This is a genomic window from Neisseria sp. P0008.S004 (assembly GCF_051962755.1).
GTDB classification, from domain to species: domain Bacteria; phylum Pseudomonadota; class Gammaproteobacteria; order Burkholderiales; family Neisseriaceae; genus Neisseria; species Neisseria subflava_A.
On the sequence record NZ_JBQCUZ010000006.1, the window covers coordinates 1 to 55,888 of the forward strand.

The 55,888-nt window shown below is 50.8% G+C and carries 58 protein-coding genes and 1 pseudogene (1 of these 59 cut by a window edge); 24 read left to right on the forward strand and 35 right to left on the reverse strand.

The window, feature by feature from the left end; translation table 11 throughout:
- Positions 1-260: 260 nt before the first annotated feature.
- The gene (locus ACTHSW_RS07370; RefSeq protein WP_070461213.1) at positions 261-1,073 is read right to left on the reverse strand and encodes a cytochrome C assembly family protein; all 813 of its coding nucleotides are present in this window, start codon (positions 1,071-1,073) and stop codon (positions 261-263) included.
- A 181-nt stretch (positions 1,074-1,254) separates the two neighbouring features.
- On the opposite strand from ACTHSW_RS07370, the gene ffh reads away from it, so the two are divergent.
- Positions 1,255-2,625: a signal recognition particle protein gene (gene ffh, locus ACTHSW_RS07375; protein ID WP_003684000.1), complete on the forward strand. Its 1,371-nt coding sequence runs from the start codon at positions 1,255-1,257 to the stop codon at positions 2,623-2,625.
- A gap of 166 nt (positions 2,626-2,791) precedes the next feature.
- On the opposite strand, the gene ACTHSW_RS07380 is transcribed toward ffh, so the two are convergent.
- The 13 genes from ACTHSW_RS07380 to ACTHSW_RS07440 form a co-directional block, all read right to left on the reverse strand.
- The gene (locus ACTHSW_RS07380) at positions 2,792-3,487 is read right to left on the reverse strand and encodes a thiol:disulfide interchange protein DsbA/DsbL (RefSeq protein ID WP_107810666.1); all 696 of its coding nucleotides are present in this window, start codon (positions 3,485-3,487) and stop codon (positions 2,792-2,794) included.
- Positions 3,488-3,656: 169 nt separating this feature from the next.
- A complete protein-coding gene (locus ACTHSW_RS07385) occupies positions 3,657-5,768 on the reverse strand; it encodes a TonB-dependent receptor (protein ID WP_107811079.1) in 2,112 nt (703 codons plus the stop codon).
- Between the two features lie 166 nt (positions 5,769-5,934).
- Positions 5,935-6,468 carry an alpha/beta hydrolase gene (locus ACTHSW_RS07390; protein ID WP_107811078.1) on the reverse strand — a complete coding sequence of 178 codons (534 nt, stop codon included), beginning with the start codon at positions 6,466-6,468 and terminating at the stop codon, positions 5,935-5,937.
- A gap of 10 nt (positions 6,469-6,478) precedes the next feature.
- Positions 6,479-6,823: a hypothetical protein gene (locus ACTHSW_RS07395; protein ID WP_003749424.1), complete on the reverse strand. Its 345-nt coding sequence runs from the start codon at positions 6,821-6,823 to the stop codon at positions 6,479-6,481.
- Positions 6,810-7,589, reverse strand: a complete 780-nt coding sequence (locus ACTHSW_RS07400) for an exodeoxyribonuclease III (RefSeq protein ID WP_003684015.1) — start codon at positions 7,587-7,589, stop codon at positions 6,810-6,812. Before ACTHSW_RS07400 ends, ACTHSW_RS07395 begins: the two co-directional genes overlap by 14 nt.
- Positions 7,590-7,633: 44 nt before the next feature.
- Positions 7,634-8,947 (reverse strand): amino-acid N-acetyltransferase, encoded by a 1,314-nt coding sequence (gene argA, locus ACTHSW_RS07405; protein WP_440373815.1) that lies wholly within the window; start codon positions 8,945-8,947, stop codon positions 7,634-7,636.
- Positions 8,944-9,339, reverse strand: a complete 396-nt coding sequence (locus tag ACTHSW_RS07410) for an MJ0042-type zinc finger domain-containing protein (protein WP_039862294.1) — start codon at positions 9,337-9,339, stop codon at positions 8,944-8,946. Before ACTHSW_RS07410 ends, argA begins: the two co-directional genes overlap by 4 nt.
- 99 nt (positions 9,340-9,438) lie before the next feature.
- Positions 9,439-10,080 carry an orotate phosphoribosyltransferase gene (gene pyrE, locus ACTHSW_RS07415; RefSeq protein WP_003682682.1) on the reverse strand — a complete coding sequence of 214 codons (642 nt, stop codon included), beginning with the start codon at positions 10,078-10,080 and terminating at the stop codon, positions 9,439-9,441.
- Positions 10,081-10,250: 170 nt separating this feature from the next.
- The gene (gene rlmH, locus ACTHSW_RS07420; RefSeq protein ID WP_003682681.1) at positions 10,251-10,721 is read right to left on the reverse strand and encodes a 23S rRNA (pseudouridine(1915)-N(3))-methyltransferase RlmH; all 471 of its coding nucleotides are present in this window, start codon (positions 10,719-10,721) and stop codon (positions 10,251-10,253) included.
- Between the two features lie 159 nt (positions 10,722-10,880).
- Positions 10,881-11,600, reverse strand: a complete 720-nt coding sequence (pyrH, locus tag ACTHSW_RS07425) for a UMP kinase (RefSeq protein WP_003708812.1) — start codon at positions 11,598-11,600, stop codon at positions 10,881-10,883.
- A gap of 219 nt (positions 11,601-11,819) precedes the next feature.
- Positions 11,820-12,674: a translation elongation factor Ts gene (tsf, locus tag ACTHSW_RS07430; protein WP_070461228.1), complete on the reverse strand. Its 855-nt coding sequence runs from the start codon at positions 12,672-12,674 to the stop codon at positions 11,820-11,822.
- 123 nt (positions 12,675-12,797) lie between these two features.
- The gene (rpsB, locus tag ACTHSW_RS07435; RefSeq protein WP_002230071.1) at positions 12,798-13,526 is read right to left on the reverse strand and encodes a 30S ribosomal protein S2; all 729 of its coding nucleotides are present in this window, start codon (positions 13,524-13,526) and stop codon (positions 12,798-12,800) included.
- 177 nt (positions 13,527-13,703) lie between these two features.
- Positions 13,704-13,946, reverse strand: a complete 243-nt coding sequence (locus ACTHSW_RS07440) for a hypothetical protein (RefSeq protein WP_070461230.1) — start codon at positions 13,944-13,946, stop codon at positions 13,704-13,706.
- A gap of 78 nt (positions 13,947-14,024) precedes the next feature.
- Here ACTHSW_RS07440 and ACTHSW_RS07445 point away from each other — a divergent pair, with 78 nt between their 5' ends.
- Positions 14,025-14,618, forward strand: coding sequence for a 5-formyltetrahydrofolate cyclo-ligase (locus ACTHSW_RS07445; RefSeq protein ID WP_070461231.1), 594 nt, complete (start codon positions 14,025-14,027; stop codon positions 14,616-14,618).
- A gap of 74 nt (positions 14,619-14,692) precedes the next feature.
- On the opposite strand, the gene ACTHSW_RS07450 is transcribed toward ACTHSW_RS07445, so the two are convergent.
- From ACTHSW_RS07450 to amgK, 3 genes are all read right to left on the reverse strand, one after another.
- Positions 14,693-16,138 (reverse strand): KAP family P-loop NTPase fold protein, encoded by a 1,446-nt coding sequence (locus ACTHSW_RS07450; RefSeq protein WP_070461232.1) that lies wholly within the window; start codon positions 16,136-16,138, stop codon positions 14,693-14,695.
- A gap of 140 nt (positions 16,139-16,278) precedes the next feature.
- Positions 16,279-18,174: a tRNA uridine-5-carboxymethylaminomethyl(34) synthesis enzyme MnmG gene (gene mnmG, locus ACTHSW_RS07455; protein WP_070461233.1), complete on the reverse strand. Its 1,896-nt coding sequence runs from the start codon at positions 18,172-18,174 to the stop codon at positions 16,279-16,281.
- 84 nt (positions 18,175-18,258) lie between these two features.
- Entirely contained in the window at positions 18,259-19,263 is a 1,005-nt protein-coding gene (gene amgK, locus ACTHSW_RS07460; RefSeq protein ID WP_004520257.1) for an N-acetylmuramate/N-acetylglucosamine kinase AmgK, read from the reverse strand.
- A 69-nt stretch (positions 19,264-19,332) separates the two neighbouring features.
- Between amgK and ACTHSW_RS07465 the strand changes: the two genes are divergently transcribed.
- The 3 genes from ACTHSW_RS07465 to ACTHSW_RS07475 all read left to right on the forward strand — a co-directional run bounded on the left by ACTHSW_RS07465 (position 19,333) and on the right by ACTHSW_RS07475 (position 23,634).
- Complete coding sequence (locus ACTHSW_RS07465) at positions 19,333-21,732, forward strand: LPS-assembly protein LptD (protein ID WP_349267091.1); 2,400 nt, start codon at positions 19,333-19,335, stop codon at positions 21,730-21,732.
- On the forward strand, positions 21,729-22,718 hold the full coding sequence (locus tag ACTHSW_RS07470) for a peptidylprolyl isomerase (RefSeq protein WP_070461235.1): 990 nt from the start codon (positions 21,729-21,731) through the stop codon (positions 22,716-22,718). Before ACTHSW_RS07465 ends, ACTHSW_RS07470 begins: the two co-directional genes overlap by 4 nt.
- Before the next feature lie 106 nt (positions 22,719-22,824).
- Positions 22,825-23,634 (forward strand): alpha/beta hydrolase, encoded by an 810-nt coding sequence (locus tag ACTHSW_RS07475; RefSeq protein ID WP_070461236.1) that lies wholly within the window; start codon positions 22,825-22,827, stop codon positions 23,632-23,634.
- A 281-nt stretch (positions 23,635-23,915) separates the two neighbouring features.
- Here the strand turns inward: ACTHSW_RS07475 and ACTHSW_RS07480 are convergent, their stop codons facing one another.
- Both ACTHSW_RS07480 and rsmI read right to left on the reverse strand, forming a co-directional pair.
- A complete protein-coding gene (locus ACTHSW_RS07480) occupies positions 23,916-24,536 on the reverse strand; it encodes a DUF1269 domain-containing protein (protein WP_070461237.1) in 621 nt (206 codons plus the stop codon).
- Positions 24,537-24,757: 221 nt separating this feature from the next.
- Entirely contained in the window at positions 24,758-25,645 is an 888-nt protein-coding gene (gene rsmI, locus ACTHSW_RS07485) for a 16S rRNA (cytidine(1402)-2'-O)-methyltransferase (RefSeq protein ID WP_070624695.1), read from the reverse strand.
- 65 nt (positions 25,646-25,710) lie between these two features.
- Here rsmI and ACTHSW_RS07490 point away from each other — a divergent pair, with 65 nt between their 5' ends.
- The 6 genes and pseudogenes from ACTHSW_RS07490 (at position 25,711) to ACTHSW_RS07515 (ending at position 29,555) form a co-directional block, all read left to right on the forward strand.
- Positions 25,711-26,058 carry a YraN family protein gene (locus ACTHSW_RS07490; RefSeq protein ID WP_070645256.1) on the forward strand — a complete coding sequence of 116 codons (348 nt, stop codon included), beginning with the start codon at positions 25,711-25,713 and terminating at the stop codon, positions 26,056-26,058.
- Positions 26,059-26,062: 4 nt separating this feature from the next.
- A complete protein-coding gene (locus ACTHSW_RS07495) occupies positions 26,063-26,656 on the forward strand; it encodes a phosphoheptose isomerase (protein WP_003749391.1) in 594 nt (197 codons plus the stop codon).
- Positions 26,657-26,729: 73 nt separating this feature from the next.
- Positions 26,730-27,341 (forward strand): BON domain-containing protein, encoded by a 612-nt coding sequence (locus ACTHSW_RS07500; protein ID WP_070461240.1) that lies wholly within the window; start codon positions 26,730-26,732, stop codon positions 27,339-27,341.
- 67 nt (positions 27,342-27,408) lie between these two features.
- A complete protein-coding gene (locus tag ACTHSW_RS07505) occupies positions 27,409-28,014 on the forward strand; it encodes a hypothetical protein (protein WP_070645258.1) in 606 nt (201 codons plus the stop codon).
- 39 nt (positions 28,015-28,053) lie between these two features.
- A pseudogene (gene map, locus ACTHSW_RS07510) lies at positions 28,054-28,857 on the forward strand (type I methionyl aminopeptidase); the annotation flags it as partial.
- Between the two features lie 404 nt (positions 28,858-29,261).
- Positions 29,262-29,555 carry a helix-turn-helix domain-containing protein gene (locus ACTHSW_RS07515; RefSeq protein WP_003684039.1) on the forward strand — a complete coding sequence of 98 codons (294 nt, stop codon included), beginning with the start codon at positions 29,262-29,264 and terminating at the stop codon, positions 29,553-29,555.
- A gap of 94 nt (positions 29,556-29,649) precedes the next feature.
- On the opposite strand, the gene ACTHSW_RS07520 is transcribed toward ACTHSW_RS07515, so the two are convergent.
- Genes ACTHSW_RS07520 through ACTHSW_RS07530 form a run of 3 tightly spaced genes read right to left on the reverse strand, consistent with a single transcriptional unit; the run spans position 29,650 to position 32,051 of the window.
- On the reverse strand, positions 29,650-30,600 hold the full coding sequence (locus ACTHSW_RS07520) for a YheT family hydrolase (protein WP_063076203.1): 951 nt from the start codon (positions 30,598-30,600) through the stop codon (positions 29,650-29,652).
- 12 nt (positions 30,601-30,612) lie between these two features.
- Positions 30,613-31,239: a phosphatase PAP2 family protein gene (locus tag ACTHSW_RS07525; protein WP_070461243.1), complete on the reverse strand. Its 627-nt coding sequence runs from the start codon at positions 31,237-31,239 to the stop codon at positions 30,613-30,615.
- Positions 31,239-32,051, reverse strand: a complete 813-nt coding sequence (locus ACTHSW_RS07530; RefSeq protein ID WP_070461244.1) for a competence/damage-inducible protein A — start codon at positions 32,049-32,051, stop codon at positions 31,239-31,241. Before ACTHSW_RS07530 ends, ACTHSW_RS07525 begins: the two co-directional genes overlap by 1 nt.
- A gap of 186 nt (positions 32,052-32,237) precedes the next feature.
- Between ACTHSW_RS07530 and ACTHSW_RS07535 the strand changes: the two genes are divergently transcribed.
- From ACTHSW_RS07535 to ACTHSW_RS07570, 8 genes are all read left to right on the forward strand, one after another.
- Positions 32,238-32,699, forward strand: coding sequence for a hypothetical protein (locus ACTHSW_RS07535; protein ID WP_004467569.1), 462 nt, complete (start codon positions 32,238-32,240; stop codon positions 32,697-32,699).
- Between the two features lie 144 nt (positions 32,700-32,843).
- Complete coding sequence (locus ACTHSW_RS07540) at positions 32,844-32,960, forward strand: hemolysin D (RefSeq protein WP_083290052.1); 117 nt, start codon at positions 32,844-32,846, stop codon at positions 32,958-32,960.
- Between the two features lie 9 nt (positions 32,961-32,969).
- Positions 32,970-33,356 carry a hypothetical protein gene (locus ACTHSW_RS07545; RefSeq protein ID WP_070461245.1) on the forward strand — a complete coding sequence of 129 codons (387 nt, stop codon included), beginning with the start codon at positions 32,970-32,972 and terminating at the stop codon, positions 33,354-33,356.
- 126 nt (positions 33,357-33,482) lie between these two features.
- Complete coding sequence (gene argG / locus ACTHSW_RS07550) at positions 33,483-34,826, forward strand: argininosuccinate synthase (protein ID WP_036493659.1); 1,344 nt, start codon at positions 33,483-33,485, stop codon at positions 34,824-34,826.
- Positions 34,827-34,869: 43 nt separating this feature from the next.
- Positions 34,870-35,085: a DUF4177 domain-containing protein gene (locus ACTHSW_RS07555; protein WP_003749376.1), complete on the forward strand. Its 216-nt coding sequence runs from the start codon at positions 34,870-34,872 to the stop codon at positions 35,083-35,085.
- Between the two features lie 45 nt (positions 35,086-35,130).
- A complete protein-coding gene (locus ACTHSW_RS07560) occupies positions 35,131-35,727 on the forward strand; it encodes a DUF4240 domain-containing protein (protein WP_003749374.1) in 597 nt (198 codons plus the stop codon).
- A gap of 187 nt (positions 35,728-35,914) precedes the next feature.
- Positions 35,915-36,364 (forward strand): DUF3290 family protein, encoded by a 450-nt coding sequence (locus tag ACTHSW_RS07565; protein ID WP_440373816.1) that lies wholly within the window; start codon positions 35,915-35,917, stop codon positions 36,362-36,364.
- A gap of 14 nt (positions 36,365-36,378) precedes the next feature.
- Positions 36,379-37,011: a DUF421 domain-containing protein gene (locus tag ACTHSW_RS07570; RefSeq protein WP_440373817.1), complete on the forward strand. Its 633-nt coding sequence runs from the start codon at positions 36,379-36,381 to the stop codon at positions 37,009-37,011.
- Between the two features lie 72 nt (positions 37,012-37,083).
- On the opposite strand, the gene ACTHSW_RS07575 is transcribed toward ACTHSW_RS07570, so the two are convergent.
- The 3 genes from ACTHSW_RS07575 to ACTHSW_RS07585 all read right to left on the reverse strand — a co-directional run bounded on the left by ACTHSW_RS07575 (position 37,084) and on the right by ACTHSW_RS07585 (position 39,918).
- Positions 37,084-37,455: a DUF488 domain-containing protein gene (locus ACTHSW_RS07575; RefSeq protein ID WP_070461249.1), complete on the reverse strand. Its 372-nt coding sequence runs from the start codon at positions 37,453-37,455 to the stop codon at positions 37,084-37,086.
- A 64-nt stretch (positions 37,456-37,519) separates the two neighbouring features.
- Entirely contained in the window at positions 37,520-38,302 is a 783-nt protein-coding gene (gene trpC / locus ACTHSW_RS07580) for an indole-3-glycerol phosphate synthase TrpC (protein WP_440373818.1), read from the reverse strand.
- 143 nt (positions 38,303-38,445) lie between these two features.
- Positions 38,446-39,918 (reverse strand): malate:quinone oxidoreductase, encoded by a 1,473-nt coding sequence (locus ACTHSW_RS07585; protein WP_070814109.1) that lies wholly within the window; start codon positions 39,916-39,918, stop codon positions 38,446-38,448.
- 432 nt (positions 39,919-40,350) lie between these two features.
- On the opposite strand from ACTHSW_RS07585, the gene ACTHSW_RS07590 reads away from it, so the two are divergent.
- From ACTHSW_RS07590 to ACTHSW_RS07600, 3 genes are all read left to right on the forward strand, one after another.
- Entirely contained in the window at positions 40,351-40,845 is a 495-nt protein-coding gene (locus tag ACTHSW_RS07590; protein ID WP_070461252.1) for a hypothetical protein, read from the forward strand.
- Positions 40,846-40,927: 82 nt separating this feature from the next.
- On the forward strand, positions 40,928-41,557 hold the full coding sequence (gene rsmG / locus ACTHSW_RS07595) for a 16S rRNA (guanine(527)-N(7))-methyltransferase RsmG (RefSeq protein WP_036493627.1): 630 nt from the start codon (positions 40,928-40,930) through the stop codon (positions 41,555-41,557).
- 67 nt (positions 41,558-41,624) lie between these two features.
- Positions 41,625-42,395 (forward strand): ParA family protein, encoded by a 771-nt coding sequence (locus ACTHSW_RS07600; RefSeq protein WP_003681348.1) that lies wholly within the window; start codon positions 41,625-41,627, stop codon positions 42,393-42,395.
- Positions 42,396-42,611: 216 nt separating this feature from the next.
- On the opposite strand, the gene ACTHSW_RS07605 is transcribed toward ACTHSW_RS07600, so the two are convergent.
- The 9 genes from ACTHSW_RS07605 to ACTHSW_RS07645 form a co-directional block, all read right to left on the reverse strand.
- A complete protein-coding gene (locus ACTHSW_RS07605) occupies positions 42,612-43,211 on the reverse strand; it encodes a hypothetical protein (protein WP_440373819.1) in 600 nt (199 codons plus the stop codon).
- A gap of 14 nt (positions 43,212-43,225) precedes the next feature.
- Positions 43,226-43,822 carry a hypothetical protein gene (locus ACTHSW_RS07610; RefSeq protein WP_440373820.1) on the reverse strand — a complete coding sequence of 199 codons (597 nt, stop codon included), beginning with the start codon at positions 43,820-43,822 and terminating at the stop codon, positions 43,226-43,228.
- Positions 43,819-44,523 carry a hypothetical protein gene (locus ACTHSW_RS07615; protein WP_440373821.1) on the reverse strand — a complete coding sequence of 235 codons (705 nt, stop codon included), beginning with the start codon at positions 44,521-44,523 and terminating at the stop codon, positions 43,819-43,821. Before ACTHSW_RS07615 ends, ACTHSW_RS07610 begins: the two co-directional genes overlap by 4 nt.
- Positions 44,524-44,561: 38 nt before the next feature.
- Positions 44,562-47,699 carry a DUF3418 domain-containing protein gene (locus ACTHSW_RS07620; protein WP_440373822.1) on the reverse strand — a complete coding sequence of 1,046 codons (3,138 nt, stop codon included), beginning with the start codon at positions 47,697-47,699 and terminating at the stop codon, positions 44,562-44,564.
- A gap of 65 nt (positions 47,700-47,764) precedes the next feature.
- Positions 47,765-49,342 carry a lipooligosaccharide phosphoethanolamine transferase gene (gene lpt3 / locus ACTHSW_RS07625; RefSeq protein ID WP_141743136.1) on the reverse strand — a complete coding sequence of 526 codons (1,578 nt, stop codon included), beginning with the start codon at positions 49,340-49,342 and terminating at the stop codon, positions 47,765-47,767.
- A gap of 138 nt (positions 49,343-49,480) precedes the next feature.
- A complete protein-coding gene (gene hrpA / locus ACTHSW_RS07630) occupies positions 49,481-50,875 on the reverse strand; it encodes an ATP-dependent RNA helicase HrpA (RefSeq protein ID WP_083290053.1) in 1,395 nt (464 codons plus the stop codon).
- Positions 50,876-50,983: 108 nt separating this feature from the next.
- On the reverse strand, positions 50,984-51,370 hold the full coding sequence (rsfS, locus tag ACTHSW_RS07635; protein ID WP_002246503.1) for a ribosome silencing factor: 387 nt from the start codon (positions 51,368-51,370) through the stop codon (positions 50,984-50,986).
- A gap of 58 nt (positions 51,371-51,428) precedes the next feature.
- On the reverse strand, positions 51,429-52,034 hold the full coding sequence (nadD, locus tag ACTHSW_RS07640; protein ID WP_070461257.1) for a nicotinate-nucleotide adenylyltransferase: 606 nt from the start codon (positions 52,032-52,034) through the stop codon (positions 51,429-51,431).
- A gap of 18 nt (positions 52,035-52,052) precedes the next feature.
- Positions 52,053-52,637, reverse strand: coding sequence for a beta-class carbonic anhydrase (locus ACTHSW_RS07645; RefSeq protein ID WP_049322449.1), 585 nt, complete (start codon positions 52,635-52,637; stop codon positions 52,053-52,055).
- Positions 52,638-52,757: 120 nt separating this feature from the next.
- On the opposite strand from ACTHSW_RS07645, the gene ACTHSW_RS07650 reads away from it, so the two are divergent.
- Together ACTHSW_RS07650 and ACTHSW_RS07655 are read left to right on the forward strand one after the other, a co-directional pair.
- Positions 52,758-53,648 carry an NUDIX domain-containing protein gene (locus ACTHSW_RS07650; RefSeq protein WP_440373823.1) on the forward strand — a complete coding sequence of 297 codons (891 nt, stop codon included), beginning with the start codon at positions 52,758-52,760 and terminating at the stop codon, positions 53,646-53,648.
- Between the two features lie 15 nt (positions 53,649-53,663).
- On the forward strand, positions 53,664-54,605 hold the full coding sequence (locus tag ACTHSW_RS07655) for an ABC transporter ATP-binding protein (RefSeq protein ID WP_440373824.1): 942 nt from the start codon (positions 53,664-53,666) through the stop codon (positions 54,603-54,605).
- 191 nt (positions 54,606-54,796) lie between these two features.
- On the opposite strand, the gene ACTHSW_RS07660 is transcribed toward ACTHSW_RS07655, so the two are convergent.
- Positions 54,797-55,888, reverse strand: the 3' portion of a protein-coding gene (locus ACTHSW_RS07660; protein WP_225905462.1) for an AIPR family protein. The gene runs 417 nt beyond the window's last position; only the last 1,092 of its 1,509 coding nucleotides appear in the window; its start codon lies off the right edge, out of view; its stop codon occupies positions 54,797-54,799.

Genomic DNA, 55,888 nt, shown 5'->3' on the forward strand with positions numbered 1-55,888 from the left:
TAACTAACTGTGTTATACTGTCTGCTTCGTTTTCTTCACCGCGTCAGCAGCGAAGAACCGAACTATACGCCTCACAACAAAACCAGTCAACACCTTTCGCAAAATTATTTCTAGAAATTTAATCACCGCCCTGTTTTAACAGGGTTTTTATTTTATAAAAAAACTCCAGCAACCTTTCTACACTATCCATACATACAAAAAAATACAAAACAAAGGCCGTCTGATATGCTCTTTCAGACGGCCTTTTTTATGATTTCTATTTATCCAATACGTTGAAGGACAATTTCTAGGACAAATTTACTGCCCACATAGGCAAAAATCAGACTGACAAATCCGACAATAGTCCAAACGGCGGCTTTTTTGCCGCGCCATGCGGTCATGCTGTGTTTCAACAATAATGCGCCATAAATCAGCCACGACATAATACTGAAGATGGTTTTATGCGTGAAGGTCATCGGCTTGCCGAAAATGGTTTCTGCAAAAAACGTACCGCTGATTACAGAATAGGTCAATAAAACGAAACCTGCCCACATACCTTGGAACATAAGTTTTTCCAAACTCAATAATGGCGGCAAGAAGCTGACCAATGCGGAAAAACGGCGTTTGTGCAGATTGCGGTCGAGCAAAAGGATCAGGATGGCAAATAAGGTAACGATGCCAAATAGTCCGTATGCGAGCAATGATGATGCGATGTGCGACAGCGGCAATAAGTCTACGATTTGACGACCTGAAAAATCCCCTGGGAAGAGGAAACCCAATAATAAGGTCAATGCGGCGCAGGGATACAATAAGAGTTGCACTCCGCGCAGACAATAAAAGAAGCTGCCCAAGCAGTACATCATCAGCATCAGCCAGACTATCAGACTGAGCGAATAGCCAAAACCGGTAATCAATACCCTATCCTGCAATACTGGGAACATCAATGCTGCGCCATGTACCAATAATGCGCCGCTCAAAATCAGCAGCTCGGTTTTCAGCGGGTAAGACTTATTATTGTGCTTTTTATGTTGCAACCAGGAAAATGCGCCCAATCCGGCATACACCAGCATAAGGCAGATTAAGACAATCGGCATAAATATCTTTCTCAATAGACATGTGAACACTTGACAGACACCCGGCAGGGTTTCAGACGGCCTTGGTGTCGTGTTTGTGTTCTTGAAGCATAACTTCGGACTATCGTGTAAAATAATCCGAATTTTATTTTAACAAAGAATGCCCTGTATTGGGCAGCTATTCTCATTATCAAGGATAAGTATGTTAGACAACCTGACCAACCGCTTCAGCAAGGTACTTAAAAATATTCGCGGCCAATCAACGCTGACCGAAGACAATATTAAAGAAGCCTTGCGCGAGGTTCGTCTTGCCCTGCTGGAAGCCGACGTTGCATTGCCCGTCGTTAAAGAATTCGTCAACACAGTCAAAGAACAGGCCCTTGGCCAAGAAGTCGTCGGCAGCCTGACGCCTGACCAAGCCTTTATTGGTGTGGTTAACCAAGCCTTAGTCGAATTGATGGGCAAGGAAAACAAAACGCTGGATTTGTCGGTTTCACCGCCTGCCATTGTTTTAATGGCCGGTTTGCAGGGTGCCGGTAAGACAACAACCGTCGGCAAACTCGCCCGCCTGCTGAAAAACGATCAGAAGAAAAAAGTCTTAGTGGTATCTGCCGACGTTTACCGCCCTGCCGCGATTGAACAGCTGCGTCTGTTGGCCGAACAGGTCGGCGTGGACTTTTTCCCATCCGATACCAACCAAAAACCGGTTGAGATTGCAACTGCCGCCGTCGATTACGCCAAAAAACATTTTTACGATGTCTTGATGGTCGATACCGCCGGCCGTTTGGCAATCGATGAAGAGATGATGAACGAAATCAAAGCGCTTCATGCGGCGGTCAACCCGGTTGAAACTTTGTTCGTTATCGATGCCATGCTGGGTCAGGATGCTGTGAACACTGCTCAGGCATTTAATGAAGCCCTGCCGCTGACCGGTGTCGTATTGACCAAGATGGACGGCGACTCGCGCGGCGGTGCGGCATTGTCCGTACGCCATGTGACCGGCAAACCGATTAAATTTATCGGCGTCGGCGAGAAAATCAACGGCCTCGAACCTTTCCACCCCGACCGTCTTGCCAGCCGTATCCTCGGCATGGGTGACGTATTGACCCTGATTGAAGACGTTCAAAAAGGTATTGATGAAGAAGCTGCCGCCAAAATGGCGAAAAAGCTGCAAAAAGGCAAAGGCTTCGACCTCAATGACTTTAAAGAACAAATCCAGCAGATGCGCAATATGGGCGGCTTGGAAAACCTGATGTCGAAAATGCCGGGCGAACTGGGTCAAATATCGAAACAAATCCCCGAAGGCACGGCCGAAAAAGCGATGGGCAAAGTAGAAGCCATCATCAACTCAATGACTCCAAAAGAACGCGCCAACCCTGCCCTGCTCAAAGCCAGCCGCAAACGCCGTATTGCAATGGGTGCAGGCACGACCGTGCAGGAAGTGAACAAATTGCTCAAACAGTTTGAACAAATGCAACAAATGATGAAGATGTTCAGCGGCAACGGCTTGGGCAAACTGATGCGCTTGGCCAAAGGCATGAAGGGAATGAAAGGCATGTTCCCAGGTTTGTAAGCCGATTTGACAGAAAACGCCGTCTGAAAAGTTTCAGACGGCGTTTTGGTTTTGTATTCAGATTTAAAATCATGAGACCTTAAGCAACCATTTCTTCTATAACATCTAATATAAAAGGCCGTCTGAAATCTATTTTCAGACGGCCTTTATTCATTCAGCCTTCAACTTATTGTGGCTTTTTCTGCTCTTCGCGTACTTTGTCCACCAACTGGTCAATCGTAGTCATGCCAGACTGCCAGTCTTTAAATTCAACTTGGTATTTGCCGCCGACGATAACGGTCGGTGTGCCGCTGATTTGGAATTTATTGGTCAATTCTTCCATTTGAGCCGCACGCGCTTGGCTTTCAGGCGCTTCAAATGCAGCCAATACTTTTTTGCCGTCAAACGCGGTTTGCTCAGACAACCATTTTTTCAGGGTATCGGTATCGGCCAGATTGATTTTTTGGTTAACCATCGCATCGAAAATATGGCTGTTGGCTTTATCTGATTCACCGGCCATTTCCACTGCGGCAGCCAAACGTGCCAAAGGTTTCATTTCATCACCCCAAACGACATGCTCCCGGCGCATATAGGTATCATCTTTAAACGTTTTGATGTGTTCGCTCAAAACCGGCTCCAAATGGGCGCAATGCGGGCAGAAGTAGCCGAAGAATTCCAATACTTCGATTTTGCCGGCCTGCTGTTGCGGAATCGGGTTAGACAAGACGGTGTAATTGACACCTTCGGTCAATGCGGCAGGGGCTGCCGGAGCGGATGCACTGCTTTGGGCGCTGTCTGCCGGAACGCTGGTTTCCACCTGTTTGCCGCAAGCGGCCAATGCCAACAGGGTCAATGAAGTCAAGGCTAAGGTTTTCAGTTTCATAGGTATCTCTTTACATTCAAATCAATGGGCGGATTTTATGGCATTTTGTTGGAGGTGTGTTCGATTTGAGTGAAAAAATGTGTTTAGTTTTATTTCAACCTTTATAAAGGCCGTCTGAAATATGGCTTAGATCATAGCCTTATTTTCAGACGGCCTTTGCCTGATTTCATCAGAAACGGTAATTTACCCGGGCGGTATAGCCGCGCGGATTACCCGGCATGGCGTCCGAACGCCAATATTTTTGATTGAGCAGATTGGCTGCGGCAAAGGTAACGTTGACGTTTTTATGGTTCCAGCCGAGCATGGCATCAACTCGGGCAAAGCCGGGAAGCGTGGTCACTTCTTTGTTTCTTGAATCGTAGCCGTAGCGTTTGCCCGTACCGGTTACGCCGATTTCGCCGTAGAGGTTTTCGGTCGGCGTGTAACGGAAGAACAGGTTGCCGGTAACGTTGCTGGTGTTGTCCAAATGGATGCCCACTCGGTCGGGATTTTCTTTGTCTTCAACGACTTTCGCCTGCATCACGCCCAACGAGCCGCGCAGGTAGAGTTTTTTGGGGATGATTTGTCCGATGGCTGACAGCTCCACGCCGCGCGAACGGTGTTTGCCGCCAACGGCCCAAGTGTAGGGATCATTTTGCGCGTCGGGACGGTAGCGGATATTGAAGCGTTCGATTTGGTAGGCGGACAATGTGGTGCTGAGGCGGTCGTCCAACCAACTGCTTTTGACGCCGGTTTCGTATTGGCGGGTGTACTCGGGGTCGGCGTTGAACACGGCGGAAGACGAAGTGTCGATGCTCAAATAGCCACTGCGTCCGCCATAAGGTGCAAAGCCTTTGTTATATGAGGCGTAGAGTGTGTGGGCAGGCGTTACGTTCCACACTGCACCGATATTGGGGCTTAATGAGTGGCCGCTGTACTGGCGACTGCTGCCGGTAAGTTTGTTTTCAGAATTAAAGGTGTATTTGTCGTAACGGCCGCCGAGGACGAATTTCAAATCGGGCGTGGCAGAGAAGATGTTTTGCACGAAGATGCCGTAGGAATCGGCTTTGTGGCGGTTTTGGGTGAGGACGGGTTGCAGCCTGCCCGAAGCCGGCCAGCTTGCGCGGTCGTAGGGGTCGATGGAGGCGGAAAAGGCGCGGCTGTAACCCAATGTCGGGTTGCGGTGTTCGCGGCTGTAGTCCATGCCTACGGTCAGGTGGTTTTCAAAACGCCCGATGTTGTAGTCGCCGTTGAGTGTGAAGTTGGACGACAGGGTTTTGTTGTCGGTCTGCTGCCAGGCGTAGTTGCGCTTGATTAGGCTGCCGTTTTCGCTGCCTGCATAGAAATGGTCGAAATCCTGCGCCGCCGTGCGGTGGGCGAGCTGCCATTGGGCGCGCCATTTGTCGTTGAAGGCGTATTCAAGGTCGGAACGCCAAACTTGCAGCTTGTCTTTGACAAAATCGTTCGGGTGGGCGAAACCCATGCGGTAAGGCAGTCCGAAACGGTCGTACACGGACTTGGTCGGACTGCGGTCGGGCGTGCGCTCCACATTGTCGTAGGTGTATTGCCCCGTCCACTTCAAGCCGTTGTCGAGTTTGACGGTAATGCTGGGCGAAACCATGACGTTTTTGCTGTCTATGCCGCTGCGGAACGAATTGGCGCGCCCGACTTCGCCGGTGAGGCGGATGGCGACGTTTTTGTTCAGCACTTCGTTGATGTCCATATTCAGGCTGCGGTTTGCCCACGAGCCGTAAACCGCACCGACGTTGCGGCTTTGTTTAAAGTTGGCGTATTTGCTGACCATATTGATGACGCCGCCGCCGTTGGTGCGGCCGTAAAGGACGGAAGACGGGCCTTTCAGGATTTCCACGCGCTCGATGTTGGCGGTACTGCGGCGGACCTGCCCGCTTTCGCGCACGCCGTCACGGTAAATATCGGATGCGTCGGCTTGAAAACCGCGCAGGAAAATGCTTTCGCCGCGCATATCATAGGCAGCGTCGATGCCGGCATTGCCTTCGAGGATGGAACTCAAATCGTTCGTGCCGTAGTTTTTGTTTTTCTGGATATTGAGCGTATCGACGGTTTGCGGCGTTTCTTTGATGAGCTGGCCGTTGCGGGTAACGGCGGCTTCGTCGTAGTTGATGTAGCCTTTGAGTACGCTGGTGTCGGACTGCCCAACCACGGAAACGGTGGGCAGCGTGGCGGTGTAATGTTCACCATTATCCTGCGTATCGGCGGCAGCAACAGGGAAGGAAGCGATAATCAGCGTGGGTAATAAAGCCAAATGAAATGGTATTTGCATTTTTATACTCAATTTAACGAAACAACCGAATTATATTGCTTCATAAAAGAAATGAGAATAGTTTCTTTTAATTATATTTAACATGATATTTGTAAACAAAGGCCGTCTGAAACACATATCGGTTTCAGACGGCCTTCGTTTATTAATATTAATAGATACTGCTACACTACTTACTCAACAGCATTTCCTGCATCAGCTTCATGCCCCATTGCCAGCCGCTGAGCGCGCCGTTTAACCGGCCGGAATGCGGCGATTGAAGCAGGCGCGCCTGCCAGCGGTCGGCCTGTTCTTGCGCCCAATCGCGTGGCGTGCCGTTTGTTTCGGCGATGACCAACGCTGTACGGCAAGGGCAGCGGACACGCTGGAACGTATGGATTTCGTCTTCGGGAAAAGCTTCGGGACGCGGCGAGACCAAAATAATATTGGTCAGGCGTTTTTGCGTCATGATGTCGGCTTGGTACAGCCATGCCAAAAATGCAGACACACCGACACCATGAGCCACGACGGCAATATTTCTGCTGACGATATGCTCAAAGGCCGTCCGAATGGCGTGTTGCCATTCGGAAACGGTTTGCCGACCATCGGCTTCGGCGGTTTGAACAATCGGATAGCTGACCGCCCAGCGGTCTATCCACATTTCCGCTTCATCCGCATCGCGTATCAGAAACAATGCCATTTCTTCGAGTTCGAAGCTCTGCATTTCAGACGGCCTATTTGAGCAAGTCGTTGAGTGTAAATGCAATAAGCAATGCGGCTGGCACGCTGAGGATGGCACAAGTCGCCAGACAAAGTACGATGTTGGCAATCAGCCGCCAGCCCTTCCAAGCAAAGCACTTGGCCGCAATTAGTAGGCAAGGAAGGGAAAACAGCAGCCATACCAACGCCCAAGTCGGATTGGCCTTAGTCGGCGCAACCCAGCCGGACATCCGCGCCAGCATAAATATTGCCCACACCAGCATGGGCAGCACAAATGCCGCCACAACCCAAACCGCACCTACGCCGGTTTTACTGTTTATATTCCAGTCGTACTTACCAAAAAACTTATTCGGCAACATAGTCATACTCCACAACTAAAGGGGCGTGATCCGAGAATTTTTCGTCTTTATAAACATGTGCGGAAACGGCTTTGGCGGCCAACTCCGGCGTAACCATCTGATAATCGATACGCCACCCGACATCTTTCGCATACGCTTGTCCGCGGTTGCTCCACCAGGTATAGCCCGGTACATCGGGATAAAGTGTGCGCCACATATCCGTCCAACCGAGTTTGTGGATGACTTTGCCTATCCATTCGCGCTCTTCAGGCAAGAAGCCCGAATTTTTCTGATTGCCCTTCCAGTTTTTCAAGTCGATGTTTTGGTGGGCAATATTCCAGTCGCCGCAGACGACGATGTCGCGTCCTTCGTTTTTCATGGCTTCGAGCATGGGATAGAACGCGTCCAAAAAGCGGTATTTCACTTGTTGGCGCTCTTCCGCGCTGCTGCCGCTGGGAAGATACAGCGAAATTACCGACAACTTGCCGAAGTCGCAACGGACAAAACGGCCTTCCCTGTCAAATTCTTCAATGCCCATGCCGATTTGCACATTATCGGGTTTGCGTTTGCTGTACACCGCCACGCCGCTGTAACCGCGCTTTTCGGCGCAATGCCAGTAGCCGTGCATACCGTGCGGATTTTTCATATCGTCTGACAGGTCGGCCTCTTGAGCTTTCAGTTCCTGCACGCAGACGATGTCGGCACCGGAAGCGGCGATGTATTCATAAAAACCTTTTTTATAGGCGGAGCGGATGCCGTTGACGTTGGCAGAGATGATTTTCAACATAAGATTTGAGTAATTTTTAAAAACGGATAATAGGATTGAGGTTTTCAGACGGACTGCAAGTCATAAACAAATACTTTGGAATTGCGGCCGTTGGCATTGTATTCCTGCCGGCGTTCGGCAGGCAGGTCATCGGCTGAGGCCGTCTGAAAGCCCCGTTCGACAAACCATTCGCCTGTATGTGTGGATAAGGCGAAAAGCGTTTTGATATTTAAGGCGCGTGCTTTCTGAAACAGATGTTCCAACAGCAATTCGCCATAGCCACCATCGCGCGCTTCGGGCGACACCACCAGACAGGCCAATTCGCCGCAATCAGGCTCGGAAAAGGTTTTCAACGCCACGCAGCCGTAAATGTTTTGATCGTGTTCCAATACGGAAAAACTGGAAATATGGTTTTCCAAATACTCGCGGCTGCGGTGTAACAAGATGCCTTGTTCCGCCAACGGACGGATTAAGGTGATGATGTGCGGAATGTCGTCGCTGCGTGCCTGACGGATGGAAACAAACGGCTCACGGGCAATAGATGTACCGCTGCCCTCGCGGGTAAACAGCTCGCGCAACAGGCTACCGTCTTCGCGGCCGTTGAGAATCTGCACCCGCGATACGCCGTTTTCCAGTGCGCACACTGCTGCATGGAGCAAATCAACCGGCGCATCGGGATTGCCGCGCACCAATTCCTGCACTTCGCCGACAGACAACGTATTGGCCAACGAGCCGTCGGAGCGGCGGATACCGGCTTCTTCGGTCAAGAAAACCAGCTTCTCCGCCTGCAAAGCCATGGCCACTTCCTGCGCGGTTTCGCACATACTCAGATTGAAGGTTTTGCCGCTGTACGAATGCCCCAAAGGACTGATCAGCACCACCGCGCCGCTATCCAAGCGCAAACGGATTTCTTCCGCGTCGATTTTGCGGACGGTACCGGTATAGCCCATGTCCACGCCGTCGATAACGCCCAACGGACGGGCGGTAATAAAGTTGCCGCACGCGATAACCGGCGGCTTGCTCCGTTGCTGCGCAGATACGCTACTGAACAAAGCTGCTTCGACATCGCTGCGGATAATCCCCGCCACCTGCTTCACTTCCATCAGGGTCGCTTCATCGGTAATCCGTCGGCTGCCGCTGTATTTCGGAACAAAATTCCGACCCGAAGCCAATTTGTCGAGCAAATGCCGCGAACCGTGCACCAAGACCAAACGCAAGCCCAAGCTGGCCAACAGATTCAAATCTGCGGCCAAACGAATCAAGGTTTCGCCTTCCAACAGGCTGTCGGTCACGCCGACCACCATGGTTTTGCCGCGCAAATATTGAATATAGGGCGCGGCTTCGCGAAAGCTGGCAACAAAATGGGCGATGTTACTCATAGCAGGGCAAGGTAAAAGAGTTGCATAATCAAAACCGTCAGCGCAATCAGCGATGCCAACGTCCAGTTGAAACCGTCCTTGCGCGTTTTGACCGCCGCCTGCTCTTCCGCCTTAGGCTCTTCCTTAAGCGCACTGTTGAGCAAATCGGAAATTTCTTTACGGGAAAGTTTGGAATGCTTGAGGATTTGCGCACCAATGTTATGTACGAGGCGCACATCCGTTACCGCCACAGGCAGATGGGCAGGATCGGCCGGCAGGTTGCCCGACAGATAATCCTTGGCCTTAAACATCCCCGAACAACGCGTGCAGACCACGAAACCCTGCGCCACGTTCAACTGGGCATCTTTCACCCAATGCGGTGTTTTACAATGAGGACAAGAACAAGCAGGCATGAGTATTTTCCGTAAGTGTATTGAATCAAAAATATATTTTAGCCAATGTTTCAGGCCGTCTGAAACAGTTTTCAGACGACCTGAGCATGATGTTATGGTTTAAACCGCGCCGTAACGTTCACGATAGGCTTTGACCGGCTCGAAGAAGCCGCCAAATTCGGCATTGTTTTGCAAGAGCGTGAACAAGTCGTTCAAGTTGGCAATCGAAACCACCGGCAGGCCGTATTGTTTTTCCACTTCCTGCACCGCCGACAATTCGCCCGTGCCTTTTTCCATGCGGTCGAGCGCAATGGCCACTGCGGCAGGCGTTGCGCCTTCGGCCTCAATCAGTTTGACCGACTCGCGCACGGATGTACCGGCGGAAATCACATCATCGATAATCAGCACGCGACCCTTCAAAGGCGCGCCCACCAACACACCGCCCTCGCCGTGGTCTTTGGCTTCTTTGCGGTTGTAGGCAAACGGTACGTTTACGCCTTTTTCCGCCAACATCATCGCTGTTGCCGCCGCCAAAATAATGCCTTTATAGGCTGGGCCGAACAGCATATCGAACTTCACGCCGCTGGCAATAATAGCCTCGGCGTAAAACTTCGCCAGTTGCAAAGTCGATGCGCCGTCATTGAACAAACCGGCATTGAAAAAATAAGGCGACTGACGGCCGGCCTTGGTCGTAAATTCGCCGAATTTCAACACGTTTTGTGCCAAAGCGAATTTGAGGAAGTCTTGACGGAAATCGGACATTTGGGTTCTCCCGAAAGATGTTGATTTATCAAAGAAACGATTATAAAGGATTCATGCGGAAAAATCAGGCCGTCTGAAAACAGGTTCAACCCCGCTTTAAACCGACTTGCCCTATTCCCTTTCAAACCGACAAGGCGGCATTGCCGTCTTATCCCAGCAATCAAAATGGATTATTCCCGATGATACGGATGATTGTGCAAAATCGAAACGGCGCGATAAAGCTGCTCGGTCAATAAAACGCGCACCATGCCGTGCGGCAAGGTCAGGCTGGAAAGGCGCATCATCATGTTTGCCTGCTGCTTCAATCGGTCGGTCATGCCGTCTGCGCCGCCGATAATAAAGCAGACGTGTTCGCCGTTTTGCTGCCAGCCTTTCAAATGTTGCGCCAATTCGACCGAAGTCGGCGCTTTGCCGCGCTCGTCCAATACCACCAGAAACGCGCCCTGCGGTATGGCTTCCAACAGGCGTTTTTCTTCAGCCGCCATGCCCTGAGCCGCATTCACACCCGCGCCGCGTTTCTCTGGCTTGATTTCTTTCAGCGCATAATTGACATCGCGCCCGAAGCGTTTGGCGTACTCGCCGACGGCTTCATCCACCCAACGCGGCATTTTCGTGCCGACAGCCAAGACGGTGATATTCATGGTGTATCCTTTTGTATCGTTGTCGGTTGGATATTATGGTCAAGCAAGCCCTTAACCTTTTCAAACCATGAGCCAATGCCCACGCAACCGACTGAAAATAAAAGGCCGTCTGAAAGCCGAATGTATCCCGTTCGACTGTTTCAGACGGCCTTTCAATGATTAGCAGTGAACCAGCGTACCTTCGTTTTCGCCGGTTACCACGCGTTTGAGCGAGCCTTCTTTAGCGATACCGAATACTACGATATTGAGCTTGCGTTCGCGGCAGAGGGCGAAAGCGGTGGCATCCATCACTTTGAGGTTTTTCAACAAGGCTTCGTCAAAAGTAATGGTTTCATAGCGTGTTGCAGATGGGTCTTTTTTCGGGTCTGCGGTGTACACTCCGTCAACATTGGTGGCTTTGAGCATCACGTCGCAGTTCATTTCCGCACCGCGCAATGCGGCGGCAGTGTCGGTCGTGAAGAACGGATTACCGGTACCGGCGGCGAAAATCACGACTTTGCCTTCTTCCAAATATTGAATGGCTTTAGGACGGGCGTAAGTTTCAGCGATTTGCTGCATAGACAGTGCGGATTGTACGCGCGCTTTGATGCCCAAGGTTTCAAATGCATCTTTGAGTGCCAACGCGTTCATGACGGTTGCCATCATGCCCATGTAGTCGGCAGTGGCGCGGTCCATGCTACCCGCTTGTGCAGATACGCCGCGGAAAATGTTACCGCCGCCGACAACGATACCGACTTGCACGCCCATTCTCACGATTTCGGCAATTTCGCCGACGGTTTGAACGATGGTATCGTGATTGATGCCGAATGGATCAGAGCCCATCAGGGATTCGCCGGAGAGTTTCAGTAATACGCGTTTGTATTTGATTTGCTGTGTCATGGGATACCTTGCTTTCTTGAATGTCGTCGGTCGGAGTTCGGGCCGTCTGAATTTTCAAACGGTCGGAATATTAATGATAGGGTGTGTCGGTTTATTATTGTTTTGTTTTCAGACGGCCTTTATATTCGGTCGTCTTAAAATAGGTACCGTAAACGGTTTTCTCAAAAAAAAGCACCCTGATTCGTTTGGAATCTAGGTGCTTTCTTTTTCATAAGTGCCTTACACTTTAGCAGCGGCAGCAACTTCGGCTGCGTAGTCAACAACGGCTTTCTCGATACCGTCGCCTACTTTGTAGCGTACGAAGCTAACCACTTCAGTGCCGTTTTCTTTAGCGAATTGGGCAACAGTTTGGTCAGGGTTCATCACGAACGCTTGGCCGTTCAGAGTGATTTCAGCCAAGAATTTGCGGATACGGCCTTCAACCATTTTAGCGGCGATGTCGGCAGGTTTGCCGGAAGCGATAGCTTGTTCAGTGTAGATGTGGCGTTCTTTTTCAACGGTTTCAGCATCTACTTCGGCTTCGCTTACGCATTGTGGTTTAGCGGCAACGATGTGCATACCGATTTTGCGTGCTACGTCTTCAGAGCCTTTGTACTCAACCAATACGCCTTCAGTAGCCAAAGCACCGTGGATGTAGGCAACCAGTTGGTTGGCAGTGTCGATCACTTGGAAGCGGCGAACAGACATGTTCTCGCCCAATTTAGCGATGATGGCTTTACGTTCTACTTCAACCAGTTCGCTCAGTTCTTCAACAGAAGCCGGTTTTTTCTCGGCAGCAGTTTTAGCAACGAAGTTGGCAAATTCTACGAAGCCGGCGTCTTTAGCAACGAAGTCGGTTTCGCAGTTTACTTCAACCAATGCGCCGACATTGCCGTTGATTGCATAAGCCAATACGCCTTCGGCAGCAGTACGGCCAGCCAGTTTACCGGCTTTCGCACCAGATTTAATACGCAGGATTTCTTCGGCTTTGTCGAAGTTGCCTTCAGCTTCAACCAAGGCTTTTTTGCATTCCATCATGCCCAGGCCGGTAGCGGCGCGCAGGTCGGCAACCATTTTTGCAGTAATTTCTGCCATTTTGAATCTCCTAGATTTTTGGGAACACGGCCATTGCCGTGTTTGGAAATAGTGGCCGTCTGAAACGGATTTCAGAACGGGATTTGAGAAAAGGGGCATAACGCCCCTCTTCTGTGTACCGAATTACTCGGCAGCAGCTTCTTGGGCAGCGGCTACAGTTTCTTGCAGCGCTTGGTTTTTGCCTTCCAAAACTGCGTCAGCGATGCCGCGGCAGTACAGGCGGATAGCTTTAGCGGAGTCATCGTTACCAGGGATAACGTATTTCACGCCGTCAGGGCTGTTGTTGGTATCGACTACAGCGATAACAGGGATGCCCAGTTTTTCAGCCTCAACCAGAGTACCTTTTTGGTAGCCGGTATCGATAACGAAAATCGCGTCAGGCAGGCCTTTCATGTTTTTGATACCGCCCAAAGAACGTTCCAGTTTTTCAACGTCGCGTTGCATTTCCAGAATTTCTTTTTTGTTGAAACCGCCTTCAGCAGCGTTTTCCAGGGCAGCAGTTTTTTCTTCCAGGCGTTTGATGGATTGCTTAACGGTTTTGTAGTTAGTCAGCATACCACCCAACCAGCGGTAATCAACGAAAGGCATACCGGCACGGGTAGCTTCTTCGCGGATGATGTCGCGGGCTTGGCGTTTGGTACCTACGAACAATACTGTACCTTTGTTGGCAACCAGACGACGTACGGCTTCTTGCGCCTCTTGGAACATCGGCAGGGTTTTTTCCAAGTTTACGATATGGATTTTGTTGCGCGCACCGAAAATGTATTGAGCCATTTTCGGGTTCCAGAAACGGGTTTGGTGACCGAAGTGAACACCGGCTTCAATCATCTGACGCATAGTAATTTGAGACATGTTATTTCCTTGAAAGGGTTAAAGAGCACACATTCAATCGCATAGAACTTGATAGGCGGCGCCTATTGTCAAGCACCCTTCGGCGAAAGTGGGCATAAGTTTTAAAAAATAAAAGAGTGTTTCCGAAATGGAAAACTGACGGATTATAGCGGATAAGAGGCCGTCTGAAAAGGGATTTTATACCTTTCCGTCCTGTTTTTCATCCGCCTGTACCGCCTTTTGGCGAGCCGCTTCAAACTCCGCCTGCTCCTGCCGTTTCATCAGGCGGTTGCGGCGGCGGATGGTCATGACGAAGACCGTGAACACAGTGGGCAACACTGCCCAAAAAACCAAATAAATCAACGCGCGCGCAATACTCGGCTGCGCGGCGGAAAACATCACGGCAACAAAAAGATAGCCGATGGCGACAATGTGCCACATCGTGTGCGTCCTGTTTGAATGTTAACAAAATCGTTATAATCGCAACATTCTACCGCAATCCCGAAAGGCCGTCTGAAAATGAGGAATCCCGAAAAATCGGCATTACGCAAACAGTTCCGCCGCGCACGCGCCCAAATGAGCGCAGACGAGCGCAACGCCGCCACCGAAACCATCAACCGCCTGCTCAAGCCCTACATCAAAAAAGGACGGAAAATCGGCGTGTATTGGCCGATGGGCAAGGAATTGCGATTGGACGGCTTTGTCCGTGCCGCACAAAAACGCGGCGCAAAACTCTACCTGCCCTATATCGAACCGAACACACGGCGGATGTGGTTTACCCCCTACCCTGCCGACGGCGCCAAACAAGAACGCAAACGCGGCCGCGCCAAATTGAGCGTCCCACAATTTACCGGCAAGAAAATCCGCGTCCACCAACTCAGCCTACTGCTGGTCCCCATCGTCGGCATCGATAAACGCGGCTACCGCCTCGGACAAGCCGGCGGCTATTACGACGCCACCCTCTCCGCCACGAAATACCGCCTGCAAACCCAAACCCTGGGCGTAGGCTTCGGCTGCCAACTGACCGACACACTGCCGACCGAACCCCACGACATCCCCCTAAACGGCTTTGTCTCCGAGCTTGGCGTATTGAAATTCAGACGGCCTCGATAGGACAATTATCGGTTTATTAAAATGATAAAAGGCCGTCTGAAACCTGATTTTTGGGTTTCAGACGGCCTTTTGTTTTATTGTGGCGTTTGTTCAAAACTGAGGACTTGAAAAGTATTTTTCAAAACAGATAAGCCCCAATTTATTGCTTCACTACCAAAATATCTATCTATCAGAGTCTGCCAATAGTGCTTTTCATTAAATTCTAGTAACGTAAAGCGAGGATCTTCGATTTTACTATTTAAAATTAGCATCACAGCAATCATATCTACTATTCCTTTAGGGTCATAAGGATCATCTAGCATATCTGGCCAAGATTGAAGATTAAACAATTGAGCAAATTCTCCAGCATCAGTTCGATTTTTATTGATATCATCCATTAACCTTGGATAAAAGCAGAAGATAAATACACCAACCACACGTAGATATAGGTGAAATGTTTTATTCCTAAACCCAAACCCATGACCCAAAGAGTGATACATCTCCAAAAATCGGACTAATCGTTCCGTCTCCCTAAGCGATAAATTATTCCGTTTAATCATTTCACTTATACAATCCACAACTCTATGCGCATTAAATAAGACCCCTTCTATATCACTACCTTTTATTAACCTCTTAAAATGATGAATTGAAACCAAAACTCGATCTTGCTCCGTTTGAGCCACAACCTGATCCGGCAAGGCAAAGCTATACTTCAAAAACTTATCTAAATATTTCTGCGCATCCACCTCTGCGCCATACCGATGATTAATCGCCGCGCACAGTTGCTTGGTATTCGTAACCAGCACGACTTTGACGTTTTCAATATCAAAGACATGCTTGATAACTTCCAGCATATCGACGGCGTAATCAGGGCGGCAACGGTCGAGTTCGTCGATAAACAGGATAATCGGTTTGCCCGCTGCCAATTCTTTTAGGCAGGCTTTAAGCGTTTCCAGATTTTTTTCTGCTTCAATTTGCTCTTTCAATAAGGCTTCGACGGTTGCATCAATAGTTGCATCAATGGAATGACTGGCAAGTGTGGTGGCAACACCAGCTACAGTTGCCGCAGCATTTTTTGCTTCTTGCCCATCATTTGTAATTTGGCTCATTCCCTCCTCTAAATCTTCCCATTTTTGCTTTAGGACATGACCAACCGCTGCTTTAGCAACGGTTTTCATCGCGAATCCTACTGCTCTTGCGACTTTCCTCGTAATATTTTTGCGCTGTTCAGACGGCTGCTCGCCAGTATCTTCAGGCGTACAGGCTTTGATGATTTCGGCAAGCAATGCCAGCAGAGGCTCTCCGCTGTGGTCTGAACGGAAGGCGTCAATATAGACGGGCTGATAATCGCGATGTTGCTCCTGCATAAGCCGAATCAGCTTTTTGCAAAATTCGGTTTTGCCCGTTCCCCAGCCACCGTCGATGACCATAGGGGAAAGGTCGATATCTGAGGTAAGCAGCCTGATGATGTTTTCGGCTATCGGCTTACGGTTAAATTCGTCATGTGTAGCAAAAGTTTTTTCTAAAGCTTGAGTTTCCATATTATCCCTTTGTCTGTCATAGGTTTTGTGTAACGTATTTTACTCTGTCATCAGTTTTTATGTTTTTATTCTTTTAAGTAATTAAAAATGATCAAAAAGGCCGTCTGAAACTTTCAGACGGCCTTTATTCGGATTAAACCTTACTTGGCATCTTTAAATCCACGTTTCAAATGCACCATCAGTAATGCGACGGCGGCAGGCGTTACGCCGGAGATGCGGCTGGCTTGGCCGACGGTTTCGGGTTTGTGCTGGTTGAGCTTTTGCTGCACTTCTGCCGACAAACCTTTGACTTTGCTGTAATCGATATCCTCGGGCAGCTTTAAGGTTTCGATGTCGCGGCGGCTGTCGATTTCTTCGTTTTGGCGGTCGATATAGCCTTGGTATTTGACTTGGATTTCGACTTGTTCGACCACGCTGTCGGCAAGTGCGGTTTCAGGTTGTGCGTCGGGCAGGGTCATCAGCGCGGCGTAGTCGAGGTTCGGGCGGCGCAGGAGGTCGTGCAGGTTGGCTTCGCGGCTGAGTTTTTGGCCGAATACGCGCAGCTGCTCTTCTTCGGCGAGTTTTTGCGGCGTGTACCACGTTGTTTTCAAACGTTGGATTTCGCGTTCGATGGCTTCGCGTTTTTCGTTGAACATGCGCCATTGTTCTTCACCCACCAAGCCGATTTTGTAGCCGTCTTCGGTCAGGCGCATGTCGGCGTTGTCTTCCCTGAGTTGCAGGCGGTATTCGGCGCGGCTGGTGAACATTCGGTAAGGCTCGTTCACACCTTTGGTGATGAGGTCGTCCACCAATACGCCGAGATAGGCTTGTTCGCGGCGCAGCAGGAGCGGGTCTTGTTCGCGGATGTATTGCACGGCATTTGCGCCAGCGAGCAAGCCTTGCGCGGCGGCTTCTTCGTAGCCGGTGGTGCCGTTGATTTGTCCGGCGAAGAAGAGGCCTTGGATGGTTTTGGTTTCGAGGCTGGCTTTGAGGTTGCGCGGATCGAAGTAGTCGTATTCGATGGCGTAGCCGGGGCGCAGGATATGGGCGTTTTCGAGACCTTTCATGCTGCGCACGAGGGCGATTTGAATGTCGAACGGCAGGCTGGTGGAGATACCGTTTGGATAGTATTCGTGCGTGGTCAGACCTTCGGGTTCGAGGAAAATCTGGTGGCTGTCTTTGTCGGCGAAGCGGTTGATTTTGTCTTCGATAGACGGACAATAACGCGGACCCACGCCTTCAATTTTGCCGGTAAACATTGGGCTGCGGTCGAAGCCTGAGCGGATGATGTCGTGGGTTTGCGTGTTGGTATGCGTAATCCAGCAGGACACTTGGCGCGGGTGCATATCGGCGCTGCCGCGTACAGACATTACAGGAACGGGTGTGTCGCCGGGCTGTTCGGTCAGTTGGGAGAAGTCAATCGTGCGTCCGTCGATACGCGGAGGCGTGCCGGTTTTCAGACGGCCTTGAGGCAGGTTCAATTCGCGCAAGCGGCCGCCCAAGGATTTGGCGGCTGGGTCGCCGGCGCGGCCGCCTTCGTAGTTTTCCAAACCGATGTGGATTTTGCCGGACAAAAACGTGCCTGCGGTCAGTACGACGGCGCGTGCTTTAAACTCCACGCCCATCGCGGTAACCACGCCGCTGATGCGTTCGCCATCAAGCGTTACGTCTTCGACGGCTTGTTGGAAAAGATCGAGGTTTTCTTGGTTTTCCAACATTTCACGGATGGCGGCTTTATATAGGATACGGTCTGCCTGCGCGCGCGTGGCTCGCACTGCCGCGCCTTTGCTGGCATTCAAGCGGCGGAACTGGATACCGGATTTGTCGGTTGCCAACGCCATTGCGCCGCCTAATGCGTCGAGTTCGCGCACGAGGTGGCCTTTGCCGATACCGCCGATGGAGGGATTGCACGACATTTGGCCGAGGGTTTCGATGTTGTGTGAAAGCAGCAGGGTTTGCGCACCCATGCGTGCGGCGGCAAGTGCGGCTTCGGTACCGGCATGGCCGCCACCGACGACAATCACGTCGTAGGTTTTGGGGTAAATCATGTAAGTCATGTTTATGTGTTCTGTAAAGGTTTCAGACGGCCTTTTGTTGATCAGGCCGTCTGAAAAATGGAATCAAATCTTAAAAAACCAAGCTTAGAAGGTATAGCCTGTTTCCAATTCGTCATCACCGACCAATTCGACCAGCAATGCATACAGCGGAGCCAAATCGTTGTAACGGCGGGATACGCGGCGCAAGTAGTTCAAGAAGCGCGGGATTTCAGGGCGGTATTTGTCTTTGCCGTCACGGTAGTACAGACGGGCAAAAATACCGGCTACTTTCAAATGGCGTTGTACGCCCATCCATTCAAACCAGCGGTAGAACTCGTCAAACTCGGCAGGCACAGGCAACTGGGCAGCGCGTGCTTTTTCCCAGTAACGGATGACCAAGTCCAATACAAATTCTTCTTCCCATTCGATAAATGCATCGCGCAGCAGCGATACCAAATCATAGGAAATCGGGCCGTAAAGCGCGTCTTGGAAGTCCAACACGCCCGGGCGGCCTTTTGCCAGCATCAGATTGCGGACGATAAAGTCGCGGTGGACATACACTTTAGGTTGTGCCAACAGGGGCGGCAGCAAAGTATCGACGGTTTGCTGCCACAACTGGCGTTGCTTGAAGGTCAGCTCGCGGCCCAATTCTTTGGCCACAAACCATTCGGGGAACAAGTTAATCTCGCGCAGCATGACTTCGCGGTCGTATTCCGGCAGTTTGCCGGGCTGACTGGCCTTTTGCAGTTCGATCAGTTCGTCGATGGCTTCGAGCAGCAGGGCTTTGTGGGCGGTTTCGCTGTTTTCCTGATTCATGGCGGTCAGGAATGTGGTATTGCCCAAATCGTTCAACACCATAAAGCCCAACGCTTCATCCACATGAAGCACTTGCGGCACATTGACCATGTTAAACAGTTTTTGCACTTTCAAATAAGGCGCAACACTCATCTTCTCAGGAGGCGCGTCCATACAGATAACGGTTTGGCCGTCTGAAAACGTCGCGCGGAAATAGCGGCGGAAGTCGGCATCGGCTGCCGCAAAGCTCAATTCGAACGGCTGGTTCGGATAAACAGACTCCAGCCAGTTTTGTAATTCGGTTTGTCGTTGCATAGCGGTATCGCAGAATTTCAGGTTACAATAACCGCTATTCTAACTGGCAAACCGATTTAAGGGGCGATTTTGGCTCGTTTATTTTCACTCAAACCCTTGGTACTCGCCTTAATTATGGGCTTTGGCGCAACAGCCGTACGCGCGGAAGATGCTTCTGTTCCGCAGGCGGAAGACTATACCCCTGCCCACACCGCCGCATCCAAACCGGTAAAAACCAGCCAAAGCGAAGCCGATCCGCTTTCCTTGGGCAGCACTTGCCTGTTTTGCGACCACGAAGATGCCAAGCCGGCCGAAACCGCCGAAATCAAACGCAGCGGCGAGCCTGCACTGCCTGCCGATTACACCCGCGTCAACGCCGATAAAATAGAAGGTCAGACCCAAGTCGGCGTCCGTGCCGAAGGCGACGTCATTGTCGAGCGCAATGCCGATGTTCTCAATGCCGATTGGGCGCAATACGACCAAGCCACCGATACCGTTACCGCCGGCGACCGCTTCACCCTGTATCAAAACGGTTCGACCGTATCCGGCGATCAATTGGTTTACAACCTCAAAGACCAAACCGGTTCCGGCACTGCCGTACGCCTCAATACCGAACAAGGCGGCCGCCGCCTTCAAAGTGTCAGCGAAAAAGCCGAACTCAAAGGCAAAGGCCTCTACAAGCTCATCAATACCAAATTCAACACCTGTTCACCCGGCGATGCCAGCTGGTATATCCAAGCGCAAAGCATTGAAGCCGATGAGTCGACAGGTATCGGCGTGGCCAAACACGCTTCGCTGGTATTCGGCGGTGTACCCGTCCTCTACACGCCTTGGGCGGACTTCCCCATCAACGGCAACCGCAAAAGTGGCCTGCTCGTTCCGACCATTGCCACAGGTTCAGACGGCCTTGAGCTGAGCCTGCCCTACTATTTCAACCTTGCGCCGAATTTGGATGCCACCATCCGCCCGGGCATTATCAGCAAACGCGGCGTGCAACTGGGCGGCCAAGTCCGTTATCTGCAACCGAATTACAGCGGCGAAGTCGATGGCGACTGGATGCTCAACGACCAAAAAAGCGTCTACAACAACCGCTACCAGTTTAAATGGAAACACCAGCAGCAGCTGAACAGCAAAATCAGCGGCGGCATCAACTACAACCAAGTTTCCGACGACGATTACTACCGCGACTTCTACGGCCGCGAAGACATCGCACGCAACGTCAACCTCGACCGTCAGGCATGGCTCAATTACAGCGACAAACTGTTGGGCGGCAGCTTCGACGGCTCGTTGCGCGTACAAAAATATCAAACGCTGGCCAACCAAGACGGTTATAAAGACGAGCCTTATGCCATCATGCCCCGTCTGACCGGCCGTTGGCAAAGCCATCTCGGCAAAGCGCAACTCAACGTGTTCGGCCAATTTACCCGTTTTGATCACGATACCAAGCAAGACGGCAGCCGCGTGGTGCTCTACCCGAGCGTTAAATGGGACTTCCACAACCAATGGGGCTACATTCGACCTAAAGTCGGCGTACACGCCACTTATTACAGCCTCAACAGCTTCAACGGCCAAAGCAGCCGCAATGTCAGCCGCGTCCTGCCGATTATCAACGTCGACAGCGGCCTGACTTTCGAGCGCAGGGCCCGGCTCTTCGGCGGGGAATACCTGCAAACGCTTGAACCGCGCCTGTTTTACAACTACATTCCGACCAAGTCCCAAAACGACCTGCCTAATTTCGACAGCTCTGAAAACAGCTTTACCTATTCGCAGCTGTTCCGCGAAAACCTGTATTCGGGCAACGACCGCATCAATTCGGCCAACAGCCTGACGCTGGCCACACAAAGCCGTATCCTCAACCCCAACACCGGTGCGGAACTCTTCCGTGCAGGTATCGGCCAGAAGTTTTACTTCAAAAACGACAACGTCCTGCCTGACGGCAACGTCAGCAATTATCCGCGCAGCCAATCCGACTGGGTAGCCTTTGCACACGGCAACCTTACCCCGAGCACCCGCATTGATTTGGATATCCACTACAACCAAAACCTAAGCCGTGCCGAAAGCTACGCCGCAGGGATTACCTACAACCCCGAACCCGGCAAAGTCTTAAGCGCGCGCTACAAATACGGACGCAACGAGCGCATTTATCTGCAAGCCAACGGCGACTATTTCTACGACAGGCTCAGCCAAGTCGACCTTGCCGCCCAATGGCCGTTGAGTAAAAACCTGTACGCCGTTGCCCGTTACAATTACGAAATCGAAGCCAAAAAACCGCTGGAAATGCTCATCGGTGCAGAATACAAAAGCAACTGCGGCTGCTGGAGCGCAAGCTTGGTCGGCCAACGCTATGTTACCGGCGAAAACAGCCACAAAAACGCCGTATTCTTCAACCTCCAACTCAAAGACTTGAGCAATATCGGCAACAACCCATTCGAAAAACTCCGCTTAGCCATCCCCGGTTACAGCAAAACCAACGAGGTAGTCAAACAATGAACTTCAAACCCCTGATTCTCGTCGCCGCACTCACTCTCGCAGTAGGCGCACACGCCGCTCCTAAAGCCAAAGCGACCAAAGCGCGTGCCAACAAAACTCCAGTCGTCAGCGCCACTACCATGCCTGCCGTACAAAGCGGCGTACATCTTTCAGACGGCATTGCCGCGGTTGTCGACAACGAAGTCATTACCCACCGCCAAGTAGCACAAGCCGTAGCGCAAGCGCGTCAAACCATGCCTAAAGGCACACAAATGGACGACAACGAGCTGCGCCAACAAGTTTTGGCACAAATGATCAATCAATCCCTGATCCTCCAAGCAGGCAAACGCCGCAACATCCAAGCGACCGATAGCGAAATCGAAGCCGTTATCGCGCACAACCCCAACATCAAAAACCCGTCTGCCGCTGTCCGTCAAGACATCGCCGACAGCATTATTGTTGAAAAAGTGCGCCAACAAGCCATCATGCAAAACAGCCGCGTCAACGACTCCGAAGTGGCACGTTACATCGAGCAGGCCAAACAACAAGGCGTAACCCTGCCTGAAGCAGACCCTGTGCGCCAATACCATGCCCAACACATCCTCATTAAAGCCGACAACGATAACGCCGCCGTCGGCGCAGAAAGCACCATCCGCAAAATCTACTCACAAGCCCGCAGCGGCGCAGATTTCGGCGGTTTGGCACGCCAATACTCGCAAGACAGCAGCGCCGGCAATGGCGGCGATTTGGGCTGGTTTGCCGACGGCATGATGGTTGCCCCATTTGAAGAAGCCGTCCACAAACTCAAACCCGGCCAAATCAGCGCCCCTGTCCGCACCCAATTCGGCTGGCACATCATCAAGCTGAACGACGTCCGCGAAGCAGGTACGCCTGAAGAGCGCCAACAAAATGCCGTCCGCCAATACCTGTCCCAACAAAAAGCGCAACAGGCGACCACCAACCTCCTACGCGAACTGCACAGCAGCTCCTACGTTGACGTACGCTAATCGCGCGTATTGTTAAAAAGGCAGAAATCCGTACAATAAGGCCGTCTGAAAACCATTATTCAGACGGCCTTTTCCCTTAAGCAACCATTGATTAAAGCACCCCATCATGTCCATCCGTCCTAACTGGCAAGCCGCCACCCTGCTGCAAGCCGAAGAAACCGCCCTTACTTCCGCACACACCGGCCGCACCTACCGCATTCAAGCCGCGGCACTCGGCGAGCGTCCGGCAGGCGGCTATCCTGTGCTGTATATTCTTGACGGAGATGCCTTTTTCCCCGCCATCCTCAATATGGCGCAATCCCTGCTCATCAACCCCATCACCAAAAGCCATGCCGCCTGCCTGATTATCGGCATCGGCTACACCGGCGGCACCATCCGCGACTTAAGCCAACGCGCCCTCGACTACACGCCGCCGCTGCCCGGCAACGCGCCCGAATCCGAACGCAAACAATACGGCCAAGCCGACCGCTTCAGCCGCTTTATCGATGACGAACTCTCCGCCCTGCTCAACAGCAAATACCGCATCGATACCCAAAACCAAGCCGTCTTCGGCCATTCGTTCGGCGCCTTGTACGGCCTCTATTCCCTGTTCACCCGCCCCGAACGATTCCGCCATTATTTGCTGGTTTCGCCGTCTATCTGGTGGCAAGACCGCCGCGTACTCGATTGGCTGCCCGACACTTTGCCGCAAGGAATCGGCATCCGCCTCGGCGCAGGCGAACATGAGGGCAAAAACAACCGCCCCGACCAAACCAGCCGCGGCATGGTTGCACAAGCCAAAATTCTTGCCGGCACTTTGCACCACCTCGGCGCGGATGTCCGCTTTACCCTCTACCCCAACGCCAATCACGGCAACGCCCCGTTTTACGCCCTGACCGACTGTATCGAATATTTGCGCAGCGCATGGCAGCGTTAAAACAGGTTTGTCAAACATTGAGGCCGTCTGAAACGCAAACTTAGAAGCGTATTGAACCTATTGGATCGATCTAAAATCCAATTATAAAAAGGCCGAGACCTTTGCAATAACATAGGTTGAGACCTTTGCAATAACATAGGTTGAGACCTTTGCAAAGGTCTCGGGGCATGAAAAAGGGAGAGGCTACCTGAAAAATAGATTTTCAGGTAGCCTCAAACCGGTTTGGCATGCATCCGAAACGGAAAATTTGAGCGGTTACATACCTTGGGTTGGTGGCAGTGTTATTTCAACTTGGCTGCCAATTTGTCGAATTTTTGTTTGATGTCGGCCTTGAAGGCTTCCACTTTCTCTTTGCGCTCGGCTTTGCGCTGTTTTTTCCAAGCTTCGTGTGCCTGACGTGCCACTTCTTCCTGCGCTTCTATTGCTGCCAATACGTCCTGTTGGGCAACGGCTACATCTTGTCGGAGAATAACGGTTTTGAAACGGTGGAAGAAAGCATCCAATACAGCTTCGTTGGATTCTTGCGCCAAAATAATGATCGCAGTACTGCCGTTATCCAGTTTTTTGGCTGTATTTTCTAGCAACGCCCCCTCTCCCAATGTTTGGGCAGTGCCTACATCACTGCCGATGAGTGCGCCAGTAGCTCCACCCAACAGAACACCGATAGGACCGCCGAGGATGCCGACCAGCGAACCAATGAGGCCGCCCGTCCATGTGCCTTCGACCGTATTGGCGGTAAAGTCGGTGCTTTCTGCTGGGATAATCAGACCATTTTCCTTTTTAACCAAAACGGCTTGTGCCACCAAAGCATCTGTTGTCTGCGAGTAAGCTTTCAATTCAGAAAAGGCTTGATAAGCTTCGCTGGAGATGTTGAATAAGGCAACGATGATGTTTTGTTTCATAAGTCCACTCCCGTAGATTGAAAGATTTAAGAACATACTAGTTGTATGCAGTGTCATTGTAAATTACAAGGGGGGGGGGGGAGCAATGCGGCAAACAGAACTTTACCTATATAAAGCCTGTAGAACCGGCAAACGGATAACGAACAATACCCAGCCTTTTGCCTGTAGGAAATCGTCGCATTGTTCACACCACAAGTTGAGAAAAATAAGCCTGCAAGACCTCAAGCGTCGTCTGAAATCCGTTTCCACTCCAACGCTAAATCGTACAAGGTTTTTTTGCTTTCGCCGGTAATCTTGGCGGCAAGCTCGGCGGCTTGTTTGGTCGGCAACTCGGCCGCAAGGATTTTCATCGTGTTTTGCGCCGCTTCAGGCAAATCGCTGTGTTTCTCTTTCACGGCAGGATGCAACACCAGCACCATCTCGCCACGCGTTTGGTTGCCGTCGTTTTTAAGGGCGGCTTGGATTTCGGCAACCGTGCCGCTGAGGAAGGTTTCAAACGTTTTGGTGATTTCGCGCGCCAATGTCAAACGGCGCTCGGGGAACTGCGCGGCCATATCCGCAAGGCTTGCTTCGATACGGTGCGGCGTTTCAAACATCACAATCGGGAAATCGGCTTCCGCCCATTTGGCCAGCAGCTTTTGGCGTTCGCCGGCCTTAGGCGGCAGGAAACCGTTGAAGTAAAAATCGGATTCCGTCACCCCGGCCACGCTCAACGCCCCCATCACCGCGCTTGCGCCGACCACAGGCACCACTTTAAATCCGGCTTCGCGCACGCGGGCGGCAAGTTTCGCACCGGGATCGCAAACCGCAGGCGTACCCGCATCCGAAACTTGGGCGACGCTCAGGCCGTCTGAAAGATGGGCGATGATTTTATCGGCCATTTGCTGCTCGTTGTGTTCGCGCACGCTCACGAGTTTGCCCTGAATGCCGTACGCACTTAAAAGCTGGGCGGTAACACGGGTGTCCTCGGCGCAGATAATGTCGGCCTTTTGCAGAACGGCCAGCGCACGCAGCGTTATGTCGGCTAAATTGCCGATGGGTGTGGCGACAACGTATAATGTCTGTTTTTCGATGCTGTCGACGGCTTTTTGCAGGTGTTTTGTGTACATAGATTCAAGGCCGTCTGAAACGGCGTCTCTTTAAAAACAATGATTATATAACGGGTAAACTTTTCATGCGCTTAAACCACAAACAGGGGGCGGCGGCCGAAGATGCGGCGCTGGCATTCCTGCTGGGCAAAGACTGCTCGCTGCTGGCGCGGAACTGGCATTGCGCCTACGGCGAAATCGATTTAATCGTCAAAAACGGCGGTACGATTGTGTTTGTTGAAGTAAAATACCGCAAAAACCGAGGTTTCGGTGGTGCCGCATACAGCATCTCGCCGTCCAAATTATTGAAATTGCAACGAAGTGTAGAGTATTATCTGCAAAAGCACGGGTTAAACCATGCGCCCTGCCGCCTGGATGCGGTACTGATCGAGGGCGACGGCCCGCCCGAATGGATTCAAAATATTACAGGTTAACCTCATGACAACATTACAAGAACGCGTTTCCGCACATTTTGCCGAGAGTATCCGCGCCAAGCAGGAAGCTGAAAAAGTACTGGTTGAGCCGACCGCACAGGCTGCCGAGCTGATGCTGCAATGCCTGATGAACGACGGCAAAATCCTGGCCTGCGGCAACGGCGGTTCGGCTGCCGACGCGCAACACTTCGCCGCAGAAATGACCGGCCGTTTTGAAAAAGAACGCATGGAATTGGCCGCTGTCGCGCTGACGACGGACACTTCCGCCCTGACCGCCATCGGCAACGACTACGGTTTCGACCATGTGTTCAGCAAACAAGTGCGCGCGCTCGGACGTGCCGGCGACGTATTGGTCGGCATCTCCACCTCCGGCAATTCCGCCAACGTCATCGAAGCCATCAAAGCGGCACACGAACGCGACATGCACGTCATTGCCATGACCGGCCGCGACGGCGGAAAAATCGCCGCCATGCTCAAAGATACCGACGTTTTACTCAACGTCCCTTATCCGCGTACTGCCCGCATTCAGGAAAACCATATCCTGCTGATTCACGCCATGTGCGACTGCATCGACTCCGTCCTGCTTGAAGGCATGTAACCCTTTCTTTTCAGACGGCCTATCCCTTAAAGGCCGTCTGAACACCCAACCGTCCATACCCAAGGAAAAGGATATGAAGAATATCAAACGCTACGCCCTCCCCGTTCTGACCGCGACCCTCTTAAGCCTGAGTCTGAGCGGCTGCGTCGGCGCACTGATCGGCGGTGCAGCCGTCGGCACCAAATCCGCCGTCGACCGCCGCACCACAGGCGCGCAAACCGACGACAACGTTATGGCACTGCGCGTCGAAACCACCGCACGCTCCTACCTGCGCCAAAACAACCAAGTCCAAGGCTACAAGCCCAAACTGAACGTTGTCGGCTACAACCGCCACCTGCTCCTGCTCGGCCAAGTGGCTACCGAAGGTGAAAAACAATTTGTTGAACGCATCGCCCGTTCCGAACAAGCCGCAGAAGGCGTGTACAACTACATTACTGTCGCCTCACAAGCGCGTTCGTTCGGTGATGTGACCAACGATACTTGGGGTACATCCAAAGTCCGCGCCACCCTGTTGGGCCTCAGCCCGGCCACCCAGGCACGCGTCAAAATCGTGACTTACGGCAACGTGACCTATGTGATGGGCATCCTCACGCCGGACGAACAAGCCCGCGTGACCCAAAAAGTCAGCACGACCGTCGGCGTACAAAAAGTCGTGACCCTCTATCAAAACTACGTTGCCAACTGATTCACAGGCAACCCGGGGCCGTCTGAATATTCAGACGGCCATTCCTCCAACGATTACCCGCCACATCATGTCCAAGAATAATAAAACCCCTTTCCAACTTAAGCCCAAACACCTAATCCGCGCTTTATTCCTTGTCAGCTTTATCGCCGTCGCAGCCCTTGTTGCCGGCGTATTCAGCACCCTAAACTCCGGTAAAACCGACGTACCCGAAAAAAGTCCTGCCGAACAAACCGACACACGCATTGAAGTTTGGCGCCCCAACGGCACTGTCGAACCTGAAACCGTCCAACCTGCCAAAGACGGCGACGCAAAAACCGCCTCCGGCAATCCTGTCGTCCCACAAGACGAAAAAGGCGAAAAAGCGGAAGAAGGTATAAAAAACGACCGCTCCACTGTACACCGCAGCAAACGCACTGAAAACAAACGCGCTGAAGCCGACAAATCAGAAAACACACAATCCGACAACAGCAGCCCTGCCGCTCAAAACACACCTCAAGCAGACAGCCAGCCGGTAGCAAACAAAGCCGCAGACAGCAAACCTGCCGCACAAGCGGTAGAAAACAAACCGGCAAAAGCCAAAGTCCCCGAGTCCAAACCGACTCCGAAAGCCGAGCCTGAGGCCAAACCACAAGCCAAACCGCGCAATAAAGACAATCTCGACAACCTGTTTTAAACAGACGGCACACCCGTCCCGTTCAGACGGCCTCTATGCCGTCTGAAACAAGAAGGAAACCTCATGGACAAAGTCATCATCAAAACCCCCGAAGAAATCGAAAAAATGCGCGAACTCGGCCGCTTGGTCGCCGAAGCCCTCGATTACATCGGCCAATTCGTCAAACCCGGCGTAACCACCAACGAAATCGACAAACTCGTTTACGACTACCACGTCAACGTTCAAGGTGGTTATCCAGCCCCCCTCAACTACGGCAACCCGCCTTACCCGAAATCCTGCTGCACCTCCGTCAACCACGTCATCTGCCACGGCATTCCCGATGACAAGCCGCTGAAAGAAGGCGACATCGTCAACATCGACCTGACCATTAAAAAAGACGGTTTCCACGGCGACTCCAGCCGTATGTTTACCGTCGGCAAAGTCTCCCCGATTGCCCAACGCCTGATCGACGTGACCCACGCCTCCATGATGGCGGGTATCGAAGCGGTCAAACCTGGCGCCACCCTCGGCGACGTCGGCTATGCCTGCCAACAGGTTGCCGAAAATGCCGGCTATTCCGTCGTACAGGAATTCTGCGGACACGGCATCGGCCGCGGTTTCCACGAAGCGCCGCAAGTGGTCCACTACGGCCGCAAAGGTGAGGGCCTCGTCCTCAAACCGGGCATGATTTTCACCATCGAGCCGATGATCAACCAAGGCAAACGCCATCTGCGCATCCTGAACGACGGTTGGACAGTGGTCACCAAAGACCGCTCCCTCTCCGCCCAATGGGAACACGAAGTTTTGGTTACCGAAACCGGCTACGAAATCCTCACCGTCAGCCCTGCCAGCGGTAAGCCTTAACCTTGAAAAAACCTTCAGGCCGTCTGAAAACATAGATTCAGACGGCCTAAAATTTATTCGCATTCTCAATCCAGAAAACCGAATAAAAACTCGAAATTAAGTTTTTACCCATATTGAATTGTTTAATTATGTAAAAATTTGCTTATGCCATATCTAAGATAAACGCATAATTTAATGATTTATATAACAAAATTTTACTGAAATAATGAATTAAGAAATATTTACACAAATTATGGCAGACAGCAGAAAACTTCTTTCGAATATACTGTCTAATTATCTAGATCAGCCATTTGCAATACGCCCACATATCACCCCAAAAAACAATAGGGAAAAGGATGCCGGCATTCTTGCAGACCTTTTTTATGCCTAATGGCATACACTAAATACCACAATAAGGAAGATTCATGAAATCGTTCGAAAAAATTGAAAATATCCGCGATATCCGTAAAAAACTCGGCCTGAACCAAATGGACTTCTGGAGTCGCATTGGTGTGACTCAATCCGGTGGTTCCCGTTACGAGTCCGGCCGCAATATGCCTAAACCTGTACGCGAATTGCTGCGTTTGGTACACATCGAGCGCGTAGATTTGGCTAAAGTAAACCGTGATGACTTGGCCGTTGCGTCCTTACTGAAAAACCGCGACCCTGAGTTGTACGCTTCTCTGAAAAAAGAAGCCAAAGCCGACAAAGGCAAATAATCAAGCTATTCAAAAGGCCGTCTGAAACTCGTTTTCAGACGGCCTTTTTACTTTCTTCACTCTAAGGGCATGTCACATACATGCCCTTTTTCATTTACGGCTGATACTGTTTGAAATAGTCCAACACCGTTTGCGGCAGCCATTGCAGATTCAGACGGCCTTGATCGCGGCTGACAAAGCCGACATGACCGCCGTATGCCGGTTGCAGCAGCGTAACGGCTGAGGACACGTCCCGCCCGGTCGGCAAGGCTTCTGGCGGCAGGAAGGGGTCGTTGACGGCATTGAGCAGCAGCAACGGCGTATCTACGCCTTTCAGAAACGGTTTGCAGGAATTGCGGCGGTAGTAATCATGACGGTCGGCAAAACCGTGTAACGGCGCGGTAAAGCGGTCGTCAAAATCGCCAAGCGTTTTGCAGTTTTGCTGGCTTAAGGCCGTCTGAAACTGAGGAATCGCCTGGGCTTTCGGCAACAGCGAATTTAAAAAATAGCGCGTGTAAATCAAGCGCGTCATGCCCTGATCAAAACGTGTACCGGCGGCCACGGCATCAACCGGCGCGGAAACGACGGCAGATGCGCGCGGAACGGCATTACTGCCCTGCTCGCCCAAATATTTGGCCAGGGCATTCCCCCCCAAAGAAACGCCGACAGCGTAGATGGTTGAATAGCGTTGTGCCAGCGTGTTGAGCATAAAAGCGATTTCGGGCGTATCGCCGAGATGGTAGAACACGGGCGCGGTGTTTTCTATGCCGCCGCAACTGCGGAAATGGGCAACCACGCCGTTCCAACCGCGCTGCTGTACGGCTTTCATCAACTCGACCGCGTAATGGCTCTCGCTGCTGCCTTCCAGTCCGTGGAACAAAACCACCAACGGCGCATCGGGGTCGGCGCTGTCGACAAAATCGTAGGCAACTTGGGTTTTGCCGGTGCTGTCGGGCAGAAGCTCGCGGCGGTAGTCAGGCGCTTTGCCTTGCAGCAGCTTGGCAAACAGGGTGTCGGCATGGCCGTTTCTGAGCCAATAAGGCGTGTTGGGTGAACGTGTATTCATGATTCGTTTCTTCTATTTTTCAGACGGCCTGAAGATGAGCATATACACCAGCAAGGCAGTCAGCGTGCCGTTTGTCCAGCCTGCCCAAACGTCGGTGGGATAATGCACGCCCAAATAAATGCGTGAAAACCCGGTCAGCAGGGCAAAGGAAATACCGCCTATCCAAGCGGCGCGGCGGTAGCGCGTGCGGCGGCAAAGCAATATCAGCATGACGGCAATGGCGGCGGAAAACGTACTGTGGCCGCTGGGAAAGGAAAAATTGCTCTCTTCAATCAGGCGCGGCCAAAGCAGCGGACGTTCGCGGGCAAACCAAACCTTCACAATCAGCATGTTCAAAGTCGGCATCAATGCCGCCAACACGCAAAACAGTGCTTCGCGCTTCTTATCGGCAAAATACAGGGCTGCGGCGACTGCGCCGATCAGCGGCACGGCAATCTCGGTTTTGCCCAGATAGTGCAACACGGTGGCAATCGGGTCAAACCATGTGCCCGCATGGGCATGGACGGCGTGCATCAGCGGCGGTTCAAAAGCGAAGCCGCCATATTGCGCCAGCCAAATGCCGATGATGAGGGTCGGCGGCAAAAACAGCAAAGAGGCAAAAATCAGTGCGCGTCTGGATTGGGCCGGGGATAAGTGCATTATTCCACCGTTTCTTTCAAAGTCGCGCCAATCGCCTGCAAACCCTGCAACGCATCTTCCCACGCCGTATCCAACAAGCGGCAGGCCTCACCTTCCGCTTTGATGCCGAACTCGATATGCGGCGGAGTGTAACGGCCGTCTGAATCGGTACGGCCCACGGTGGGCAGGCTGTAAGAACGGACACCGGCGTAGGTACGCTCAAGATGTTCCATAATCGGCGTAATGCGCGACTCGGGTTGGTCGAACACATACACGCTGCGGCTGCCGCGTTCAGTTTGGTTGAAACGGTTGGCGTAATAAGTTTCCAATACCCATTCCGCCATCGGGTGCGCCATCACGGGGAAACCGGGGAAGAAATAATGCTCGCGGATGGAAAATCCGGCGATATTATTAAACGGATTGGGCACAAGTTCCGCGCCTTCGGGAAAATCCGCCATTTTCAGGCGTTGGGCGTGTTCCGGCGAATCGAGCGGCTCGCCGCGTTTCAGGGTTACGCCTTCGATAAACTTGGCGGCTTCAGGATGGCGGACAACGGGCAAATCCAAAGCAGCCGCTGCGGCTTGGCGCGTGTGGTCGTCAGGCGTAGAGCCGATACCGCCGGTAACGAAAGTCGGCAGGCCGTCTGAAAAACTGCGGCGCAGTTGTTTGACCAGCAATTCGGGTTCATCGGGCAGATATTGCACCTGATTGAGTTTCAGCCCGCGCGATTCCAATAAAGATTTGAAAAAGGCGAAATGCTTGTCTTGGCGGCTGCCGTGCAGGATTTCATCGCCGATGATGATGAGGTTGAACAAATGCTGTCGGTCTTTCATAATCTTTCCTTCTGCCTAAAGGCTATTCATGATTTCCCATGATTACTGTTCCAATATTGCTTATTAGGTAAATCAAATGGGAAATACGTTGTTATTGTTGTTGCAAAAGATGGGCCGTATAAGGATAAAGTCATTGCAAGCTTTATACCAGATAATAATCAATTAAACCTAATTAGTGGTAACTAAATGAAAATAATAGATTTTTTAAAAAATTGTGGTACTGACCAGTTTTCTATATTGTGTTATGGTATTTTTTTAAAAGAAGACAGAAATCATGAAAATATAAAGCAATGGGAATCTAGATCACGTTGCATTAAATCTGAAAAATATATTCTTGAAAATAATGAGTGGAAATATGATATTTTTTTAACAGAATCTTATTTTTTATATTCCAAAAATATTGATTTATTTAATGTAATTAAAGATGAAATACTAAATATCAATCAGCTTAATCCAATAGCTATAATATGCATGTTTGATGGTGCTTTCTCAGATTTTAATTATCTGAAGAATATAGATATAATTCAACAAACTTATGCATTCTGGTCAAAAGATATTGGTTTGTATATTGCTGAAGATACAGATACCCTACAATCAAATGAATGGAGTGAAAAAATTATATATCTATATAACCATATAGATATATAACAAGCATAGCCAGCGTAGCCAGTCTGTCTGATAGCAAGCGTGGGTGCTCGCACTCACGCGTTCTCTTTTTCGCTGTTAATCCGCTTTCAGGCAGCCTTAAAACCACTTACACTTACCTTTTTTGTTTTACCCCCCCTCTAAACTATGCCCACCATCACAACCCTAAACATCATCTCCCCTAAACTCTACCCCAATGAACAATGGAACGAAAGCGAAGCACTCGGTGCCATCACTTGGCTATGGTATAGGTGCAACGGATAGGAGAGGCTCATGTTTGTAATCGGCATTTTTGCGTTTTTCATGTTCATTATCAGCCTTTTTGTGTGTACGTTTGTGCTGATTGTTCAGTATTTGATTATTCGCCGTAAAATTCATCAAGACAAACGGGCAGTCAATTTTCGCGCCAAATATGCTACGCTTTCCACATTTTTTATACAATGGGTTGTTCTGAACGCATTCAGCCTCTTGCCTGCAAACCGTATGATTTTTTCACTGGCAGTCTTTACGGATATTTTACTTGGTTTTTTGTGGTTGTTTTTTGTTGCAACCAATGCAGATGAAATGTGGCGTTTGACCGGGCAAAAAGGCTACTTGTTGTGGCCTTTGGCAGCTGCTTCGGTTTGGGCAGTATGCTTCATTGCATTCAGCGTCAGATAGCACCATCAATAATTGCGGACAAATGCCGTCTGAAAACCTGAATGCTTTTTCAGACGGCATCAAAGTAGATTATCTTATCCATTTATAAGATAATGGTTTCAACTTTTCAAGTCTGGAGGAATCCCAATGAGCCAAAACCATACCATTTTACAAAATCTCCCCGTCGGTCAAAAAGTCGGCATCGCCTTCTCCGGCGGTCTTGATACCTCTGCCGCGCTGTTGTGGATGAAACTCAAAGGCGCACTGCCTTACGCCTACACCGCCAACCTCGGCCAACCTGACGAAGACGATTACAACGCTATTCCTAAAAAAGCGATGGAATACGGCGCAGAAAATGCCCGCCTGATTGACTGCCGCGCGCAGTTGGCACACGAGGGCATCGCCGCCATCCAATGCGGCGCATTCCACGTTTCCACCGGCGGCATCGCCTACTTCAACACCACGCCTCTGGGCCGCGCCGTTACCGGCACCATGCTCGTTTCCGCCATGAAGGAAGACGACGTCAATATTTGGGGCGACGGCAGCACCTACAAAGGTAACGACATCGAGCGTTTCTACCGCTACGGCCTCTTGACCAATCCCGCGCTGAAAATCTACAAACCTTGGCTCGACCAACAATTTATCGACGAACTTGGCGGCCGCCACGAAATGAGCGAATTTCTGATTGCCAACGGCTTCAACTACAAAATGTCGGTGGAGAAAGCCTACTCCACCGACTCCAATATGCTCGGCGCGACGCACGAAGCCAAAGACTTGGAATTTCTCAACAGCGGCATCAAAATCGTTAAGCCTATCATGGGCGTTGCCTTCTGGGACGAAAACGTCGAAGTCAAACCCGAAGAAGTCAGCGTGCGCTTTGAAGAAGGCGTGCCGGTTGCATTAAACGGCAAAGAATACGCCGATCCTGTCGAACTCTTCCTCGAAGCCAACCGCATCGGCGGCCGTCACGGCTTGGGCATGAGCGACCAAATCGAAAACCGCATCATCGAAGCCAAATCGCGCGGCATCTACGAAGCCCCGGGCATGGCGTTGTTCCACATCGCCTACGAACGCTTGGTAACCGGTATCCACAACGAGGACACCATCGAACAATACCGCATCAACGGCCTGCGTCTCGGCCGCCTGCTCTACCAAGGCCGCTGGTTTGACAGCCAAGCCCTCATGTTGCGCGAAACCGCCCAACGCTGGGTTGCCAAAGCCATCACCGGCGAAGTTACCCTCGAACTGCGCCGCGGCAACGACTATTCGATTCTGAACACCGAATCGCCCAACCTGACCTACCAACCCGAACGCCTGAGCATGGAAAAAGTTGAAGACGCCGCATTCACCCCGCTCGACCGCATCGGCCAGCTCACCATGCGCAACCTCGACATCACCGATACCCGCGCCAAACTGGGTATTTACTCGCAAAGCGGTTTGTTGTCCTTGGGCGAAGGTTCCGTATTGCCGCAGTTGAACAATAAGGAGTAGAATCATGGGGGGCCTTAAGGCCCCCTTATTTTAAAGGAATAAAATGAAAGAATATAAAGCCGTCATTTATCAAGAGAACCTGCTTTCCAGTTTGGTTTTTGGCAGCGCCAAAATCAATCCGGTCAAATTCAGCGATTTCCTCAACAGCCACGCTTCGCAAGGCTGGAAGGTCGTTACCATGGAAAAAGATCAGCGCCGCATGCTGCTGTTTTTCGTGCGTGAAGCCTACGTCGTCATTTTGGAAAAAGAACGTGTTTAAACTCGGCGTCTATGCCTGTCTCGGATTGTTCGGAAGATTGGAGCCATGACAATCAACGATTTTTGGAACATCATTGATCAAGCACGTCCTGAATCTCGCAATATTGGAGAATTCAACCAAAACTTGAATCGGTTATTGGAATCTTTACCAGATGAGGATTTATTATATTTTGATTATTTCTTTAAGATGTACGAATGCACAATTATTGCCAGTCCCAATAGATTAATTTGGTCTGCGCTATCTTTGGTGTACGGTGGTAAGCATAAATACAATACTTATGGCTTCGCAGCTTGGCTGATTTTGCAAGGTAAAAGCCACTATCTTGCTGTTTTACACGATGCCGATCGGCTGGCTGATACTGAAGCTACTCAAAACTATTGCAGTGGTAACTTGAAGGGGCATGAGCATGAGTTTCCTGAACAACGTTACTTGGCAGGCAGAATATACAGCAAGAGAAACCGTATCGGTATTCGCGCATTCGAAAAAACTACCAAAGAATTCGCCCCAAAAGCCAACACAGAGTGGCAAAAAATCGAACAGCAAGAATTAAACTCTCCCACCTTTCAGTCCAATAGAAATTGGACACTGGAAGATCTTGCCGTGATACTACCCAATACCTATCAAAAATATATATGTGTATGAATGTACAATTAAATACATATCCGAAAAGAAAATGAAGGACGACGGATTTATCAACTGATACTGCTTCGGGAAGCACCATGTATGCTTTATCCGAAACCTTGACGCAAAATCCTTGTTTAATAGACAAGGCCGTCTGAAATGTAAGTTTCAGACGGCCTGATTACCCTCCTCAAAGCTACTGAATACCATGAAATTCTTTTCCCACTTTTATCTTGAAAACCATATGTATTTCAACGACTACTTGAAATACGTCCTGATTTTCGCCGCCCTTGTCGTCCTCCTGCTCGCCGTATCGCAATACCTGCGCCACCGCATGGACACCAAATACCGCGACCTGAGCATTATTGCACTGTTGCTGCTCATCCTCATCTGCGGCACGCAATATCTTTCGTACAGCGAACGTCAAAACTTCGCCGCCGACACTTCGCGCATGGTTGGCTTTCTCGATGCCTTGATTGAAAACCAAAAGGTTGAAAAACAAGACATCATCGTCAACAGCACGCGTCTGTCCAACGGCATGATTATCGGCATCAAAAACCAATACTACGAAGTCCATTTCAATCAAGACTTCTCCGCCTACACGCTGACGCCCATCAATTTGGTCAACAACAATATCGAACTCATCGATAAAGAATAACAGGATACACACACATGGAAGCATACTCCCTGCTCGCCCTCAAACTACTGATGGGTATTTTAGGTTTGATTTTGCAAATCAACCTCTTAGGTAAAGGCAACCTCGCACCGACCTCCGCCATGGACCAAGTGCAAAACTATGTACTCGGCGGCATCATCGGCGGCGTGATTTACAGCGACAGCGTCGGCCTGTTGCAATTTTTCCTCGTGCTGATTTTGTGGACGCTGTTGGTCTTGAGCCTGAAATTCATCAAAAACCACAACCGCTGGGTCAAATCCGTAATTGACGGCAAATCCGTCTGGGTTATCGTCAACGGCAAAATCCAAACCGATGAATGCATGAAAAACGGCATCAGCGCACACGACCTCATGTTCAAACTCCGCGCCGCCGGCATCTACGAAATCTCTGCCGTCAAACGTGCCGTGATGGAACAAAACGGCCAGCTCGCCGTCATTAAGTACGGCGACGAAAGCCTGCGCTATCCACTGATTACAGACGGCCAAGTTGACCCCGACATCCTCGAAATCATTAAGCGTGATGAAGAATGGCTGCAACAGGAACTCGAGCGCCTCCACCTTGAAGCCTCACAAGTCTATATCGGTGAATACATAGACGGAAAATTGGTGGCACACCCTTATCCTTCTTGATTTGAAAATAGCAGGCCGTCTGAAACCTTGATTTCAGACGGCCTTTTTGCATTCAGCCCAAACACTGATTTTTTAATCGCGATATTCAAACGTTGCGCCCAAAAATTGAGCCAGCGCGGAAACGTGGGAATGTCGGGGGTCTTTGACGGCGGTCAGCAACAAGATATTGCCGTGCTGTTTTTCCAAATCCAGCAGCCGCTTGATGGCGGCCTGCTCGACATCGCCTTGCAGCTCTTCGTGATAACGGCTGACAAAACCGTCAAAATTTTGAGCCGGATTTTCATGATACCAGCGGCGTAGGTTTGCACTGGGCGTAATGTCTTTCAACCAAAGTGCCGTAGCGAAAACTTCTTTATGAACGCCGCGCGGATAGAGGCGGTCGATAAAGACAGCAGCCTGTTCGGGATTGGGCTGATAAGCGTAAATGCGTTGTACGGTAAACATTTTTTCTCGTCTCCAATGGATTCAGGCCGTCTGAAAATTCAGACGGCCTGATGTTTTTTAGGGTTTAGAACAGTTTTTTGACTTCGGCTTCGATGTCGTCGGCACGCATAAAGGTTTCGCCGATCAGGAAAGTATGCACGCCGTGGCCGCGCATGAAATCGACGTCTTCTTTGTTGCGGATGCCGCTTTCGGTGACAACGGTTTTGCCGTTTAATTCGGGCAAAAGGTCGAGGGTTTGTTGCAAGGTTACTTCAAACGTACGCAGGTTGCGGTTGTTGACGCCCCACAACGGCGTGGTCATGTTGCGGCATTTTTCCAGCTCGGACGCATCGTGCAACTCCAACAAGACAGTCATGCCCAATTCGTGGGCAACGGCTTCAAAACGCTCAAGCTGCCCGGCTTCCAGTGCGGCGGCAATCAGAAGAATCGCATCCGCACCCCACGCGCGCGCCTGATAGATTTGGTATTCGTCGATGATAAAGTCTTTACGCAAGACCGGCAGCACCACGGCCGCACGCGCCTGTTTCAAATACTCGGGCGAGCCTTGGAAATAAGGTTCGTCCGTCAACACGGACAAACAGGCCGCGCCGGCTTTTTCATAGGCAACGGCGATTTCGGCAGGATGAAAATCAGGACGGATCAGGCCTTTGCTCGGGCTGGCTTTTTTGACTTCGGCAATAATGGCAGGTAGATTCTGCGCGTGTTTTTCACGGATCGAGCCGATAAAGCTGCGAACCGGCGCAGCAGCCTGCGCTTGGGCTTTGATGTCTTCCAAGGAAACGGCGGCTTTTTGGGCGGCCACTTCTTCTGCTTTGGTGGCAAGGATTTTGTTGAGAATATCGGTCATGGCGTTTTTCTATTGGGGCTGATTTTCGGGTTTGAATCGTGCAACATGCTGCTGCAGATTAGATTTCAGACGGCCTGAATGCCGCTATTTTAATGGTTTGAAAAAAGGCGGGCAAGAATGCCCGCCTTTGTGTCTGCTTCAATTTAGTGATGAATGCCCAAAACGGACGCGTTGTGGCTGATGATTTCGTCCGCCAAAGTCGGATTGTCGTTCAGCTTGATACCGTAGCCGGGCACCAATTCTTTCAGACGGCCTGACCATGATTCGGCATGATCTGGGAAGCATTGGTTGATCAGCTTAATCATCAAAGGTACGGCGGTTGATGCGCCTGGGGACGCGCCCAGCAATGCGGCCAGCGAGCCGTCGGCATGAGCGACGATTTCGGTACCAAATTGGAGTACGCCGCCTTTTTTCGGGTCTTTTTTGATGATTTGTACGCGTTGACCGGCGGTAATCAGTTCCCAATCGTCAGGATTGGCTTCCGGATAATACTCTAAGAGCGAAGTGAAGCGTTCTTCTTTGGTTTTACGCAATTCGCCCAAGAGGTATTTGGTCAGCGGCATATTAGCCCAACCGGCGCGGAGCATAGGATAGAGGTTGTCCATGTGGATGGACATCGGCAAATCCATGAGCGAGCCTTGTTTGAGGAAGTTGGGGCGGAAGCCTGCATACGGACCGAACATCAAATGGCGTTGGCCGTCCACGTTGCGAGTATCCAAATGCGGAACGGACATAGGGGGCGCGCCGACGGAGGCTTGGCCGTACACTTTGGCGTTGTGTTGCGCGGCCGTTTCAGGATTGCTGTTGCGGAAGAAGAGGCCGGAAACCGGAAAGCCGCCGTAGCCTTTGCCTTCGGGGATACCAGATTTTTGCAGCAGGGTCAGTGCGCCGCCGCCTGCGCCGAGGAAGACGAAACGGGTGCGGAGTGTCAACGGGTCGTCATCGTCTTTGGTGCTGCTGGTTTTCAGCACCCACGCGCCGTCCGATTCGCGGTTGAGGTCGTCGACATGACGGTTGAATTTGATTTTTACGCCTTTGTCGCTCAAGTATTTGACCATCTGGCGGGTCAGGCTGCCGAAATCGACGTCTGTGCCTTCGGCGGAGTAGTTGGCGGCGATGGATTGGTTTTCATCACGGCCGTTGACAACCAGCGGCGCCCATTCGGCAATTTTGGCGCGGTCGGTAGAAAACTCCATTTTTTCAAAGAGTTTTTGGTTTTTGAACACGTCGAAACGTTTTTGCAGATAACTGCAATGGTCGGCGTTCATCACCAGCGACATATGGGGGACGGAATTGATGAAAGTGCGGTCGGTCAGTTTGCCTTCTTCGACCAAAGTCGCCCAAAATTGGCGGCTGATATGGAATTGTTCGGCAATATTGAGGGCGCGGGTCGGATCGATCGTGCCGTCGGCAGTCAGGGGCGCATAGTTCAATTCACACAGCGCAGAGTGTCCCGTACCGGCATTATTCCATGCATTTGATGATTCCAACGCTACATCTTCCAAGCGTTCGATCAGGGTGATTTCCCAAGATGGTTCGAGTTCTTTGAGCAATACGCCCAAAGTGGCGCTCATAATGCCGCCGCCTACTAATACGACATCGGTTGCTTCAGCCATGGTTTTACTCCTACTAAAGTCAGGCATGGTTTGCCTTGTGGTTATCTATCATTATAAACAACTGATTTCAGAGGAATTGCTTTGTTTTTGTAGTGTGTGAAACTTTTGTTGCCTGCTGAGTTTCCGAGCGTAAATAGCGGGAGGCAGTTTCGGTTTGGGTTCCAGATTTCAGGTCTTTATAATATGTTATTGAGAATTTAGTAGATTTTACGGAGAAATGCAAAGATTTTCTGTTCGGTTCATATAAAAATAAGAGATTAGGCCGTCTGAAAACGTTTTCTTAACCTTTATCTACCAACGTTTGCCAAGAAAAAAGAATTTTTCATTTCTTTTTTAATTGACCGTTTTTGTCAGCAATTTCAGCGCTAACAAACGTGAATCAACCGCCAATCTGCTATCATTTCGACTTATCCCACAACAAGGCAAGCCGCCATGTACCTGACTCAAGAAAAGCCCTACCGCCCCCTATTGGTCGCACTGATGTTCCTCACTCTGCCGCTGGCGATGATATTGCACAATATCGTGCAAATCGCCTTTTCAGACGGCCAAGGCCTGCTGATAACGGTCAAAGATGGCGCGTGGGCATGGCAAAGCGGTTGGCAGGACTCCGTCGCATGGTTTGTCTGCGGCATGTTTGCCTTCCTCAACCTGCCGATTGCCGGCGGACTGACTAAGCTGGCGTATAAAAAAATGATGCGCCGGCATTCGCGTTACGCCCTATTCCTTGCCGGTGTCGCAGCGTGTGCCTCAGCGGCGGCAGGCTTGATTTTTGAAGCCATCTTAGGCAATGCCGCATTGGCCGGTATGCTCGGGCAAGGCGTGTTTTACTACACCCTCTCCGTATGGATCATCGCCATGCTGACCCTGCCCAAACAGCTCACGCGCGCGCCGGAACAGCCCATCGTCTTTCACAAGATGAAACGTTGATTCAACAAGCACAAACATTTTCAGACGGCATGCTTTCCGTTACCATTACATCCAACGCGTTTTAACCAATAAGGAATAACAAATGAATCAGGCGCAACAGCTCCGCGACGGCATACAGGCACTGGGTTTGGACATCGACGAAGCCAAACAGGCCAAACTGCTAGACTATGCCGCCCTGCTGCAAAAGTGGAATAAAACCTACAACCTGACCGCCCTACGCGATCCCGCCCAAACCGTCAGCCACCACCTGCTCGACAGCCTGACCCTCCTGCCCTATATCGAACACGCACAAACCATGCTCGACGTCGGCTCCGGCGGCGGACAGCCCGGCATACCCACCGCCATCTGCCGCCCTGACCTCGACATCACCCTCCTCGATGCCAACACCAAAAAAACCGCCTTTCTGCAACAAGCCGTCATCGAACTCGGCCTAAAAAACGTCCGCGTCATCAGCGGCCGCGTAGAAGCCGCCGCCGACTGCCGCGCCGACGTCATCACCAGCCGTGCCTTTGCCGAACTCGCCGACTTCGTCAACTGGACAGAGCACCTCCTCAAAGACGGCGGCTACTGGGCAGCCATGAAAGGCGTATATCCGCAAGAAGAAATCGACAAACTGCCCGAAAGCGTCGCCGTCGAAAAAGTCGAAGCATTGCACGTCCCCCAACTCAATGCCGAACGCCATATCGTCATCATCCGCAAAAAGGCCGTCTGAAAACAACCCAAGCATACCGAATAACGGTACAATCCAGCCATCCACACTTAACACGACAGCAAAGCACATGAGCGCACAAATCCTCGCCGTCGCCAACCAAAAAGGCGGAGTCGGCAAAACCACCACCACCGTCAACCTAGCCGCCTCCTTGGCCTCCAAAGGCCGCCGCGTCCTCGTCGTCGACCTCGACCCCCAAGGCAACGCCACCACAGGCAGCGGCATCAATAAAGCCACCATCGAAAACGGCGTTTACCAAGTTGTCCTCGGCGAAACCGACATCCCCAACGCCGTCGTCCGCAGCAAAGAAGGCGGCTACGACGTATTGGGTGCCAACCGCACACTGGCCGGCGCAGAAGTCGAACTCGTCCAAGAAATCGCACGCGAAATCCGCCTCAAAAACGCCCTGCAGCTCGTTGCCGACAACTACGACTACGTCCTCATCGACTGCCCCCCGTCCCTGACCCTGCTCACCCTCAACGGCCTGGTCGCCGCCAACGGCGTCATCGTCCCCATGCTTTGCGAATACTACGCCCTCGAAGGCATTTCCGACTTAGTGGCCACCGTCCGCAAAATCCGCCAAGCCATCAACCCCGACCTCGATGTAACCGGCATCGTCCGCACCATGTACGACAGCCGCAGCCGCCTCGTCGTCGAAGTCAGCGAACAGCTCAAACAACACTTCGGCAACCTGCTCTTCGATACCGTCATCCCCCGCAACATCCGCCTCGCCGAAGCCCCCAGCCACGGCCTCCCCGCCCTAGCCTACGATGCCCACGCCAAAGGCACCCAAGCTTATCTCGACTTGGCTGATGAACTGATTGCGCGTTTGGAAAAATAAACAGGGATATGAATATAGAAAAGGCCGTCTGAAAGGTAGAAAGTACTTTCAGACGGCCTTTGGTTTGATTGGGAAGAATATTTCTTAAAGACCGCGTGCGTGCGTACCGCACACGCCTTACGCATAGATTTCAAATCCTTTGTGATTCACAGTGTAGAGTATACGAAAAGAATACACACAATCGGATGCAGGCTACGGTTTATGTCTAGACTCAGATTATTGAAAATCAAGTTCCATTTCCTCTAACCATTTTACTGGTATGGAACTTTGTTCTTCTTTATTCTCATTAAAATAGTTTTGAACAATGCTTTTAATTCCGCTCGCTGTAATTCTAAACATATTCCCATCGTTTATACAGTTAAATATCTTTTCCACAACAATAGGGAAATTCTCATAATTTAAATTACTTAGATCAAGATGTAGTGATTTTAAATTTTGAAAAACAGTATTACCATCATTTTGTCTGAGATGGATATTATGTTCTAAAAATATAGGCTCTTCTTTTTTAAGAAATACTATATCAGTTGCAGTGAATCTAGTTACATTTTCACCTGTAGATAAAGCAACTAAAACTTTTAGAATATCTTTTGGAAGATTATCTACTGCATTTAAATCAACAGTCCTTTTTGGAAGTCTTATTAACTCGTCCAATTCTGTATCTGTTATGGTTGCCTCCCAAAAAGAAAGTGAGCTATCTTGAGTGAATAGGCATCTTGTTAATGCATCAGAAGAGAGATGCTCTAATTTTGTAAGAGGTTGAGAACCATCACTGTTCTTCCATTTAGATTTGGTAATTTTTCTAATCAGATACTGCATAATTTTATCCTAGCTTATCTAGACATAAGCTCTGAAATAATAGTTTGACGATAATTTTCTAACCATTCGGGAACAAGAGGAGGTATATTTTCCAGTACTTTTAAGACACTTTTATCATTCCATAATTCAAAAACTTGCAAAGCAAAATCTTTTACTTCTATATCTTTATGACCCAACGCAGCTAATACAAACATTCTAAATTTTGATATTGTTTCACATGACTTAATATCATGTATTTTAGCAATTATTTTTAATAAATTAACTAGCACAAATGATTTATCAGCATATTGATAATATATATCAGAAAACCAGTGCGAAGTTACATGCTGATTTTCATCAAAAAAAGAAAATAACCTTTTTTCAATATAACTATCTCTATCTAATAACACTTCAAAATTAAGAATAAAGTTTAAAAATTCAGGTTCAAATTTTTCCTTTATTCCTTTTTCAAATTCAGAATTAATTATTTCTGAGAGGGGAAATTTTGAACTAAATTTACCAAAATATGAATTTTTATTAGATGAAGAATATGACGCATTAAACAAAATATTTGTATCTTTATCTTTCTTATAGTGATCAATTTCTTTTGTTTTGTATATAGCTATATTCATAATGAATCCCCCCTAAGAATGTTTTCAATATTAGATAGGAATAGTCCTATATGTTCAAGATTAAATCTAGGAGTCAAATTTTCAGTTAATGTATTGATGTCAAAAATATAATGCAGTCCATTAACATCGTGGGTTTCATTAGTAATTGTTTTAAGTTTAGAGTTAAGTGAAAAATTTGTATTCTCTAAAAAATTAAATTCCTCCTCTAATCCTGTTAGCTCAATATGTGGTTTTATTCTATAAACTTTTTGAACACTTTTATCAAGTAGAATATGTTGATTATTCTCTTTGCAGAATTCATCAATTTTCCTTTTTTCACTTTCAATTGAGTTTTGAATAAATCCTAATCGATTGCAAGAATTAAATGAAAATTTTTCTCCAATTTTTTTTATTAATTCAAGTGCTTTATTATTAAATTCTAATATAGAAAAATTATCATCTGGGTATAAATGATCATACATAATTAAAATTTGGTTCACTTGAAAACTAATTTTCCATTTTTTATCAATAGATCTTAAGTCACATGACTCAACTTTGACTTGTTTTACTTCATTATTATCAAACTGAATTTCTACTCCTGAATTTATTTGAGGAAGATACTCATCAAATGTTCTTATAAAACTTAGATCATCTGAATTTTCTGGGCGCAAAAATCTAAATTTTTGATTAAAAATGAAAAATTGATATGACAAAGGCTGCATTTTAGAGTCCTATTATTTAAAATACTTACTGGCTCATTTTACCTTAACCCCTCCCATACCTTCAACAACCGCTTCACCGACACCGGATACGGTGTCTTCAATTCCTGCGCAAACAGCGACACCCTCAATTCTTCAATCATCCATTTAAACGCAGCGAGGTCATCTGAAACGGGTTGTCCTTGTTTCACCAAGCCGTCGGTTTTTTCCTGCCACATTTGCTCCAGCTCTTGAATATCGGCTTCGCGGGCTGCATCGCGGGCGGGGTTGCTGCTGTATTTTTCAAGGCGCAGGGTCATGGCTTTGAGGTAGATGGGGAGGCGCGGCCATTGTGCCCATGGGGTATGGCTGGCGAAGCCGGGGGCAAGCAAGGTTTGCAGGCGTAGTCTTAGAAGGTGGGTCAATGGGTGTTTGCCGAGTTTGCCGTTCAGTTCGGCATAGGCGGCTGCGGTTTCCTGCAAGTAGCGGCTGAGGGCTTCCTTGACGGCGGGCAGGCGGCTGCGGGCGCGTTTGATTTGTTCTTTAAAGGCTTTTTCGTTGCGCGGCAGCTCGTCTTCGCCGATAAAGGCGCGGTCGCAGACGGCCTGTGTGAGGTCGTCGCGCAGGGTGTCGGCATTGATGTGTTTGAGCAGCATGGCGGCTTGGGTGAAGCCTTGGATGCCTTTGTTTAAATCTTTTACCTGCTCTTTTAATTGCAGCTTCATCAATTCGATGACGCCTTGACGGTGTGCCTGCTCTGCGGCTTCTGTGGTATCAAACAGGCGCAGGGCGATGCGGCCGTCTTTTTCTTTTTGCAGGCCGAGGTAGCCGGTGAGCTGCTGTTTGCCGCGGGCGAATTTGATGGATTCGGGCAGGGTGCCGATGTCCCATGCGGTAACGTTGTCGCGCTCGAATTCTTGCGTGTTGTCGCGGAAGGTGACGGCGGCGGCTTGGCCGAGTTGTTGTTGCAATTCGTGCAGTTTGCGGCCGCCGGCAAGCTCTTGTCCGCCGTCGTCGATAATGCGCAGATTCAGATAGCAGTGTTCGGGCAATTTTTGCGCCGCCCATGCGTCTTGGTCGATTTGCTCGAGAATCCGCATATCGCCGGCGCTTTTGGCGATAAAGTGCGCCAACTGGGGAATAATGGCCGTTTGGCGGTCGGGATTGCTTTCGAGGAATTTGGTAATGAAATCGGGTACGGGCACGCAAATGCGGCGGATTTGCTTCGGCAGTGCTTTAATCAGCAGCTGGATTTTTTCGCGCAACATACCGGGCACCAGCCATTCGAGTGACGGCGCATGCAGGCGGTTGAGGACGGTCAGCGGCACGGTCATGGTCACGCCGTCGAGCGGATGGTGCGGCTCGAAGCGGTAGGAAAGTTTGAACTTGCCGTCTGCGGTTTGCCAGAATTTGGGGAACTGCTCTTCGGTAATGTGCGCAGCGGCGTGTTGCATCAGATCGTCGCGGCTGAGGAACAGCAGACGCGGATTGTCGCGCTCGGCGGTTTTGAGCCAGGCTTCAAAGGTGCGAATATCGGCAAGGGGCAAAGGTTTCAGACGGCCTTTTGGGAGTGCAGGCTGCTTTTTGGGTTTGGGGTCGTCTGGAACTGTTGAAGCTGCGGCACTCTGTCCCCTCTCCTGTGGGAGAGGGCTAGGGAGAGGGTTTGTTGAGGTTGCGGAAAAGTTGGTTTGGGTGGCAACTGTTTTGCCCTCTCCCCGACCCTCCCCTGCGGGGGAGGGGGTGGGTTGCTGGGTAGCGTAGGTTGGGTTGTCAAACCCAACAGTTTTTGCAGTTGCGGCTGATGTTGGGTTTTCAACCCAACCTACGGTGTAGCCGTGATTTTCATTTTGGCGAGACCCATTACGCTTGTTTTTACGAAACTCGTTGCGCTCATTTTCAGACGACCTTTCGGCTTTGTCGGATTCAATAAGCCGTACGGATTCTTCGCTTCCCCAAACGCCGCCTTTCGCGTCTTTCCACACCAGCTCGGGCAGGCGTTCGTTATAAAACGCAAACAGGGCTTCGTCATCGACCAATACGTCTTGCTTACGAGACTTGTGTTCGAGTTCGGTAATTTCTTTAATCAGCTTTTTATTGTGGGCAAAAAAGGCCGTCTGAAGATTGCTTTCCTGCGCCACCAATGCGCCGCGGATAAAGATTTCGCGTGCTTCTTCGGGCGCAACTTTGCCGTAAGACACGGGGCGGCGCGGCAATACGGTCAGGCCGTAAAGCGTCACGCGTTCGCTGGCGACGACTTCGCCGCGTTTTTGTTCCCAGTGCGGCTCGAAATAATGGTAGCGGACGAGGTGCGGCGCCTCCTGCTCGATCCATTCGGGCTGGATAACGGCGACGTCGCGCGCGTAAAGGCGCGTGGTTTCAACCAATTCTGCCGCCATCACCCATTTGGGCTTGGCTTTGAACAGGGCTGATGCAGGGAAAAGGTGGAAACGGCTGCCGCGCGCGCCAGTATAGTCGTTGCCGTCGGGCGATTTCATGCCAACGTTGGCGATAAGGCCGGTCAGCAGGGCGCGGTGGATTTGTTCGTAGCCGGCTTCTTTGGCGGCACGGATTTGTGCGCGATGTTGTTTCTTATCCAGTTGTTTTTGTTTGAGTTTGGCCGCCAAATCTTGGTCGCCTTGGCTTTCAGACGGCCTTAATTGCTCTTGGGTAGAAGGTTGTCGAAACGCTGCTTCTTTAGTGGTCAAACCCATTTCAATCGCGGTTTGGGCAAGCTGGTGATGCAGCTCGCGCCATTCGCGCATACGCAGGTGTGACAGGAAATATTGGCGACACCACTGCACCAGCTGCTTGTTGGACAAGCCTTTATCGCGCTCGCGCTGGAAGCTGTCCCAAATATTCAGATAGGCAAGGAAGTCGGATTGCTTGTCGGTAAAGCGTTCATGCGCCTTGGCCGCGGCATCGCGCGCTTCCAGCGGCCGCTCGCGCGGGTCTTGAATCGACAGCGCGGACGCGATCACCAATATTTCCGCCATGCAGTCGTGTTTCTTCGCCGCCAGCAAAATGCGCGCGATTTTCGGGTCGATAGGCAGGCGCGCCATTTGTTCGCCGAGTTTGGTCAGGCGGTAGCGCGTGTTGGCACCGATATGGCCCGAACTATTTTGCAGGCCGTCTGAAACATTGACTGGATTGGATCGTGCATCCATGCCTGATCCGCGTACTTGGTTTTTCATATTTTGCATAGTCTTGTCGGTCGGGCATCTTCCCCGACATCATCTAAATTTGTCTTTATTGGTTTTCACGCCGCTTATTGCGGATAAACATATTCCGCCTTGCCATCGCGAATGTTCAAGCTGCCTGCATCGCCCGTAATCAGATTGCCCGTTACCGAGCCTTCGCGACAACCTGAAACCGGCATATCGTAGCCCAGCGTATGAATCAGAAACGTTGAAAGCTGCTGATGGAAGGCAATCTCGCAAGGCGCAAAAGCCTGGTTGGCAGCCTGTTGCACGGCCTTATCCGGGCTGTACAACACCAGCGGCACGAGATAGCTGTCGGGCTGCACCGTGCCTTGATTGTAGGTATCTTTGCGCACATACTGGCCATGATCGGAGGTATAGGCAAACAGCCAGTTGCCGTCAGGCTGCTTTTGCAGCTGCTCGAATACGGTTTGAATCATTTGGTCGGTTTTGTGGATGGTGTTGTCGTACTTATCCACAATATTGGCTTCGCCGAATACTTTATCTTGCGGCTGCAACAATGCGCCGTATGGGACGTGCGAACCGCGTTGGTGCAACACAATAAAATGCTTGCCCTGCTGCAAATTGATTTTGTCAAACAGCGGCAGCAGTTTCTCATCGGGCATATTGTCGCCGTTGCCGTAGCCAAGCTGCGTCGGCTGAATCAGATGGTCTATCCATTTCTTACCGATTAAGTTCAAAATTGCCATCTCGTTTTCCGCCTGCGCGCTATAAAAATACGTTTCATAGCCCTGCTCTTTAGCGAGGCGGAACATATTGGTATCGCCGCTGCTGATTTGCTCATAGCCGTTGGCATGCGGTATCGCATTGAAAAAGCTGGGCAGGGACACAGCCGTCATCAAAGCGGCGGAATAGCTTTGTTTCACAATCGGCTTAAAGTCGGCTTGTGACAGCTGGGTCAAAAACGGCGAAGTCTCGCGCCCGTAGCCAAACAGTTTCAAATGCGTCGCGCTTTCGCTTTCGCCCATAATCAGGATGATATTTTGAACATTGCCCTGCCCAATTTTGCTTGGCGCAGACTGTTTGAACACAGGAATCTTGCTTAAATCAAACAACTGATACGGCAACACGCGTCCGACAAAATAGCCGAAGCTGAAATAATTGGCTTTGATACGGCTATATGTCGGCTTGGGCGAAATACCGTGTTCCTGCGTCGTACTGAATGAACGTCCAAAAATCAGCAACATCGCTGCAATAAACAAAATATCGGCGGCAAAGTGCGTCTTACGGCGGAACTTGGCAAGGCTGCAAAACAGCACGACTTCCAACACGCCCCACAACGCAGGCAGCCACAACTTATCCAACATCGACGCCCCCGCGCTGCCGACTTCGGTAACCTCTTTCAGCATCAGCCAATAATTAATGCCCGTCATCCAGCTTTGATAAACCGCATAATGCACATTGTTGGCAATGATGCTGAACGCAAAAAACACCGCAATCAACAAACGCGTCGCCTTATAACGCGCAAACAGATAAAGCGCAGCAATCACAAATGTCAGCGCAAACGTTTCCGCAATTTTCGCAGCCGGTAAGGTTTCAATTCCGAATACAAAACGATAGGCAATTTCGCTGGCAGTCAGTAAAGATGAATACAGAACAAGTGTGAGGAAAGATTTTTTCATCATTAATATTTCACAATAAAAAATTTACCGATTGGGTTTTAAAACCCAATATTCCCTTTTCAATAGTTTTTAGTTTCTCAATGATTTAGGCCGTCTGAAAATGAAACATGGCCTGCCTTTTTATGAAGAAAGTTTTTATTTTCAGACGGCCTCCACCGCCCCCAATTCCAGCAATACCTGAAAACCGTCATTGATATACCTCGAATCGGGCATTTCTAAAAATGGGAATGCTGCTACGTCGCCCAGGTTCAGCGATGCCATGCGCAGGATGACGGCGGCGAGGTTGCTGCGGACGATTTCTGGGTCGGTGAATTCGGGGCGGCTGTTGAAATCTTCTTCTGAAAACAGTCGGATACATACGCCTGCGGAGACGCGGCCGCAGCGGCCGGAGCGTTGGCGGGCGGCGGCTTGGGAGATTTTCTCTACATGAAGCTGTTCCACTTTCGCCCGTGCGGAATAGCGTTTGACGCGTGCAAGGCCGGTGTCGATGACGTATTTGATTCCCGGTACGGTGAGCGAAGTTTCGGCGACGTTGGTTGCTAACACGATGCGGCGTTTCGCGCCTGAAGGGTGGAAGATTTTGTGCTGCTCGGCGTGTGACAGGCGTGCGAACAGGGGCAGGATTTCGTCGTTGCGGCGCAGCGTGGATTTGCGCAGGGCTTCGGCGGCTTCGCGGATTTCGCGCTCGCCCGGCAGGAACACCAAGATATCGCCCTCGCCGTAGCGCGCCAATTCGTCGGCTGCATCGACAATCGCGTCGGTCAGCTCGACTTCTGCATCGTCTTCGTCTTTGCTGGTCAGCGGTCGGTAGAGGATTTCGACGGGATAGGTACGTCCGCTTACTTCCAGTACAGGCGCGCCGTTGAAGTGTTGGGAGAAGCGTTCTGCGTCTATGGTTGCCGAGGTGATGATGACTTTTAAATCGGGGCGGCGCGGCAGAAGCTGTTTCAGGTAGCCCAAGAGGAAGTCGATATTCAGGCTGCGCTCGTGCGCTTCGTCGATGATAATCGTGTCGTAGGCGGCGAGATAACGGTCGGTCTGGGTTTCTGCCAACAGGATGCCGTCGGTCATCAGCTTGACGCAGGCATCGCGCGAGGTGTGGTCGGTAAAGCGCACTTTATAGCCGACCGCGCTGCCGATTTCTGATTTCAACTCTTCGGCAATCCGCTCTGCCACGGAGCGCGCGGCCAAACGGCGCGGCTGGGTATGCCCGATCAACCCTGCCGCCCCGCGCCCGAGTTCCAAACAAATCTTGGGCAACTGTGTGGTTTTGCCCGAACCGGTTTCGCCGCAAATAATTGTTACCTGATTCTCGGCAATGGCTTTTTTGATTTCGTCGAGTTTTTCGTGAACGGGCAGCGTGTTGTCGAATTCGGGCTTGGGCAGTTTGGACAGGCGTTGCAGATAGAGGTCGTGCGATTTTTTGTATTTTTCCTCAACCTTGGCTAAGCCGCCGTATTTATTGGGGTTTTTAAAGGCAGATCGCAGAAAATGGCGGTCTTTGGAGAGGGTTTGGGCGAAATCGGGTTTCGGCATGATGGTGCAATAAATTGAATATTGTGAAAAGAATGAAATTATAGCAAAAGGCCGTCTGAAACTTGCTTGCTTTCAAGTTTCAGACGGCCTTTGTATGGATAAACCGTTTTAGTCGGCGGCGTGCCAAGGTTTTTGCATACCGGCGTGGAAACTCGGTTTTTCTCCACCCCACAAGGTGTCGATGTCGTAGAAGTCGCGCACGGCAGGGAGCATGACGTGGACAACGAGGTCGCCTGCGTCGACGAGCGTCCATTCGCCACTGTCGCCTTCGGTGCTGAGGATTTCAAAACCGGCTTCTTTCAAATCGACGGCAACGTTGTTCGCCAGTGCTTTGACTTGGCGTGTGCTGTCGCCGCTGGCAATAATCATGCGGGCGAACAGGGAGGTTTTGTCTTGGGTTTCCAAAACAGAGATGTCTTTGGCTTTAATGTCTTCGAGGGCGTTTACGGCCACTTCGACCATTTTTTGCAGGTCTTGCAATTCTTGTTCGTTCATTATTTTCCTAGTTGAAATGTTTTCAGACGGCATTATAGCTTATCTGCCTGAATAAACGCTATTTTTCATAGAGTTTGTGTTGGCGGATGTACTGGGCGACAGGTTGCGGCAGGCCGTCTGAATGGTGCATTTTGACGAGATCGGCACGGATTTGGGTGGAGCTGGTGTTGTGCAGCGGCGCGTTGAGGATGCGGACGCTGCCGTTTTGCAGGGCTTCACCGAGCCATGCGTGCAATTCGCGCGGGGTTTTGTTGAGGTTGTCGCCTTGGCGCATGGCGATGGCGATATGGGTCTGGCGCACGAGGGTTTGCCATTTTTTCCATGTGTGCAGCTGCATCAGGCTGTCGCTGCCCATCAGCCACCACAGTTGCGCGCCGGGAAACTGCTGGCGGAAGATTTGGACAGTGTCAAACGTATAGGTCGCGCCGTCACGGACAATGTCGCAGTCGCTGGCGGCGAATTTTGGCTCGTCGGCGATGGCGAGTTCGACCATATTGAGGCGCTCTTGTGCCGGCGTGCGCGTGCTGTCTTTGTGGTACGGGTCGCCTGCCGGCAGGAAGACGACAAGGTCCAAACCGATTTCGTCGGCAAAGGCGCGGGCGATGTGGAGGTGGCCGTTGTGGATGGGGTCAAACGTGCCGCCGAATAATCCGATGTTTTTCATTTCGTGGTGGTGTCTGCGTTAGATGTTTTGGCCGTCTGAAGCAGGCAGGCTGCCGTCAACAATCAGGTTGAGCTTGCCTGTGGTCGGGTGGATGACCAGGCCGTGGATGGCGATGTTGTCGGGCATCAGCGGATGTTTGCGAATCAGCTCGACGGTATGGCGCACGCTGTCTTCGACGTTGTCAAAACCGGTAAGCCAGCCGTCCAAATCGATACCGGCATTGCGCAGGGTTTCGATGCGGTCGTCGGGGATATTGCTGTCGTGTACGCGTTGGAGAAACTCTTCGGCGTGTAGTCCGCGCATACCGCAGTCGTGGTGGGCAATGACCATGATTTCTTTGACTTTAAGTTCAAATACGGCCACCAACAAACTGCGCATCACCGAACCCCAAGGATGGGTCACCAGCGCGCCGGCGTTTTTGATGAGCTTGGCATCACCGTTTTTCAAGCCCAACGCATTGGGTAGCAGCTCGATAATGCGTGCGTCCATGCAGGAAAGGATGGCCAGCTCGCGGCCGGGGTATTTGTTGGTGAAATATTTTTCGTATTCGCCCGTTTCGACGAAATGTTGGTTATAGGCGAGGATTTCGCTCAATTCGCTCATGATGTGCTCGTTTCGGATGGTTTACTCTATTATAGCGTTTTTCGGGTAGTGCGGTTGTTTTGCAAATTCGCCGTAAACGGCTAAAATCGACGTATCTTTAGTTCTTTTGGAGGATGCGCCATGTCTCAGTCTTTCCGTTTTGAACAGGTATTCACACCCGATGTCCACGACGCATTGTGGGATTGGGCGCAAACAAGCTATGGCGCATCCGACGATTGGTGCATTCTGTATCTCAACGGTCTGCCTTTAGGCCGTCTGAACCCATTATGGCGCGAACGCCTCGGGCAAGATTGGACAGGCAGGCAGTCGACCCTTTCAGACGGCCTGAATTTGGAAACAGACAGCTGGGCTCAGATGGGCGACAGTTTGCAAACGCTGGCGCGACAATGGCGCGAGTGCGGTTGGCTCAAAGGTTGGCGCGGTGAAAAGTTTGACATCTGCGACCAGTCGGGCAAGCCTTTATGCGCACTAGAACGCGCCGCCTTCCGTCCGTTCGGCCTGATGAGTCAGGCTGTGCATTTGAACGGATTGGTCGAAACAGAAAACGGTTTGCGCTTTTGGATAGGCCGCCGTAGTCCGCACAAAGCCGTTGATCCAAACAAACTCGACAACCTGACCGGAGGCGGCATCAGCAGCGGCGAGAGGCCGTCTGAAGCTGTCTGTCGCGAAGGTGAAGAAGAAGCAGGCATTCCCGCTTCCTTAACCCCCCATATCCGACCGACTGCCCAAATATATAGTTTGCGCCCCGTTAACCGCGGTGTCCACAACGAAATCCTGTATATCTTCGACATCGTCCTGCCCGAAGGCTTCCAACCTGCCAACCAAGACGGCGAAGTCGCCGGTTTTGAACTGATGGACATCCCCACCCTGCTTGATGCCATGTTGGGCGGACACATGATGCACGATGCCCAACTGGTTACGATCGAAGCCTGCCGTCGATACGGCTTAATCGACCCCAAACATCCGCTGTCCGCATGGCTCGACAGCATCCGTTGCCGACCCCATTTTTAAAGGCCGTCTGAAACCATGTTGCAACTCAAAAACATCAACAAACGCTTCGGCAGCAAAACCGTTGCCCAAGACATCAACCTAAACGTCGAAGCAGGCAAAATCCTAGCCGTACTCGGCCGCTCCGGCTGCGGCAAATCCACCCTGCTCAAAACCATCGTCGGCTTGGTGCATCCGGACAGCGGCGAAGTCTGGCTCAACGGCGACAACATCACCGACATGCCGTCTGAAAAGCGCAATATCTCGCTGATGTTTCAAGACTACGCCCTTTTGCCGCATTTAACCGCCCTCGACAACGTCGGCTTCGGCCTCAAAATGCGCCGTCTGCCCAAAGCCGAAATCGAAGAACAATCCATGCAGGCATTGCGCGACATCGGTTTGGAACACGAAGCGCAACGCAAACCCGAAAGCCTCTCCGGCGGCGAACAGCAACGCCTCGCCCTCGCACGCGCCCTCATCACGCGCCCGTCGCTGTTGCTCTTGGACGAAGCCTTCTCCAGCCTCGACACCCACCTGCGCCACCACCTGCGCACCCTGACCGCCGAACGCATCCGCAGTCAAAACATCCCCGCCATCCTCGTGACCCACTCCGCCGAGGAAGCCTGCACCATGGCCGATACCATCGCCATCATGCACGAAGGCCGCATCCTCCAACACGGCACGCCGGAAACCCTTATCCGCCGCCCCATCAACGCCCAAGCCGCCCTGCTGCTCGGTTTGGCCAACACCAGCGACACACGCTACATCCCCCAACACGCCATCCGATTCGACCCGAACGGCACAGCCGTCCGCATCAGCGAAGCCGTCCCCCTCGCCGAAGGCACACGCCTCACCCTCGCCCATCCGCAATACGGCAATTTGATTTGGTATCCCCACGCCGATCACAATGCAGACAAACCGCAAACTGGACAGGAAATCCGCATCAGCGTGGATGAAAATCAGATTGTTTGGTTTGATTGAATGTGATGGATTAAAAAAAAGAAAAAGGCCGTCTGAAAAGCAACAAACACCGTCATTCCCGCGCAGGCGGGAATGACGGCGGATGGGTTTGGGGCGGGGGAAAGGTTTCAGGCTGACTTGGGAAGGGCAGCCTGAAAATGGGGAGGCCGTCTGAAAGACGGATTCAGACGGCCTCCCCATTGGTTAGTCGGTTACTTCAAGTAATTAATTAAATCTCCACGTCTAAACGTGGCGGCAAGTTGTTGTAAAGAAATTTCTGAGCTATCGTTGTAAAGTGCAGCAAGTGCCTGCCGGATGTCCTGTATTGCTGCTTGAAGGTAAGCTTCGCCCTTTTCATCCAGCCGTGCCTGCAAAGAAACGAAATTTTGATGATTAACCAAATCAAATGATGCCAATCCTGAATCTGCAAGAAGTTTCCTGCCAATCTGCATGGCAATAAAACAGGAAGCATAACGGACAAAGTCGGGATCATTTTCCTGCGGGCGTTTTCTTCTGTTCTCTGCCATACGGTAAATCAATACGGACAATACCGCCTGCGCCCCGTTCAAATTATCGAAAATTTCGCCATACAATTTACCAAAATGCTCCTTGGTGAAAAATTTCGCCTGCTGGGGTTTTTCTTTGACAACCGAAAGTACCGCTTCGGCAACCGTGCCTGATGTAATATCGTTTTTTCCTGCTTCCTGGCTACGCTTGCGTCGGTAGGTGTAACCCAACTCTGCAATCGATATCTCCAAACGCTGCTGCTGGGGATCGTTGGCTCTCAAATCCTTCAAATCCACAGGATTTTGGCTGTTGGTGGCATGGGTGATTTTCATAACCAAATCGTTTTGCTCTTTTGGCAGCTCGTAGATGCGCACCAACACGCTGGCATTGTCCGAAATATCGGAAAAATCTGCTATTGCGTTCATCAGGGTCATGGATGTCTGACCGCCGTTTACAATCTGCAAATCCGTAACATTGACCTGGTAATCGGATGTCTGCAAGGCATTATAGGAAAAACTTCTGCATATCAAAGTCAGCCCGTTATTGTAAAAATAGAAATTATCCGGCTCGTGTTGCAGGGTTCTTTGGATATCCTGATTAACGCGGTTTCCTGTCAAACCGAGATAACGGCGGATATTCCTTTCCAGTAGTTTTTCGCCATGCTGTCTCATTAATTGGGCAATTTCTTTAACAGGAATCCGCCCGATACAGACGCGGCTGAAATTCATATCTTCAATTACTGCTTTGCCTTTCAGCCGCAATACGGCATCGACAGGTTTTGTGCGGCTACGGATAGC

Excerpts from the sequence above, each read along its gene's own strand:
- ACTHSW_RS07370 (WP_070461213.1), bottom strand. The coding sequence starts at position 1,073 with ATGCCGATTGTCTTAATCTGCCTTATGCTGGTGTATGCCGGATTGGGC.
- ffh (WP_003684000.1), top strand. The coding sequence starts at position 1,255 with ATGTTAGACAACCTGACCAACCGCTTCAGCAAGGTACTTAAAAATATT.
- ACTHSW_RS07380 (WP_107810666.1), bottom strand. The coding sequence starts at position 3,487 with ATGAAACTGAAAACCTTAGCCTTGACTTCATTGACCCTGTTGGCATTG.
- ACTHSW_RS07385 (WP_107811079.1), bottom strand. The coding sequence starts at position 5,768 with ATGCAAATACCATTTCATTTGGCTTTATTACCCACGCTGATTATCGCT.
- ACTHSW_RS07390 (WP_107811078.1), bottom strand. The coding sequence starts at position 6,468 with ATGCAGAGCTTCGAACTCGAAGAAATGGCATTGTTTCTGATACGCGAT.
- ACTHSW_RS07395 (WP_003749424.1), bottom strand. The coding sequence starts at position 6,823 with ATGTTGCCGAATAAGTTTTTTGGTAAGTACGACTGGAATATAAACAGT.
- ACTHSW_RS07400 (WP_003684015.1), bottom strand. The coding sequence starts at position 7,589 with ATGTTGAAAATCATCTCTGCCAACGTCAACGGCATCCGCTCCGCCTAT.
- argA (WP_440373815.1), bottom strand. The coding sequence starts at position 8,947 with ATGAGTAACATCGCCCATTTTGTTGCCAGCTTTCGCGAAGCCGCGCCC.
- ACTHSW_RS07410 (WP_039862294.1), bottom strand. The coding sequence starts at position 9,339 with ATGCCTGCTTGTTCTTGTCCTCATTGTAAAACACCGCATTGGGTGAAA.
- pyrE (WP_003682682.1), bottom strand. The coding sequence starts at position 10,080 with ATGTCCGATTTCCGTCAAGACTTCCTCAAATTCGCTTTGGCACAAAAC.
- rlmH (WP_003682681.1), bottom strand. The coding sequence starts at position 10,721 with ATGAATATCACCGTCTTGGCTGTCGGCACGAAAATGCCGCGTTGGGTG.
- pyrH (WP_003708812.1), bottom strand. The coding sequence starts at position 11,600 with ATGACACAGCAAATCAAATACAAACGCGTATTACTGAAACTCTCCGGC.
- tsf (WP_070461228.1), bottom strand. The coding sequence starts at position 12,674 with ATGGCAGAAATTACTGCAAAAATGGTTGCCGACCTGCGCGCCGCTACC.
- rpsB (WP_002230071.1), bottom strand. The coding sequence starts at position 13,526 with ATGTCTCAAATTACTATGCGTCAGATGATTGAAGCCGGTGTTCACTTC.
- ACTHSW_RS07440 (WP_070461230.1), bottom strand. The coding sequence starts at position 13,946 with ATGTGGCACATTGTCGCCATCGGCTATCTTTTTGTTGCCGTGATGTTT.
- ACTHSW_RS07445 (WP_070461231.1), top strand. The coding sequence starts at position 14,025 with ATGAGGAATCCCGAAAAATCGGCATTACGCAAACAGTTCCGCCGCGCA.
- ACTHSW_RS07450 (WP_070461232.1), bottom strand. The coding sequence starts at position 16,138 with ATGGAAACTCAAGCTTTAGAAAAAACTTTTGCTACACATGACGAATTT.
- mnmG (WP_070461233.1), bottom strand. The coding sequence starts at position 18,174 with ATGACTTACATGATTTACCCCAAAACCTACGACGTGATTGTCGTCGGT.
- amgK (WP_004520257.1), bottom strand. The coding sequence starts at position 19,263 with ATGCAACGACAAACCGAATTACAAAACTGGCTGGAGTCTGTTTATCCG.
- ACTHSW_RS07470 (WP_070461235.1), top strand. The coding sequence starts at position 21,729 with ATGAACTTCAAACCCCTGATTCTCGTCGCCGCACTCACTCTCGCAGTA.
- ACTHSW_RS07475 (WP_070461236.1), top strand. The coding sequence starts at position 22,825 with ATGTCCATCCGTCCTAACTGGCAAGCCGCCACCCTGCTGCAAGCCGAA.
- ACTHSW_RS07480 (WP_070461237.1), bottom strand. The coding sequence starts at position 24,536 with ATGAAACAAAACATCATCGTTGCCTTATTCAACATCTCCAGCGAAGCT.
- rsmI (WP_070624695.1), bottom strand. The coding sequence starts at position 25,645 with ATGTACACAAAACACCTGCAAAAAGCCGTCGACAGCATCGAAAAACAG.
- ACTHSW_RS07490 (WP_070645256.1), top strand. The coding sequence starts at position 25,711 with ATGCGCTTAAACCACAAACAGGGGGCGGCGGCCGAAGATGCGGCGCTG.
- ACTHSW_RS07495 (WP_003749391.1), top strand. The coding sequence starts at position 26,063 with ATGACAACATTACAAGAACGCGTTTCCGCACATTTTGCCGAGAGTATC.
- ACTHSW_RS07500 (WP_070461240.1), top strand. The coding sequence starts at position 26,730 with ATGAAGAATATCAAACGCTACGCCCTCCCCGTTCTGACCGCGACCCTC.
- ACTHSW_RS07505 (WP_070645258.1), top strand. The coding sequence starts at position 27,409 with ATGTCCAAGAATAATAAAACCCCTTTCCAACTTAAGCCCAAACACCTA.
- ACTHSW_RS07515 (WP_003684039.1), top strand. The coding sequence starts at position 29,262 with ATGAAATCGTTCGAAAAAATTGAAAATATCCGCGATATCCGTAAAAAA.
- ACTHSW_RS07520 (WP_063076203.1), bottom strand. The coding sequence starts at position 30,600 with ATGAATACACGTTCACCCAACACGCCTTATTGGCTCAGAAACGGCCAT.
- ACTHSW_RS07525 (WP_070461243.1), bottom strand. The coding sequence starts at position 31,239 with ATGCACTTATCCCCGGCCCAATCCAGACGCGCACTGATTTTTGCCTCT.
- ACTHSW_RS07530 (WP_070461244.1), bottom strand. The coding sequence starts at position 32,051 with ATGAAAGACCGACAGCATTTGTTCAACCTCATCATCATCGGCGATGAA.
- ACTHSW_RS07535 (WP_004467569.1), top strand. The coding sequence starts at position 32,238 with ATGAAAATAATAGATTTTTTAAAAAATTGTGGTACTGACCAGTTTTCT.
- ACTHSW_RS07540 (WP_083290052.1), top strand. The coding sequence starts at position 32,844 with ATGCCCACCATCACAACCCTAAACATCATCTCCCCTAAACTCTACCCC.
- ACTHSW_RS07545 (WP_070461245.1), top strand. The coding sequence starts at position 32,970 with ATGTTTGTAATCGGCATTTTTGCGTTTTTCATGTTCATTATCAGCCTT.
- argG (WP_036493659.1), top strand. The coding sequence starts at position 33,483 with ATGAGCCAAAACCATACCATTTTACAAAATCTCCCCGTCGGTCAAAAA.
- ACTHSW_RS07555 (WP_003749376.1), top strand. The coding sequence starts at position 34,870 with ATGAAAGAATATAAAGCCGTCATTTATCAAGAGAACCTGCTTTCCAGT.
- ACTHSW_RS07560 (WP_003749374.1), top strand. The coding sequence starts at position 35,131 with ATGACAATCAACGATTTTTGGAACATCATTGATCAAGCACGTCCTGAA.
- ACTHSW_RS07565 (WP_440373816.1), top strand. The coding sequence starts at position 35,915 with ATGAAATTCTTTTCCCACTTTTATCTTGAAAACCATATGTATTTCAAC.
- ACTHSW_RS07570 (WP_440373817.1), top strand. The coding sequence starts at position 36,379 with ATGGAAGCATACTCCCTGCTCGCCCTCAAACTACTGATGGGTATTTTA.
- ACTHSW_RS07575 (WP_070461249.1), bottom strand. The coding sequence starts at position 37,455 with ATGTTTACCGTACAACGCATTTACGCTTATCAGCCCAATCCCGAACAG.
- trpC (WP_440373818.1), bottom strand. The coding sequence starts at position 38,302 with ATGACCGATATTCTCAACAAAATCCTTGCCACCAAAGCAGAAGAAGTG.
- ACTHSW_RS07585 (WP_070814109.1), bottom strand. The coding sequence starts at position 39,918 with ATGGCTGAAGCAACCGATGTCGTATTAGTAGGCGGCGGCATTATGAGC.
- ACTHSW_RS07590 (WP_070461252.1), top strand. The coding sequence starts at position 40,351 with ATGTACCTGACTCAAGAAAAGCCCTACCGCCCCCTATTGGTCGCACTG.
- rsmG (WP_036493627.1), top strand. The coding sequence starts at position 40,928 with ATGAATCAGGCGCAACAGCTCCGCGACGGCATACAGGCACTGGGTTTG.
- ACTHSW_RS07600 (WP_003681348.1), top strand. The coding sequence starts at position 41,625 with ATGAGCGCACAAATCCTCGCCGTCGCCAACCAAAAAGGCGGAGTCGGC.
- ACTHSW_RS07605 (WP_440373819.1), bottom strand. The coding sequence starts at position 43,211 with ATGCAGTATCTGATTAGAAAAATTACCAAATCTAAATGGAAGAACAGT.
- ACTHSW_RS07610 (WP_440373820.1), bottom strand. The coding sequence starts at position 43,822 with ATGAATATAGCTATATACAAAACAAAAGAAATTGATCACTATAAGAAA.
- ACTHSW_RS07615 (WP_440373821.1), bottom strand. The coding sequence starts at position 44,523 with ATGCAGCCTTTGTCATATCAATTTTTCATTTTTAATCAAAAATTTAGA.
- ACTHSW_RS07620 (WP_440373822.1), bottom strand. The coding sequence starts at position 47,699 with ATGCAAAATATGAAAAACCAAGTACGCGGATCAGGCATGGATGCACGA.
- lpt3 (WP_141743136.1), bottom strand. The coding sequence starts at position 49,342 with ATGATGAAAAAATCTTTCCTCACACTTGTTCTGTATTCATCTTTACTG.
- hrpA (WP_083290053.1), bottom strand. The coding sequence starts at position 50,875 with ATGCCGAAACCCGATTTCGCCCAAACCCTCTCCAAAGACCGCCATTTT.
- rsfS (WP_002246503.1), bottom strand. The coding sequence starts at position 51,370 with ATGAACGAACAAGAATTGCAAGACCTGCAAAAAATGGTCGAAGTGGCC.
- nadD (WP_070461257.1), bottom strand. The coding sequence starts at position 52,034 with ATGAAAAACATCGGATTATTCGGCGGCACGTTTGACCCCATCCACAAC.
- ACTHSW_RS07645 (WP_049322449.1), bottom strand. The coding sequence starts at position 52,637 with ATGAGCGAATTGAGCGAAATCCTCGCCTATAACCAACATTTCGTCGAA.
- ACTHSW_RS07650 (WP_440373823.1), top strand. The coding sequence starts at position 52,758 with ATGTCTCAGTCTTTCCGTTTTGAACAGGTATTCACACCCGATGTCCAC.
- ACTHSW_RS07655 (WP_440373824.1), top strand. The coding sequence starts at position 53,664 with ATGTTGCAACTCAAAAACATCAACAAACGCTTCGGCAGCAAAACCGTT.